Genomic DNA, 57671 nt, shown 5'->3' with positions numbered 1-57671 from the left:
GAATGGGTGAGTGGTGCTGAAACCATGCCCGTAACCAACCCTGCCACAGGCGAAGTCATCGGCACCATCCCTCACCTCGGTCAAACCGAGACCGCCAAAGCCATCGCTGACGCAAACGCTGCATGGCCTGCTTGGCGCAAAAAAACCGCCAAAGAGCGAGCGGCAATTCTGCGTAAATGGTTCAACCTCATGATGGAAAACCAAGATGACTTGGCACTCATCCTGACTTCAGAGCAAGGCAAACCACTCGCAGAAGCAAAGGGCGAAATCGCTTACGGCGCAAGCTATGTCGAATGGTTCGCCGAAGAAGGCAAACGTCTGTACGGCGAAAACATCCCAGCGCACCTGAATGATCGCCGCATCATGGTCACCAAAGAACCTATCGGTGTTTGCGTCGCCATCACGCCATGGAACTTCCCGAACGCCATGATTACGCGCAAAGTCGCTCCCGCGCTCGCCGCGGGCTGCCCGATGATTGTCCGCCCTGCTGACTTAACACCTTTTTCTGCGCTCGCCATCGCAGAGCTCGCGCACCGCGCAGGCATCCCAGCGGGTATTTTCCAAGTCATCACAGGCAAATCACGCGTCATCGGTGCAGAATTCACCTCAAACCCCACTGTGCGCAAACTCACATTCACGGGCTCAACCGAAGTGGGCCGCGTATTGATGGAACAATGCGCCCCCACCATCAAAAAAACCTCGATGGAACTCGGCGGTAACGCACCATTCATCGTATTTGACGACGCTGACCTTGACGCGGCTGTTGAGGGCGCGATTGCGTCGAAATACCGCAATGCAGGCCAAACCTGCGTTTGCGCGAACCGCCTCTATGTCCAAGATGGCGTGTACGACGCATTCGCAGAGAAACTCGCCGCCGCTGTGGGCAAACTCAAAGTCGGTAACGGTGTCGAAGAAGGCGTGACCCAAGGCCCGATGATTGATGAGAAAGCCATGGAAAAAGTCGAAGAACACATCGCTGACGCACTCGCAAAAGGTGCAAAAATTGCACTGGGCGGCAAGCGCCACGCACTCGGCCACTCATTCTTCGAGCCAACCATTTTGACCAACGTCACACAAGATATGGCTGTCGCACGCGAAGAAACATTCGGCCCGATGGCGCCGCTGTTCCGCTTCAAAACCGAAGAAGAAGTGATTCAATACGCCAACGATACAGAATTTGGGCTCGCATCGTACTTCTTCAGCCGTGACATCGGCCGCATCTTCCGCGTCTCAGAAGCCCTCGAATACGGTATGGTCGGCGTCAACACGGGTCTGATTTCAACCGAAATCGCGCCATTTGGCGGTGTCAAACAATCAGGTATAGGGCGCGAAGGCTCTAAATACGGAATTGAAGACTATGTAGTGGTGAAATATACTTGTTTGGCTGGCTTGGATAAGTAAGCCCTAGCCCAAATAAAAAATCCGCCGTTTAATCACGGCGGATTTTTTATTGATAAGATGCAACATCACTGCAAATAAAAGAAAACAATGGTCATCATGAAAAAACTTGACCGACATGCCCGAACAGCTTGAGTTTCTCAAGCCGTTCTTAGTGCTACTCATGCAATCACTCAATATGCGCGACAGCCTCAATCTCAAACAACCCACCTTTCGGCAAGCTTGCCACACCGATGGTCGAACGTGCTGGAAATGGCTCAGGCACGTATTGCGCCATGATGGTGTTGACTGTGGAAAAGTCAGCCAAGTCTGTCAAAAACAAGGTGAATTTCACCACGTTGGCCAGTGAGCCGCCCGCTTCTTTCAAAATCGCTTCAAGATTTTTGAATGCTTGATGCGTTTGCGCTTCAATACCTTGTGCTAATTCGCCAGAGATAGGATCTAAACCGAGTTGGCCAGAAGTAAATACGCGCGCTCCAACTTTCACAGCTTGTGAATATGGGCCAATGGCGGCAGGTGCATTGGTGGTGCTGATGATTTTTTTAGACATATGAGTCTCCTTAAAAACGGGTGAGAAATAAAAGCGGGCACTCAACTGCCCGCCCGTGGTTTTACTGTTCAGTAAAACTGTTGCGTTTTAATTCACGCCGTGCTTTGACCGCTTCGGAGAGGTTTTTCAGCACAGCTTCTGATGACTCCCAGTCGATGCAGCCATCCGTCACGCTTTGACCATAGGTGAGCGCCGCGCCTGTAACCAAGTCCTGACGGCCACCGACAATATTTGACTCAATCATGAGACCGAAAATCCGCTCATCACCACCTGCGACCTGCTCTGCGATATTGGCACAAACAGGGACTTGATTTTCTGGTTTTTTCTCAGAGTTTGCGTGCGAGGCATCAATCATGACGCGCTGCGCCAAACCGCCTTTGGCGATAGCTTCACAGGCTTCTTGAACGCTGGCGGCGTCGTAGTTTGGCTTTTTGCCACCACGCAAAATGACGTGGCAGTCTTCGTTGCCATTGGTCGAAATAATCGCTGAGTGGCCAGCCTTGGTCACTGAGAGGAAATGGTGGGGGCGTTGTGCAGCGAGTGTGGCATCAACAGCAATTTTGACATTGCCATCCGTGCCATTTTTAAAGCCAACAGGACATGACAAGCCAGAAGCAAGCTCGCGGTGTACTTGTGACTCAGTGGTGCGTGCGCCAATCGCGCCCCAGCTCACGAGGTCGGCGATGTATTGTGGTGTAATCATGTCAAGGTATTCGCAAGCGACGGGCATGCCCATTTCGTTGATTTGTACGAGCAACTCACGTGCGACGCGCAGACCTTTATTGATGTCAAATGTTTCATTGAGCATCGGGTCATTGATGAGGCCTTTCCAACCGACCGTGGTCCGCGGTTTCTCGAAGTAAACACGCATCACGATTTCTAATGTGTCTTTGTACATTTCGCGCTGCTTGAGCAAACGTTGGCAATAATCAAGTGCGGCCTTCGTATCATGAATCGAACATGGACCGATCACAACCACCAAGCGATCATCCGCCCCATGCAACACACGGTGAATGGCAGCACGCGACTCAAAGGGTACTTTGGCAACCTCTTCGGTCAGTGGAAACTCGCGAATCACGTGTGATGGCGGTGCAAGTTCTTTAATCTCTTTGATTCGGACGTCATCGGTATTTGGCATGTTGTTCTTTCAATAAAGGAGTTTGTGGAGTGCAAAAAATAAAAAACCGCTAAACAAGTTAGCGGCTAGATGAAGGTACGCGCGTGGCACACCGAACAGCTCAACCGCTCGTTCGAGTAAAGTACCAAAAGAAATAAGCACGTGTGTGGCGCATGACATTCATCCTGTTTTGCTTTTACCGCAAACCATTTGCGTGTAAACTTCCGTATTTATAACCTGAATCGTGCCATTTTGCAAGCCTTTAGTAGCAGATTTGAGCAAATCGCATCAAAAACACCCTCATCAAAAAGCCACCACATGTTCTTCAACCCCACAGTCCAAGAAGTCCGCCAGTTTTTTTACCACGCATGGTATAAATCAAAACACCAAGAAAACCTCGCACCCATCGAGCAAATCGCCGTACACTGGATGCGTGAGCACCCCGAATACCACGCAGTGCTCAATGGCCCCATTGAAGCCCTCGAAGCCGCTCAGTTTTTACCCGAAGATGGCCAAACCAATCCGTTTTTACACCTGTCGATGCACCTATCCATCAGCGAGCAACTCTCCATCGACCAACCACCTGGCATTCGCGCCGCACACGCCAAACTGTCACAAAAACTCGACAGCGAACACGATGCACAGCACATCATCATGGAGTGCTTGGGCCAAACGCTTTGGCAAGCACAACGCGACAAAACCGAACCAGACGCACAAGCCTACATTGACAGCATTCTGAAACACGCTTCAACCTAACTCAACATCATTCATCAGGAGAACCACCATGTTATTCAAAACTAGCACCGTATTCAAAGAAAACGTAGAACAATTCCCCGCCATCGACAACTTAGAACGCATCGAGTTCTACCAAGACGGCAAACTCCTTTCAACCGTCGAAAACGCAGAAGGCCAAAAAGGCTCACTCGCTCTCTACCACTACCTCTACAAAACCATGGGCACACTCGACTTAGCTGCCGCTCGTCGCGGCTTAGAGCTCTACGCCGAGCACACAAAAGACGCCAAAGCAAACGTTGGCAAACACCCAAATATCGACCGATTAATTTTAGTAGAAGCGACAAATAAACTGATGGAAATGAAAGTGGTTTATAAAGAAGGGGAAGCACCCGCCAATAATTGGGATGATGATAAAAAAGAGCAATAATCTGGAAAATTAAAAAAAAAACGCTGATGACCCCATCAACGGTTTTTTTTACAACTCATAACCAATGACAGAAACACAGTCTGCATTTTCGGCAAACACACATCAAATAGAAAACGTCTTTGTGGTCACCACAGCCTTAAGGCTACTCACCCAACGTTTGGCTTTCAATTTGTATTGTGCCTTCACTTGCTCAGCGCGCGCGTATAGGTCGCGCCATTCGACATTCAGCGGCGCACCTTTAAATGCCAACACGATGCGGTTGCCATCATGGATCTCTGGTAGCGCAAGTACTCGACCGCCGAATGCCTCATTGAGGTTTTTCATGTTTTTCTCGAAACTCGGGTGATCGCCAAAGAGATTCACGGTAATCATGCCTGTCTCCTTGAGTGCAGCATAGCAATCCTGATAAAACTGCACAGAGTCACAGACAGGGCCGCGTGCGGTGGCGTCATATAAATCTATTTGCAATACATCAAATCCGCCCTCTTGCTGCGTCACCCAGTTCGCCGCATCGTCTTGCACGACGGTGATTCGTGACGTGTCGCGCGGTAGTTTGAACATGGCGTAGGCGGCTGAAACGACGTCTGGGTTTAGTTCGACGACAGTTGAGTGGGTCACTGGCATGTTTTTATAGATAAATTTGGTGAGCGAGGCACAGCCCATGCCGAGCTGTGCGACTTGGGCGGGTTCATCTAAAAACAAAATATACGCCATCATCATCTGTGCGTATTCAAGCTCAATTTTAAATGGGTTCTTCAGATTCATCGCGCCCTGAACCCATGGCGTGCCAAAGTGCAGATAGCGCACGTCGTCAATTTCTGAGAATGTGATGGGCTCGGCTTTATAGCGGGTTTTAAAAGATGAAATGGCCATATTATTGCTTTGTTCTATGATGTGGATTGAGGGATGTCATCGCGACAACAAATGAAACCAAGTATAATAACGCAGTTCAACGATACACTTTATAAAAAAGGACTTGCATGTCAAAAGCCACCCAACACCACCGTTTATTGATTCTCGGCTCAGGCCCTGCTGGTTACACCGCCGCTGTTTATGCAGCGCGCGCGAATCTGAATCCCGTGCTCATCACAGGTTTGGAGCAAGGCGGCCAACTCATGACCACCACCGATGTCGAAAACTGGCCTGCAGATGCCGATGGTGTGCAAGGCCCAGAGCTGATGTCTCGTTTCCAAGCACACGCAGAACGATTCAAAACCGAAATGATCTTTGACCACATTCACACCACGCATTTGACCGAAAAGCCAATGCGTTTGGTCGGTGACTCCGCCGAATACACCTGCGATGCACTCATTATCGCTACTGGCGCTTCTGCGCAATATCTGGGTTTACCGTCTGAAGAGGCTTTTGCTGGACGCGGCGTGTCAGCGTGTGCCACCTGTGACGGCTTTTTCTATCGCGGCAAACCTGTTGCGGTGGTGGGCGGTGGTAACACAGCGGTTGAAGAAGCCCTGTATTTGTCCAATATCGCCAGCCACGTCACCGTGATTCACCGCCGTGATAAGTTCCGCGCAGAGCCGATTTTGATTGACCGCCTGCTCGCCAAAGAAGCTGAGGGCAAAGTCACCATCGAGTGGAATCAAACATTGGATGAAGTGCTCGGTGACGCCTCTGGTGTGACGGGTTTGCGCCTAAAAGCCTTCAACGGCGACGCCACCAAAGAAATCTCAGTGGATGGTGTGTTCATCGCCATCGGTCATAAGCCGAACACCGATATTTTTGCTGGTCAGCTCGATATGGAAAATGGCTACATCAAAACCGTCGGCGGTGCGGCTGGCAATGCCACAGCGACGAGCATCACAGGTGTCTTCGCTGCAGGTGACGTACAAGACCATATTTATCGCCAGGCCATCACCAGCGCGGCCACAGGTTGCATGGCCGCACTCGATGCGCAGCGTTACTTAGAAAATAACTGATACCCACATTGAACAACACTGGTATCACGACATACAAACCCTACTGACCAAAGTAGGGTTTGTTGTCAAAAAGCACTCAGACAATAAACATGAAAGCAAAATCCTACGGCCTCGCCGACTTAAGCCTACTCAAAAAAGACCTTGAGAAAGAAGCCCGTATCGCAGAGCAGCACCGCCGCGAGCAAAAAGAACGTGAGCAGCAAGAACAGCGCCAAACCACCGAGTTCAAACAAGCCGTCCAAAACGTCATCCCACTCAAAAGCAGTGGCAAGTACACCCACCCCACCCCGGCAATTAAACTTCCCGAAATCAAACGCGCAACCACCCCGAATCAAACCAACGCCAAAAAACTAAAAGACAAACTCTCCGACGGTTTCGACGCCCGCCACCTACGTGACGACGAACTCGGCGTCTATTTGCGCAAAGGCATTCCAGACACACTGCTGAAAAAGCTACAAAAAGGCCAATGGCCTGTCTCGTTGCGCTTAGACCTACACGGCAAAACCGCAGAAGAAGCCCGTATCGCCACCAACGCATTCCTCTACCAAGCCACCACCAACGGTGCACGCGTCGTCTCTATCATCCACGGCCAAGGCCATGGCTCGCAGACAGGCCATGCTATCCTCAAACAAAGTGTCAAAAATTGGCTGGTTCAAAACAACGACGTCCTTGCGTTTTGCTCAGCTCCTGCCAATGCAGGTGGTCAGGGTGCAGTTTGGGTATTACTTCACAATACCGATCAAGTTAGAAAAAACAAAGATCGCTAAACTATAGCTCATAAAAACCGCTGATGCCTCCATCAGCGGTATTCTAAAGGCGATTTGAGAATCAGTCACCCATAGGCGGATCACAGCTCTTGGCCAACCAAAATCACTTGGTCAAACACCAGCTTTTTATTCTCCACTTTAAAAAGGCTAACCGCGCCCAGTTGTACATCCCCTTGCGCATCGAAACGGATGTTCCCCGTCACACCATCGTAATTGACCTTAGGCATCGCCGCTGCGATCGACTCACGTTCATCACTACCCGCTATGCGAATCGCTTGGGCAACTACCTGAACCGCATCATACGTATATGGTGCGTAAATTTGAGCACGCTCCCCTGGGAAACGACGCTCATAATCACTTGAAAATTTTCGACCACGGTCTGTATTTTCTAAAGGAATGCCTACAATCGCACACACCGTCTGATCAGCTGTATCTTTTGCCAACTCAATAAATTCATTCATACATTCGCCGCTACTGATTAGTTTCGCTCGAACACCCAACTGCTTCATTTGCTTGGCCAATATTGCCGCTGTATCGTCCAAGCCACCCCAAAAAATATAGTCAGGATTAAACTTCTTACTCATAGCCAACAATCTTCTGAATTCAGGAGTTCTGTCCGCTATAGCCTCACCTATTACTGCTGGCTTGGGTTGTAAATCAGAAATAAGATCAGGGACAAAAATACCTTCACGCACCACTGGCTCAGTTTGTAAGGCGGATACAAAATAATCAGCTAAACGACGACCGTATTGTGTTGAATCATCTAGAACCACTATCCTTTTCAGATGCGACTCACGGGAAGACTGAGGATTACTGCGATTCACAAACATGGCCAATGCTTTTCCCTGAGAGACGTCATTCGCAATCACCCGATAACTGCTGACAGAACCTTTGGGTGTTTTGCTTGACTTTAACGTGTAATCAGGATTGGTTGATGAAGGCGAGATTTGCGCCATGCCATTCGCCGAATAAATATCATTAGCTGGTATAGAAATACCCGAATTTAAGTGCCCCACCACCGCCATCACACTTTTATCAACCAATTTTTGCGCCACCACCACACCTTGTCGTGGATCACCCGCATCGTCGGCAGAAAACAATTTCAAGCACCGCGCTTGGCCATCAATCGTAATACCACCCGAACGGTTAATTTCCTCGATGGCCATGCTTGCACCGTTTTCAGCGTCTTTACCCAAATGCGCAATACCACCTGACATTGGTCCAGCGTAACCGATTTTAATGGGGGTCTTTGTCGAACAAGCAGCGTGAGCACTCCCGACGAAAAACACAGACAAAACTATGCTGATAACGATGTGTTTTCTCATATACCACACTCCCTATTTTTAAAAAAACAAGTGACTAAAAAGGATCTCATCTTTGAGAACCACTCAACGCAAACCTATCGCCTCATTGTTCAATCACCCCACTTGTTTGAGCTTAAACACCTTTTTCTCGTCTTCTTCCATAGCGACATTCGGTGTGGTGAGGAGCCTTTCACCATAAAACACAGAATTCGCCCCCGCCATAAAGCACAAAGTCTGTGCCGCCCAGTCAAGCTCATGACGCCCCGCAGCAAGGCGCACAGTGGTGGTCGGCATCATGATGCGGGCGACGGCGATGGTGCGAATCCATTCTTCGTCGTTGATGCGTTCTGCGTCGGCGAGTGGTGTGCCGTCGATGGGCACGAGGCGATTGATTGGTACAGACTCGGGGTGTGGTGTCAGACTAGACAATGTGCGCAACATGCTGACGCGGTCAGCACGCGATTCGCCCATGCCTAGGATACCGCCGGTGCACAGTTTCATACCTGCATCTCTGGCAGCGTTTAATGTGTTGATGCGGTCATCGAAGGTGCGGGTGGTGACAACTTTGTCATAGTATTCAGGCGAGGTGTCGATGTTGTGGTTGTAGTAATCAAGCCCTGCGTCGGCGAGCGTCTGGGCTTGCTCTTCTTTGAGCATGCCCAAGGTCATGCAGGTTTCCAAGCCAAGCTTATTCACGCCTTCAATCATTTCAATCAAAGCGGGCATGGCCGCAGCAGGTGGCGAGCGCCATGCCGCACCCATACAAAATCTCGCTGCGCCTGCGTCTTTGGCTTTTTGTGCCGCGTCGAGAACCTCCGAGACAGGCATGAGTTTTTCTTTCTCCAAACCTGTGTCAAAATGCGCCGATTGCGAACAGTAGCCGCAGTTTTCAGGACATGCGCCCGTCTTGATATTGAGCAAAACCGCTTTTTCGATGTGCTCAATCTGGTGATTGGCGCGATGAACGGTTTGCGCTTGATACACCAGTTTCATAAACGGCAAATCATACAAAGCGGCGATTTCTTCAGCGGTCCAGTCATGGCGGAGTGTGGTGTATGTCATGTCATCCTGCTTGATTAAAATAATCACTCATCTTACAAGATTAGCAACGTTTTTCCCAGGCATTAAGCTCTGCTAAAAAACAAATCTTGGCAACTTTTGGTTAACTTTAACCGCATAAAGCCAGCTTTTAAGAAAAATTAAAACCAAATTACGGCTTAACAAACAAATGTTCTCGGTAGTGCTTGAGTTCATCAATCGATTCATACACATCAGCCAGCGCTGTGTGACGAGTTTCTTTCTTAAACGCATCATAAACACGTGGATTCCAACGGCGCGCCAACTCTTTGAGAGTCGAAACATCCAGATTTCGGTAGTGAAAGTGCTTTTCTAAGGTCGGCATGTATTGCACCATGAATCGACGGTCTTGGCCGATCGAGTTGCCACACATGGGCGATTTATTCGGCCCGATATATTGACTGATGAATGCGAGGGCTTGCTGCTCGACCTCTGCCTCCGATAGAGTTGACACTTTAACTTTGTCGATGAGACCAGATTGACCGTGGGTTTTGGTGTTCCATTCATCCATGGCGTTAAGCGTTTCATCGGATTGATGAATGACCCAGACTGGGGCTTCAGCAATGGTGACCAGAGTGGCGTCAGTAATGACGATGGCCAACTCGATAATTTTGTCTGCTTGTGGGTTTAACCCCGTCATTTCCATATCCAACCAAATGAGACGGTTGTCATCACGGGTGATTTGCGCATCTGAGTAGCTGGTTTGTGTGGTATTTTCTGTCATAATGTGAAAAATTCGAGTTTTATTAGAAAGTTGATGAAGTGATGCGTGATTTATTGAATGCCCCAAGTACCTTGATGACCTTAACGTTTGTAACCGCTTGTGCGCTGTATTTTACCTTAAAGCTGTATTTGGCCCGACGGCAAATGAATCACATCCGCACCCATGTGTCGGCGGTACCCGCACCATTTGACCAAAAAATCTCACTTGATGACCACACCAAGGCCGCTCAATACGCATTGACCCGTTTGCACTTCGGGCGGCTGTCTCTGTTGTTTTCTATGTTGGTGCTGCTGTTTTGGACTTTGGGTGGTGGTTTGGCGGGGCTGGCCAATTTGATTTTGTCGGTGACAACCCATCAGCTGCATTTCGGTATTTTATTTATTGTGGCTTTTAGTCTGATCAATAGCCTGATTGATTTGCCCATGGCGTATGCCAGTCAATTTAAAATCGAAGAAAAATTTGGCTTTAATCGCATGACCATCAAACTTTGGCTGATGGATATGCTCAAAGGAGCCTTACTGTCAGCGGCGATTGGAATTCCGCTGCTGTATGGGGTTTTATGGTTCATTAAAACAGCCCCTTCAACATGGTGGCTGTGGGCTTGGGCATTGTTTGTTGGCTTGAATTTATTGATGCTTTGGTTGTACCCGACCGTGATTGCGCCCCTGTTTAATAAATTCACGGCATTAGAGGACGGTGATTTAAAGACACGTTTGAATGCTTTATTGACCCGCTGTGGATTTGCCAGTAACGGCATGTTTGTCATGGACGGCTCGCGCCGCTCAGCGCATGGTAACGCATATTTCACAGGTTTTGGCCACAATAAGCGCATTGTGTTTTTTGACACGTTACTCAACCAACTCTCACCGCCCCAAATCGAAGCAGTATTGGCACACGAGCTGGGACATTTTCACCATAAACACATTCTCAAACGCTTGGCTTGGATGTTGCCGATGGGTTTGGCGATTTTCGCGTTGCTCGGCTTTTTGTCACAACAGCTTTGGTTTTATAGCGGTTTGGGTGTGCAGGACAGTCTTTCATTGCTCAAACGCCTATCATTGCAACCAACGCACCTGATAGCGGTCGGATTGGTGCTGTTCATGTTGGTTTTGCCTGTATTCACCTTCATTTTCGCACCGCTGACCTCACGTGGCTCACGCCGCGATGAGTTTCAAGCCGATGCCTTCGCTGTCAAAAACAGCAATGGCCAAGACCTCATCGACGCTCTGGTATGCATGTATCAAGAAAACGCCAGCTTTGTCGGGACAGATTCGCTGTACTCAGCATTTTACGACTCACATCCACCTGCGGTGCTGCGCGTTCAGCGTCTCCAACAACTGACAACGAGCCAGACATGAGTGTCGTATTACAAATCATCGCTAATTTTGGCCATCAATTTCTTGGGCAGACCTCTGACAATGCAGAAGCATCATTGATTCAACTGGTTGCGCGCGGTAAAAAACAAGGTTACGCCGTCGGTGATTTGGTCAACGTGACTCTCACCAGTGACAATCAAGGTGCTATTGAGTCCATCGTACCGCGCACAAATTTGTTTTATCGCTCTGAGTTTAATAAGCAAAAAAACCTCGCCGCCAACATTGACCAAGTCGCCATCGTCTGCGCTACCGAGCCAGCGTTTTCCGAAGAGTTACTCGGTCGCGCCCTTATCTGCGCCCAAGTGACCGACATCAAAGCCATCATATTGCTCAACAAAGTAGATGTTGCTGACAAAGTCGATGCCGCACGAGCCACTCTCAGTCTCTATCCTACGCTCGGTTACGATGTGTATGAATTATCTGCACATAAATCTGAATCCGTCAGTAAACTCACATCCCTACTCGCAGGCAAAAGCACTCTGCTCATGGGGCAAAGCGGCATGGGCAAATCCTCTCTCATCAACGCCCTCATCCCTGATGCCAACATCAAAACCCGCGAAATCTCCAGCGTACTCAACAGCGGCAAACACACCACGACATTCAGCCGTCTTTACCACTGCACTTTTGATGGGCAATCGAGCACCATTATTGACTCGCCAGGGTTTGAGAACTTTGGCATGGCACAATTCTCTGTCTCACAAATTCAGCACGCCATGCTCGAATTCGTCCCTTATTTTGGCCAATGTAAATTTCACAATTGCAGCCACCGCCACGAACCACAATGCGCGGTACTTAACGCTATGAACGAAGGCCACATCCATCCGACTCGTCATGCCTTCTACGAACGACTGCTCGAACAACTCGACTACTACGACAGAGCCGCTTACTAAAAACCAGATAAAAACATCATGCACAGTAACGACACACCAACACCCATGCTGCGCCCCACCATCCAAGTATTAGAGCGCACCAATGATTTACTCAACGTTCTCGCACGCCACAATCAGGCCCTCAGTCTCAAACTGCTCGCAGAGCAAACCAACTTACACGTTTCCACCGCACACCGAATATTGAACGATTTGGTGCTGGCTCGAATCGTTGATCGGCCATCGGCAGGTCACTATCAGCTCGGTATGCGCCTGCTCGAATTGGGCAACCTTGTCAAAGCACGTCTGAATGTCCGTGATGTCGCCCTGCCCATCATGAAAGCCCTGCACCAACAAACCCGCCAAACCATCAACCTATCGGTCCGCCAAAACGACGAAATCATTTACATCGAACGCGCCTATTCTGAGCGTTCAGGCATGCAAGTGGTTCGCGCCATCGGTGGCCGCGCCCCGCTGCATTTAACGTCCGTCGGTAAATTATTTCTCGCTCAAGACGACAAAACGGCACTGCTCGCCTACGCCAACCGAACCCAGCTCAAAGGCCAAACCAAAAACAGCCTCTCGTCTCTCGAAAAAATCACAAAAGAGCTCGACAAAGTTCGCTTAGACCAATTCGCCCGTGACCGCGAAGAATTAGAGCTTGGCGTCTCCTGCATGGCGGCAGGTATTTATGATGACAACCAGCAGCTCGTTGCGGGACTGTCTATCTCAGCGCCCGCCGAGCGAGTACAAGAAAGCTGGGTGAGCTTGCTGCAAACGGCTGCGCTCGATATCTCGAAAGCCATGGGCTACACCGCTCAGAACAAAACACTGGATGAATAAAAAATGACGGCGAATCGCCGTCATTTTTACCTTGAAGCGTCTGTTACATCCCACTAAGAAAAAGACAAATTCGCCAGCAAATCAAAAAAACGCTGCTCGTATTTTTTGAGGTATCGATCGGTTTTCACCGCAGCGTATGTGGTATTGATGCCAAATAAATGACCAGCATCCATCGCCACCAATTGTTTTTTTGCCAGCTCATCACCCATGGCATCAAGGGCAATCGCCGCCATAATCCCAACGCCTAAACCCACTTCAACATACGTGCGAATCACATCCGCATCAATCGCCTCAAGCACAATATCTGTCTGCAGACCTTCTCTGGTAAATGCCGCATCAATCTTTCCACGACCAGCAAAGGCTGGGTCATACGTCACCAGCGGATAACGAGCCAGCTCTGCCAATGTGATTTTTTTCAACTTCGTTAAAGGATGCTTCAAAGGCAGGAGAATTTTGTGTTGCCACTCATAACATGCCGTCGCAGTCAATCCTTCGGTGCGCACAATCCCTTCAGTGGCAATCGCAACATCAGCTTGATTGCTCAATACCATTTGGGTAATCTGCGCAGGTGTGCCTTGTAGTAATGACAGGCGCACCTCTGGGTACTCCTGACGAAAAATTTGAATCAATCGTGGCAAGGCATAGCGTGCTTGTGTGTGGGTAGTCGCGATGGTGAGGTGCCCCTTGTTGGGGTTTTTGGTTTCATCGGCAATGTCTCTCAAGTCTTTTAAATCCTGCAAGATTTTTTCAACCGCTGGCAAAATACGTTCGCCCTCGTTGGTCAAGCCCTTGATGCGTTTTCCATGACGAATAAACACATCAAAACCCATATCCACCTCAAAGTCCATTACTGTTTTTGACACCGCAGGCTGTGACGTGAACAACGCATGGGCGGCATTGGTCAAGTTGAAATCTTGACGAACTATTTCTCGGATGCAACGAAGCTGTTGTAAATTCATGGGTCACACCACCTTGGTAATGCGCCGCAACCAAATCAGCGCAATCAGTAAAAAGACCAAACTCGGTGCCACTGCCAGAAATATCGGCGAATACGTCACCAATGCGCCAAGATACTGAGACAAAGCGGTCAATGTGAAAAACACCAAGCCAAGCATAATTCCCGTAAACACCCGTATACCAACCCCACCTTTTCTGGTTTGCATGAATGCGAAAGGCAGTGCCAATAAAAGCATGACCAAAACGCTCAGGGGATAAAACACTTTTTGCCAATAAGCCACCTCAAATACCCGCGTGCTTTGCGCCGTCTCACTCAATGTCTGCATTCGTTCATCCAACTGTCCAAAGGTCAGATAAACGTATTCTTGGCCGTAATTGCGCATGACCGTCAAAGTATTCTCACCCAAGTCAACAGGCAGCGTCGGCTCAATGTGTTCTTTGGCTTGCGTAATCAGACCTTGCGCATTGGTCACCACGTCTATTACGCGCGCACCTTGGAGCTGCCATTGACCTGATTTTTGGCTTGCATCTGCCTGTATGGCGGTCTTTGCAAAAACAATTCGGCGCAGACTAAAGTCATTGGACAATTCAAACAAGCCCACATTGACCAACGTGTCACCATCTTTAATACTCTGCACATTAATCATGCGTGAACCATTGTCAGCAATGTTTTGTCGGCTCCAAAAGCCACTCGCATTCTTATAAAAACCCGTGCGCTCTAAAGCTGTATTGTGAATCTCACTGGAACGATTATCTGCCAGCGCAATACCGGCATCACCAATCACCCAGAGCGAAGCAGACAGCAACAAGCCCAAGCCCAAAACAATCCGAACCAATCGCCCCAAACTCAAGCCAGAAGCACGCCACGCAATCAACTCTGATCGCGCCGCCAAGCCAGAAAGCGCCAAAATCGTGCCAATCAATGTACAAATGGGCAGCAACTGATACACATACTCAGGTACTTTTAAGAAAATCACAGTCAATAAAGTGACCCATGTATATTGAGCACGTCCCACGTTTTTAACGGTTTCTAAACCATCAATGGTTAAAAACAACAGCAAAAACAGCACCAAAACCCCCAATATCGCAAAGAGGATTTCTTTATAAAAAGTCCGTAAAACCAAAGTCATATATTCACATCCATTATCGAGGGTTTCGAAGCAACAAGGACAGAACAGGCAGACGCCAAGCATGGGCACGATACCAAAGTCCAAGAATCGCTATCGCAGTCGTTCCACCATGAATCAACAAAACACTCTGCAATATGCTCCAACGCCCTTGGTCAATACGTGACTCACCCAGTTTAATCAAGTTGACATACACGGCGAATAAAACAACCGCCATTAGAACACCCCAAGTTCGAGCCGAGCGCGGACGAACATAGGACAACACCACCGCAAACAAGGCCATGGGAACAATCATAAACGCGTCACTAAAGCGCCGATAAAGCTCTGACCACGCGCTTTTATCATTTTGCTCAATCAATGCTTGAGTGGCTATCTGCTCAGTTGGCGTCTTGGCCAAATCATCTGTTTTGATTTTGGTAAACTCATCAATAGAAAAACCATACTGACCATAGCGCATGCTTTGCAGTATTTGGTCTTTCACATTGTCTTGATACTGCACACCCTCGTCGAGCACCATAAACGGACGATTGTCGTGCGTGTTACGCAGTGTGGCATACTTGGCCAACACCAGCGTGGTTTCACCACCCTTGCCTTTTTGGGCAACGAAAATATTCTTAAACACTGGCGGCGAAGTCTTGTCAATTTGTTCGATAAAAAACACACGATTGCCCCCACTACTGTCACGAAACTCACCGCTTTTAATCAAATTCAACTCCGCAATACCTGACTGATTGCGGTAAGTCGCCAATTGCTGGCTCGTCCACGGTGCCAGCATAGAGTTAAGAAACAATAAAAAAACAAACATCGGCAATACCAGCATCGCCACTGGACGCAACACACCAAGGGCGCTCACGCCTGAGGTCTGCCAAACCACCATTTCAGACTCTTGATAAAGACGTGACAAGGTCACGACAATCGCCACCGAAATCGTCGCCACAATCAACAAGGGTAAATATTTTAACGTGCTAATCGCAAGCAACTGCGCCACCGCGTCCACACCAATACTACCCAAAGCCGCGGCGCGTAAGCCTTTGACCAAAAACAACACAGATGTAATGGTCAATAGGGTCAAAAAAATCCCGATGGCTACACCCATCTGTTCATGCAATACAGAGCGTTGAAAAATCATATTTGAGTACTTTCGTTTTTTTGTTTTTGTTAACGATGCAGCCAAAGCCTTCATCAACCACGCATAAGTGGTGAGTTTGGCTATAATGGCAAAATCTGCTTTATCAATCGCCGCATTTTACAGGAAAACCACCATGCAATTTTCACTCAAATCGGGCTCAGCTGCCAAAGGCACAGCCAAAAAAGTCGCCACCACATTCATTCTCGCTTCGCAAACTACCTCTGAAGCCGCTTACATTTCAGGCTCATCGCTCAAGCAGTTACCCACTGCGGTTCAGAGTCAAATCAAAGCGGCCATTGCCAGCGAGAGATTCATAGGTGCAGCGGGTCAACAATTATCCATTTTTAGTGACAGCACACACAGTCAGTTCGTGGTTCTGGGTGTTGGTGTCATCAATGACACAGCAACCACCGCTCGTCAAGCGGGTTCGGCCATCATCAGCTACGCCAAACAATACAAAATCAGTGACGCCAGCGTGATTCTCGACGACGCCATCAGCACTGACGCTGCGCTCATCAATCATTTGGTGCTCGGTGCAGCCGATGCCAACTATGAATTCGACGCGCCTTACGCGATGAATGGCAAAAAGAAAACAGCCAAAAAAGAAGAGCGTCACCTCACTTTGCTTTTAGAAAAAACCGCCACAGCCGAACAAAAAACCACATTTTCCCAAGCAGTCGGTATCGCATCAGGCGTGGCACTGACCAAACACCTCGGCAATCTGCCACCGAACTTCGCCACCCCTATCTATCTCGGTAAAGTCGCGCAGGACTTGGCCAAACAATACAAATTCAAAGTACAAGTATTAGAGAAAAAACAAATCGCTGCGCTGAAAATGAACTCGTTTCTATCCGTGGCCAAAGGCTCAACTGAACCGCCACGCTTCATCATTCTCGAATACAAAGGCGGCAATGCCAAAGACGCTCCAACCGTATTAGTCGGTAAGGGCATCACATTCGACACGGGTGGCATTTCGCTCAAGCCAGGTGCTGGTATGGATGAGATGAAATACGACATGTGCGGCGCAGCGTCACTGCTCGGTACATTCAAAACACTGGGCGAGACAAAGCCCAAGATCAACGTCATTGGTCTGATTGCGACATGCGAAAATATGCCAGCAGGTAATGCGAGCAAACCAGGTGACGTTGTCACCACCATGGCAGGCTTGACAGTCGAAATTCTCAACACGGACGCTGAAGGTCGCCTGATTTTGTGTGACGCGCTCACTTACGCAGAGCGTTATAAACCCGCAGCGGTCGTCAACATGGCCACACTAACAGGCGCGTGCATCGTTGCGCTTGGTCACCACCATAGCGGCTTATTTGCCAACAATGACGACTTAGCCACCGAATTACAAAGCGCAGGCCAAACGCAATGCGACACCGCATGGCGTATGCCACTTGACGACGCGTATCAAGAACAACTCAAATCAAACTTCGCCGACATGGCCAACATCGGTGGCATGCCCGCTGGCAGCGTCACCGCCGCGTGCTTCCTATCACGCTTCACTAAGAACTACGCTTGGGCGCATCTCGACATCGCTGGTACAGCGTGGAAAAGTGGTGCAGCCAAAGGTGCAACAGGTCGCCCAGTGGCATTATTGAGCCAATTCATATTCAATCGCGCGAAGTAAATGATTCTATTGTGGGGGTTGTTTTAAAGTTTTCTTAAGTACCTTGAGAAAACTTTTTAGCTCCACAGCCCCGCAATAAAGTGATTTTGAATTTTTAAGCGAATGATTTTATGACCAAAATCGACTTTTTTTCGAACGCCCCAAACCGCCTCGACTACGTTGCCCGTTTGTTACTCAAAGTCCACACAAGCGGTCAAGCTGCCGTGGTCTACGGTCCGCCACAAACTCTAAGCGCGTTGTCTCAAGCATTGTGGCAGTCCCATGCCTTTCTTGCCCATGAACACGTGGACAGTGAGCCAACTGAACCATTGGTCGCGCCGATTATCCTCACCAGCACACCACTGTCTGACTATCCGCACCATGAAGTCTTGATTAACCTCTCGGATGAGCAGCCAGCTTCTTTTGCTCAGTTTCACCGCCTCATCGAAGTGATTCCCAACGACGACATACCACGAAAAGCCGCCCGTGAGCGTTGGCAGCACTATAAAAGCCGTGGTTACGTAATGAGCCATCATGACATTTCAGCCAAAAAACGCAGCTAACGATTTATAATAACGCTTTATTTAATAACCACAACGTGCCTTCATCGAACGCACGTTGTTTATTTGTACCCTTTTATCGCCATTCGTATAAAGAACACCAAAATGACCACGACCCCGATTCTCGACGCTTTAGACAAGTCTTTTAACCCCGAACAACTCGAAAACCACTGGCGCGAGCATTGGGAAAAGAGCGGTTATGCAAAAGCCACTGCGAACGAAGGCAACGACGCCTACAGTATTTTTCTGCCGCCGCCAAATGTCACGGGCACGCTGCACATGGGACATGCGTTCAACCAAACCATCATGGATGCTTGCACGCGTCACGCGCGCATGTCGGGTAAAGACACAGCGTGGATTCCGGGTACCGACCACGCAGGTATCGCGACGCAAATCGTCGTCGAGCGTCAGTTAGCAGCAGATAACATCAGCCGATTCGATTTAGGTCGCGAGAAATTCACGACAAAAGTCTGGGAGTGGAAAGAAAAATCAGGCAACATCATCAGTCAACAAATCCGCCGCATGGGTTCGAGCATCGACTGGTCGCGTGAATACTTCACGATGGACGACAAAATGTCCGCCGCTGTGACCGAAGTGTTTGTGCGTTTGTACGAAGATGGCTTGATTTACCGTGGTAAACGTTTGGTGAACTGGGACAGCGTGCTCGGCACAGCGGTGTCTGACCTTGAGGTCATCACTGAGGAGGTCGATGGCTCAATGTGGCACATCCTTTATCCATTCGCCGATGGCCCGCAAACCATCACAGACAACGAAGGTAACAGCCAAACCATCGATGGTTTAACGGTCGCGACAACGCGTCCAGAAACGTTACTCGGTGACTTAGCACTCTGTGTTCACCCAGAAGACACACGCTACACGGCAATGGTGGGCAAACTCGTTCAATTACCGCTGTGCAATCGCAACATTCCGATTATTGCCGACGAATACGTGGACAAAGACTTCGGCACTGGTGTAGTGAAAATCACCCCTGCGCATGACTTCAACGACTACGCCGTCGGCGCGCGCCACAACCTCGGCCACATGAGCATTCTCAATCTCGACGCCACGATTAACGACAATGCGCCCGAAACCTACCGCGGCCTAGACCGCTTCATCGCGCGTAAGCAAATCGTCGCCGACCTCGGTGACTTATTGATAAAAGTCGCACCACATAAATTGCAACAGCCGAAATCAGACCGCACAGGCACCGTGATTGAACCCATGCTCACCGATCAGTGGTTTATGGATTTAACAGGTGAAGGCAAAGCAAAAATCGTCGAACCCGCCCTCGCCGCTGTGAACAATGGCGAAATCCGTCTAGTGCCCGACAACTGGAATAGCACCTACAATCAGTGGTTAAACAACATTCAAGACTGGTGCATTAGCCGCCAACTCTGGTGGGGGCACCAAATTCCCGCATGGTACGATGCTGAGGGCGAAGCCCACGTTGCCCGCACCGAAGCGGCCGCGCGTGACAAACTCGCCGCAAAAATGCAAAAATTATTCGACAGCATCGGCCAATCTGCCGATGTAGACGCTGCAGCCGCAATTGGCCGCCGTATGGATGCATTACAAGCTGGAGGGTTGACCCGTGAGGAAGACGTGCTCGACACATGGTTCTCCTCTGCACTTGTGCCTTTCTCATCACTGGGCTGGCCGAACGAAACGCCTGACTTGAAGCATTTCCTGCCATCATCAGTGCTGGTCACTGGTTACGATATTATTTTCTTCTGGGTCGCGCGCATGGTCATGATGACCAAGTATTTCACGGGCAAAAACCCGTTCAACGCTGTCTACGTCCACGGTCTCATCCGTGACGCCGAGGGCAAAAAGATGTCTAAATCAGAAGGCAACGTGCTTGACCCCGTTGACCTCATCGATGGCATCGCCCTGCCCGAACTGCTCGAAAAGCGTACTACAGGTCTGCGTCGTCCTGAAACCGCGCCCGCTGTTCGCAAAGCCACCGAAAAAGAATTCCCGAATGGCATCCCATCTTACGGTGCGGACGCGCTGCGATTCACATTTGCCTCGCTCGCCACGCAAGGTCGCAGCATCAATTTTGACTCGAAGCGCACCGAAGGCTACCGCAACTTTTGTAACAAAATCTGGAATGCCACGCGCTTCGTCCTCATGAACTGCGAAGGCCAAGACTGCAGTATTGATGAGAATGCTCAGCTCGAATACTCGGCTGTTGACCACTGGATTATCAACGAGTTGCAACGCCTCGAGCTCGAAGTTGCCAAGCAGTTCCCCGACTTCCGCCTCGACCTCATCGCGCAGCACATTTATCAATTCATCTGGAATCAATACTGCGACTGGTACGTCGAACTCGCCAAAGTCGCTCTACAGAATGGCAACGATGCGCAAAAACGTGCCACTCGTCGTACCCTGCTGCGCGTCCTCGAAGCGACCCTTCGCATCACGCACCCCATCATGCCCTACATCACAGAGGAACTCTGGCAAGCCGTCGCCCCGCTCGCCGGCATGAAAAAAACCGACTCCATCATGCTCGCCACCTACCCTGTGTATGATGAAGCAAAAATCAACCCAGCCGCCGACGCATGGATGCACGAACTACAAGGCTTGGTGGACTCCTGCCGAAACCTGCGCGGTGAGATGAACCTCGCGCCGTCCACCAAAACCCCGCTGTTCATCGCCGCTCAAGCGTCTGAACACGCCAAACTCAAAGAATTCGCTCCGTACCTAAAAACCTTGGCGAAACTCTCTGAAGTCACCGTACTCGAACAACTCCCAGAAGCATCGGGAGCACCCGTGCAAGTCGTCGGTAACATTGAAATGATGCTCAAAGTCGAAATTGACGTAAAAGCCGAAACCGAACGTCTCACCAAAGAAATCACCCGATTAGAGAACGAAATCAACAAAGCCAACGGCAAACTCGGCAATGAAGCCTTCGTCGCCAAAGCACCACCAGCGGTGATTGAACAGGAGCGTAAACGGTTGGCTGAGTTTGAAAGCACCTTGGGCAAACTCAAAGGGCAGTTAAGCACCTTGCCCGTAAAGTAATCCCAAGAGTCTCCCTCAAATATTTAATTGACTCTTTGCTTGTGTCTCACGCACAATTCATTTCGCGAAGGATTTATTTTTTGCGAGACAGCCATTAAAAAGCCACGTTCATGAACGTGGCTTTTTCATTTCAATGCACCTTGTGAGTAGTCCCCACAGAGCACTGCTGCCATTCTGGCTGTAAAGTAATGTGCTCAATCCCAAATTGCTCATGCAGCATCGCACGCGCTTGGTCTAATAATTTTGGCCACTGCACATCGGCCTCGAGAATCACATGCGCCATCAGTGTGGGCTGGTTGGGCGACATATCCCACACGTGTAGGTCATGCACGGAGGCGATGCCTTTTAAGGAACGCAGCCGCTCGCCGATTTTGGTATAGTCCAAACCGTGCGGCACCGCATCCATTAAGTGCCACGTTGACTCCTTGAGTACGCGCCACGTCGAACGCACAATCAGCAACGCCACAAAAATCGACAGCAACGGGTCAATCGGCATCCAGCCCGTCGTCGCAATCACAATCCCCGCCACAATCGCCGCCACAGAACCAAGCAAATCACCCATCACATGCACGAGTGCCGCGCGTGTGTTCATACTCGTTTGGTCACAGTGCAGCAGATACGCCACGCCCAAGTTGATCAACAAACCCACCGTCGCCACCCACGTCACCGTTTCGCCATCAACTGGCGCAGGATGCCACAGCCGCCAAATGGCTTTGCCCATAATCCACAGCACAATCGCGGCCATCGTCAAACCATTCACAAACGCCGCCACCACCTCCACTCGCGTATAGCCGAAAGACAATCTCGCCGACGCAGGTCTCGCAGCCATCTTTTGAGCGAAATACGCCAAAGCCAATGCCACCGAATCCGTCAACATGTGCCCCGCATCCGAAATCAGCGCCAACGAACCCGAATACCACCCCGCCAAAGCCTCAACCGCAGCAAAGCCCCCCGTCAACAACAACGCAAAACCGAGCAAATGCGACTGCTTATACTCATGCTGATGAGGGTGGTGCGCATCGCCCTCGCCGTGCTGCGCAAAATCAGAATGGACGTTCACATTAGTCATCATGAGGCTCCTCAATATGCGCCAATAAATTCAACAACATCACCCGAATATGGTCATCAGTCACCTGACAAAACACCTGCTTGCCCCGCCGCTCCGCCCGCACCAACCGCGCCGCGCGCAGCAGTCGCAAATGATGGCTCACCAATGACGTACTCACCCCCAACCTTTGTGCAATCTGCGTCACCGCGAATGGCTCATTAAGGCAGCACAGCACCAGTCGCAAACGCGTCGGATCACCCAATAGACTAAAAATATCGGAAAGCTCGGCGATGTGCTCGTCGTTCGTATGATGTGTCTCGTTGTTCATGGTGAAATTCATTATTTAAATTTGAACGATGTCATTATATTGATAATTGAATAACTATTCAATTATTTGTTTAAAAACCAAAGAAAAAAATGCTTTGGATATTGCATGGCTTATTTATACCTTTTCCTGATAACAAAAGGCAAACCCTTCTCTATTTGATGGGCGCAGACAATAAACCGACACTGATCGCACCCTGCGATCTGAATCAGCTCGCTACCAGTATGTCTGGATTGTTTTCCTATCTAAAGATAAGGGGTGATGACCTTTTAAATATCCACTTGGTTTAATCACTTTAGGTAAGAAGACCAACGACCCCACACCGAGAACTTCAACACACACAGGGGTCAGTTTTATTCTCGTTACAACATACTACGGTTATGATTGATTTGGGGGAATTCCGTATTTTCTTGAGATAAGGTATGAGCACGAAAAGAACAAAATGAACCATACATAAACCGAAATAAGAGGAAAATACGAGGCCAAAAAAATTGCCGCATGGCCCAATACCACGCCATGAAGCAGCGCAGTTTTAGCATTTATGGATCGTTTACCACGAATTTGTCCTAACCAATACCCTATTGACGCAGTCGCGGCGAGAGCAATTGTTAATTCAATCATTCGCTGAACCAAAATTTCATTTAAGTGAATAATGCCATACTGTACGTAAACAAAACCAGCCAAAAGTAAAATTGAGGCAATTGTAAGTGGGTAGACAAATAAAGTTGTTGTATGTATTTTTTTGTAACGTGCCCATGTATGTAAACCAAACAAAAGACCAACAGATAACAAAAAAATACTACGATTTATGTCTTTGAAATACCAGCCATGAATCAGTTCTTGAGTCAAGATCACATGATTGAATGAAAAAAAGTACCACACGATATAAAGCCAAGTTAGCCATGCTATGAGCCCCAATGTAGCTGTACGTGCACGAAAGCGCCAGGTGCGTGGACCCGTATGCTCAATAACCATGATTTTTTGTAAGTCTTCTTTATTCATAATGATACGCCTCGATCAGGGCTGCTCCAAACCGCTAGCTGACCACGTTTACGAAAAAGTGCTTTCGGAAAAGCTATTGTCATGGTGATTAAGTTGAGCGTCCAGTATGCCAGCGGATACCAAATGCACCAAATAAAGCTACGCCACAAGCCACGTTCATAATGGCTGTCGATGTACAAACTGACTGTAAACTGAATCATACAGATACACAGAATAATAAAGCTAGTACTTCGTAAAATATGCCAATTAAACTCTGGATGAAGCAGTAAATAAGGATCAAAAAAACGTAACACAATTAAACCAAGCATGCTGTAAGCCCAAGTTAGTGTTGCAGCATATTCAAATAAGTGTGGCCAAAATCGTCGACCAGACCAGCTAATACCTGATTTAAAGAATTTCAAAAACACCTCTGCTCCACCTTGCGCCCAACGCAAGCGCTGTTTGTATAAACCTTTGAGGGTTTCTGGCATCAGCACCCAGCAAAGCGCGTTAGCCTCAAACAAGATGTCGTAACCCATCATTTGCAGTTTCCAACTCACATCGATGTCTTCGGTAATCATATCTGGACTCCAGCCGCCGATGGACTCCATTGCGCTTTTTCGAAAAGCACCAATTACCCCTGATATTGTAAAAATAGTGCCGTAAACACTTTGAGTTCGTTTGGTTAAGCCAATAATAGAGCTGAACTCGGTCACCTGCAGCTTGCCAATAATTGTGGTGCGCGTTCTTACGCGGGGATTACCAGTGATTGCGGCGACGTTGGGTTTACCTTTCATGGCCTTAACCAAATAAGAAATTGCATCATAATCCAGCACTGCGTCACCATCAATACAAACTAAAATCTCTCCACGTGCATGTTTAATGCCATTATTCAGAGCAGTTGCTTTGCCTTGGTTTTCTTGGTGTAATGCTCGAATTTTAGGCTCGCATGCAGCCCAGCCATCAATCAACCGGGCAGTGTCGTCACGGCTACCATCGTTAATCAATAAAATCTCATAATTGGTATAACGAATGTTCAATAAATGCTCAACGGTTTCGTCAATATTTGCCGCCTCGTTATAACACGGCACCATAATGGTCACAAAAGTCGGATCATTCGCATCGTAAGACGTGATATGTCCAATCTCTTCCTGAGTAAAAAAATAGTATATCCCGCCTATCATCCATAGGAAAGCAGTGGCACTTGGATATATCATAACGTACATGGTGATAATATCAAGCCAAGTCATTTTATCTCCCTTGGTTCTTTAATGAAAAAAACGGGTGAATTGTATCGCTATCTGGCTGATTTTCAATAAAGTTGTCTGGATAATAGCCAAAATTTTGAATGCCTTTTTTATCTAAAATTTGCATCCACTGGACCATTTGCGTATTATCAATTGGTTCTTGATTCCGCCAATTCTTTGCTTGTAATTCGAAAACTACTTTGTTTGAGTTCGTTTTTTTCAGAACGATGTCAGCAAGCTGAGCCACCCATTGATTGGCTTGATTTTTAGTGATGGAATGTTCTGACTCCATATATGGCATTGCCATAATTGCGGTATAGTCGTAAGCTTTTATGAAGGAATCTAAATCCTGTGCAAACCACTTGCTTGCATTCTCGTCCATAATCACGCTAGCATAAATATTACGTGCTGTTTTAAACTTAGCAACGCCTCCTCGCTGATACTGCCCTGCTATTTTTGCTAGCTCATGACTAAAATCAATTAAAGTTTGAGCTTTACTTTGCGCCTCAATATTCATAGTCGCATCTGTTCGTTGCCCCTGTTTAATTGGCCCCTCAAAGTCTGTTAAAAAGCCATCATCATGAAACAAAACACCATCAAACTTAGCATACAAACCCAAATCTTGATATATTTCTTTAATGATCTTCTGATTTTTTTTCGAATAAGGTGATAGTCGAAGATAGGCATTTTGACTTGGTCTGAGAGTACGAGTATCCGTCACATATTCATAACCTTTACCCATATCAAACGCCAGCATGGGCATCCATGCATAAACCTTCACTTCTGACCGTGTTGCGAGTTGCCATGCAACACGATTTAGCAAATCCGCACGCATCGGCATATGTCGATTTGGAAAATATAAAGCACTGGCTACGCCATTGCCGTCAGGGTCTGCGTAGGCTTGAAGATAAACTGTTGAAATGCCCAATTGATGAATGCGTTCTATCAAAACATCTAGATTTTTATTAAGCTGTGCTGGATTCGCATCGTATAAATAATCTAAGTCAACATGAACCACTCGCTGCGTGGGTAATTGCCATGTGTTTTCGGTTAAATACTCTTGTATTGACTCAAGAGAGGTCTCTTCATCAATTAACAATCGCCCAACTCGCTTCGTCTCAGGAAGGTTATGCTGTTCCTCTTCCAACGTGAAGTGATGCGTAAATCCTGCTTGATTTGCTAACGCCACATTGACATCATTAAATTGCCCATACGGCCATACAATAATACGTGGTGTTTTACCTGTGTTTTTTAAAATGCTTGCCGAAGAAGTCATGAGGTCATCAAGGATACGCTTTTTGTACTCGCTTTCAGTTTCATAATGATTGTGAGTGAATGCTGGGCTGAGTAACGCTGCTTGTTTTGTTCCGCTTGAGTTGCTCACGACACTGCGGTGTTGATTGTGAGTATGAGATGCGATTTCAACCAGACCGCTACTCTGCATCTCTTTGAGTTGTGTCCAAGTTAAAAAACCGCTTCGCGGCAATTGAACATCGCCATATGTAATCGAACTATTATTAGCAGCGTCAATCCAAGATGTCACTAAAGCTTGTACCGCTGGGTAACGATATTGCTTAAGTAGCGGATAAACTAAATTATAAAAACTCTCATAACCATCATCAAAAGTCAACAACACTGCTTTATTAGGCAAGTTAAATTTGCCTTGTTGAGCATCGAGAATTTGCTGAAAACTAACTGGCGTGTAACCATTCGCCTTAAGCCAGTTAAAGTGCGTGATCAATGTCGATAATTCAATTGTTTGAGAAAAATATTGACGTGGCTTGCTGTGCTCACTCATTTCGTTGAGCTTTGGAATTGCAATTGGACGATTAAGAGGACGCGACTCGTCCACAATGTCGTGGTAACATAACACGCTGTAACGCACATCCGTTGTGCGTGCATTCACGAATGGTGAGCTTGTCAGTGCCCATAACACCGAGAGTAAAAAAACAGCTTTTGAACCATATTTGGTTAGTATGCCCATTATTTAAACCTCATATTTAACTCAAGTGAGCCGTAATTGTTTATATCTGCTAAACCATCATTAACTGATTTTCGGCGACCAAACTCATAACTGATTGAAAATCTTGGACCAAGAATCCACTCTTGCCGTGCACGCAAAACCCAAGTGGTTTGCGGTGAAAAATCCGACTGCCAATAACGCCCTGCACCTGCCACTATTGAGCTAGTCAATGATATTCGACCATCTATGGGCTGACGATAACTAAGATCCAACTCCGTTTCTACCGCCACTTCACGGTAAGGGCTGTAGTAAGCCGTGAACATTTTTTTACTTTTGCTGGTATCAAGGCTTGTATAACTATTAAGTCGCCAGCGGTCATGTCGCAGTAAGTCTTGGCGAAGCCATATATTTGCACCTAGGCGTTGATTATGGTCAGATAAGTCTAAGGCGTCAAACCATACGCCTGCGCTTCTCCATTCACTAGCAGTGTATATCGCACTGATGTTATATTGATTTCCATATACTTTATCATTCAAAGCTTTTGCTAAAACCTGGTCGCTATTCAACTTAATAGCAGCTTGCGCTTCCCAATGCTGATTAATATGGTATTGGCCTGTCAGCCACAAGTAACCACGCCTATTAATATTCATGCCTCTACCAAACTCGAGTTTTATATTGACAGGAAACAAACTTAGTTCTGCACCTATTCCGACAAACCCACTGTGTAATGTGCCGCCTTCTTCTGGCGTTTTGACGCGTTGTGTATGCACAAAAAAACGATGCCCTTTCTCAAGGCGATGTGAGTACAAATAGGCGTCACGTTGCGTTTCACGCTCAGTGTCAGTAGGGTGTGTGGCGTGAGGACGACCTGCTGATACAATTATTTGCGCGCCCTTCTCAACAGCAAGTCTTTCTGATACATGCTCAACGCTTTCTTTATCTTTAGGCAATGACTTAACATCTTGAACAACCGTACGCCAATCTCCTAAATCTAGCGACATTTCTGCTTGTTTCGTTTTTACAATGTACTGGTCTTTTGGAGATAAGAGCGATTGTGCTTTGGAGTACAAGGCTTTGGCTTCATCATAGTGATCTTGATAGGTTGCAATATCACCCTTGAGCATCAACCCCCAAGGATCTGCTGGCGCATCGTGGAGCCATTTATTAATCTGAGTTCTTGCAAGTGCTGTGTTCCCTCGCAATGCATTCAACCGAACTTGCGAAAACAATAAATCTTTATAAGCAGGGTTGTCGATGAGCCTAGTCCCAGTGAAATCCCCTTTTTTAGGTTTATGCGCGAGCGCTTCTATCTCTTGCTGCGCGCGGGTATAGTATTCTGCATCAATGTTCGCATTGATAATTTTTTGTTGCATTTGCTCATCAATAGGTTTAGTTGTGGCAATTTGATTGTAAATCTTAAGCGCTTTAAACGGATGATTAAGCGCGCTCCAAGCGTCAGCACGAGCTTCTTTTACATATAAGGGGAGTTCAGGCAATTCTGCCATCAATTGGTCGGATTCTTTTATTGCATGACGATATTGTCTAATTTTAACCAATGAGTCAACTCTATCTTTTCTAGCTAAAAGAGCAAGCTCACTACCAACAGGCGCTTGCGTCACAACCTCATTGAGTAAGTCGTTCGCCTGCTGTAGTTGTGACAAGTCATCTGTCTGAGCGCCCACTCTATTCAAAAATATGGCTTTGCTGTGTTTTAGCCAAAGCACATCAATCGGTTCAAATAACTCAGCGTGATCGTTAAGTAACTTCTCTTGAATAGGATATGCGTTTAGGCGAGCTGCGGCATTAAACGCCGCTCTGATTTGTTCTGGGTTGTTTGGATTTCTCTCTAATTCAGTCTGCGCCAGCTTGAGTTTGTCAAGATTTGACAAATCGTTTTCAGTCAAGTACAGCTGAGCTTCAATCAGCTGTTCATCATGCCCCAATTGCACTTGATCTTTTGGTGATTGTTCACTGGCTCGCTGAACCACGTTTTGTGCTTGAGTAGTGATCTGATAGCCAAAAATTAAAACAATCAAAGCCCAAAAGGATTTAAAGTTAGTTTGCATGAGCATGATAGTCAAAGATTTTGTCGGAAAAATATGGTAACTTTTGTGCTCTTAGCCCTGAGGGATCATTAATAAATGATTGAATATACTGACCACCCAATGCAACTAGAAAACCAAGAACAATAAATAGATAAGGAACAATACGGGCAAGCTTTGAAAAACTCTCTACATTTTCCCAAATCATAATTTTCTCCCTATACCAAGTAAATTGAGTCGAACAAAGCGAACCCCAAGATACTGACAATCAAATAACTTCACAATAAAACATGATTAACGGTTTTGTTGGGTTTCACAAAAACTCACTCAACATCCAAGTGATAGTGAAGTAAAACTGCTGTGATTTGAGACGAAGTACGTTTTACATACGTCCCTGCCAAAGCTAACTTATTTCGCTGAAGGACAAGCAGGTACTTTTTGTTCACCTTTGAGCGACTTAAGTTTCTTCCAGCTTGATGATGAACATTGCGTGGGTTTTTTTGATGGAACGCAAACGAAAGTTGCCGTGTCTTTGGTCGTTTCAGACAAACACTTCTGAACGTCTTTAATTTCTAAATACTTTGGAGCAGGCAAGGCAAAAACGGATACTGACGACATTAAAGCCACTGCAAAAGCAGACCATTTAATAAAATTTATACGCATAAAATTCTCTTGAGTAAGGCAGTTAAAATGAGCGCAGCATGAAGCAATAAGCTAAAAGAGTATTGTACGTCACCCGCGCTTTTGAGATGGTACCTTAGTTCTTTAGCAAGGTCACCCCCGTTTTCCCCTGTACTTCTTCAAACCTGACTTCAGGGGCTAACTCCACCACTTTTAATCCTTCAGGCGTGACATCAAACACGCCCAAATCGGTGATGATGCGATCAACTACGCCGACACCAGTGAGTGGTAATGTGCATTGCGGGATGATTTTAAAATCTTCACCTGAGCCATCTTTTCGCTTCGCTGTGTGCTCCATCAGGACGATGACGCGCTGCACGCCCGCGACGAGATCCATCGCGCCGCCCATGCCTTTGACCATTTTGCCTGGGATCATCCAGTTGGCTAAGTCACCTTTTTCGGAGACTTGCATTGCGCCCAAGATGGACAGATTCACATGACCACCGCGAATCATGCCGAATGAATCAGCCGATGAAAACACCGCCGAGCCAGGCAGCGTGGTGATGGTTTGCTTGCCTGCGTTGATTAAATCGGCGTCTACTTCTTCCTCTGTGGGAAATGGACCGATACCGAGCAAGCCGTTTTCGGACTGCAACCAGACTTCTTTGTCATCATCCACATAGTTGGCGACTAGTGTCGGCAGACCGATGCCGAGATTAACATAAAAACCGTCTTCGAGCTCTTGCGCAGCGCGGGCGGCCATTTCGTTTTTGTTCCAAGCCATGTATTGCTCCTTGATTTTTTTGTCTATTAGGCAGTGCGCAGCGTGCGCTGCTCGATGCGTTTTTCGGGTGTCGCATTCAAAACAATGCGCTGCACGAAAATCCCTGGCGTGTGCACGTCATCAGGGTCAAATGTGCCGTTTTCAACGATTTCTTCGACCTCAACCACCGTGATTTTGCCCGCTGTAGCCACCATCGGGTTGAAGTTTCGCGCGGTGCGGCGATAGATGAGATTTCCTGACTTATCGGCTTTCCACGCTTTGACCAAGGCCACATCCGCGGTCAATGCACGCTCCATGATGTAGGTTTCGCCGTTAAACTCGCGGGTTTCTTTGCCCTCGGCGACCAGTGTGCCCACGCCTGTTTTGGTGAAAAAAGCAGGAATGCCTGCCCCACCCGCCCGCAGTTTTTCAGCCAAAGTGCCTTGTGGCGTGAACTCTAACTCCAGCTCACCTGCGAGGTACTGACGCTCGAATTCTTTGTTTTCACCGACATACGATGAAATCATTTTTTTGACCTGACGTGTTTCGAGCAACTGCCCAAGGCCAAAGCCATCCACACCCGCATTGTTTGAAATGCACGTGAGGTTGTTCACCCCCGTATCGCGCAACGCCGCAATCAACGCCTCAGGAATCCCGCACAGCCCAAAACCTCCGACTGCCAACGTCTGGCCATCGGCCACAATATCTGCCAAGGCCTCTTTCGCACTGCCAAACACTTTATTCGTCATCATCATCCCCTGTTGTTGCACTGCATTAAATTGATTCATTGCATCTTAACGTAAAAAACCAGTCAAATAAAGGGCGCTAAACGAAAAATCGAGTTAAAATCCGACCAGAAGATCAAGGTAATATGTACAGATTGATAGAGGCATAGAAGTAGCTTTGATGCGATCTGCTGATTTTTAGGATAAATAACCAGCTTGTTTTTATCTAATCTTTTGTTTTATATGATAAATTTTAATTTTCACACAGGATATGCGGCAAAATGAAAACAGAATATCAGTGTGTTTTGCCGTATAACTTACGTTAGGCGTCATGAGCACACGCGAAACTGAACCTGAGGTCGCGCAGTTGGCCGCGTTTCTATCCTCCTTCAACAAGGAGAGTGATCGCGGGGCGGCTTTGGTCGCCGCTTCAATGCTTGATGAGCGGTTGGAAGAGATGCTCCGTGCCTTCCTGATTGAAAGCACAGCCTCTCGTGATCTCCTTGCCGGCTTCAATGCTCCGCTGGGAACCTTTTCAGCCAGAGCCTCCGCTGCCCTTGCCCTTGGCCTCCTTCAACAGAACGAGTTCAAGGAGATTACGCTCATTCGCAAAATACGGAATGAGTTTGGTCACGGGTGGGAGCCCATGTCCTTCTCGTCAGCCACAATCGCCAAGCTTACTGCTCAGCTCCCATGGCTCGGTCCCGCCGAGCATGAAGCGGAATCCACGCCAAGGGGGCGGTTCAATGCCGCAGTCGCTATCTTGCTCACCGACTTGCTCTGGCGGGTTCGCCTTGTCCGTCAAGAGCGGCGCACTTTGCGAGCCTGGCCCAACAAGACGCGCATATGAACCCGACGCCTAACCCCTCCGTCAAGGGGACGTCCCGCAAGCGGGCCGCCCCTTACGTCGAACGTTAAGCATCTGTACAACGCAAAAAAGCACACTCGCTCTTTTAATTATCCCCAGCCTCCACAATGCGTTACCGTGCCCCATCTAAAATAACTCACATGAGGAGGCACAAGTTATGTACATCACCATTGAACGCGACGTGATAGAGCGCGATTCATCTCAAGCGGATCAAAAACGATTTGAATGTTTGCCTGATTGCTCCACCGTCATTGCGGGCTTGACCCGCAATCTCCGAAATTGAGAAAATGCCGAGGCTACCATAGACTAACAGATGCTTGAATCACCAGCGCTCATGACTTCTTCATTGCGGGCTTAGCGACTTGTCCACGCTTGCTGGTCTGTTTGTGATGAGATTGCGGGTCAAGCCCGCAACGACACTTTTTAGGCAATAACGCTTTAAGCGGACGGTCACTTTTTTAATTGTACCCCCTGACACTATGTTACCATCGCCATCTAAAATAGTTGCCAGAGCTTTATGCGGATATAATTTGAATTAAACAGCACCATAATGACTAAATTTATCAGACATCGCTATGGGTAAAGCTTAAGCCAGCATTAACCCGTGTTTTTTAATGACTCTTTAATATTACGACCCTCAAACTACCTAAATTCACACCACAAGCAGCTCAGTTATGGAGCGTGCTTCCCATTAACGATAAAATGAACATTTTAGAAAACGTCTTTTGTAGCAACTGCAAAGATGTCACGACGATGTTTAATGCGTCAGGCAAGGCAGAAAAAGGCAGCTTGATACTGAATGGGCAGTGCGCCGTGTGCATGAACCCTATCGGACGTTGCATTGAAACGGGTGCATTTAGGTAGTTGCAGCGTGTCACTCTTTTCAAACAAGGAATTTAATCAATGAACTATTGGCAAAATAAAATATCTCTACTGTGTAGAATCGTATGGACAATGCTGGGGATATTAGTAATCAGCGGAGCTTTTTTAAACCCATTCTATTTCATGATGAACATCATCGTTGGTTTAGCGATTATCGCTATCAGCTTATTGTTTCAGTATCGTGCCTTTCAATTAAAGTGCTTCTATAATTCGCTAAATAAAGACGCGAAAAACAATGCTCATTTAAAGACTTTTGTTAAAGTTGACATCATGATTAATTTGGGGGTGCTTTTGATTAGTATTGTTTTATTATCTGGAGCAGTTTCACGCGTCTTTTTTGAGAGGATGTCCATCTTTGGTTAAAAATGGTGTATTCAGTTTTTCAGTGAACTGGCAAAGAATGGTAAGATTATGGCAAAAATTATATTATTCAGGCCACAAGAAATATGAGCACAATAAGCCTGAAAAATTGAGACCACCTCCCCGCTTTAGTGGGGAAAATTTATCGTAGTCTAATCGCCACAGTTTAAGATATTAGTCATATTTGGATTAGTTTTTATCCTGATAACCAACTCATGGGAGAGTTAATATAATGATTTTTTTGGTCGGATTGTTGTCAGTTTCATCTCTTGTTTTGGGCGGACTGATTGGTGTTTATTGGAACATCAATCGAAAGCTGCTGGGTATGATTATGGGCTTTGGTGCTGGAGCGCTCATTTCCGCCGTAGCCTATGATTTGGTTCTTGAGGCGGTTGAATTGGGTGGGGGGAGTTACTTCCCAATTTCTGGGCTATTTGCGGGGGCTGCAGTATTTTTAATGTCGGATAGTTTAATTGAATTCTTTGGTCATCGGGTCCGCGCTGGCAGCCCTAATCAAGATTCTGCGTCGCTGAATAATTCCGTTAAGCTTTTGGTTCCAATGGTGTTAGCGATTATTTTAGATGGCATCCCAGAATCGATTGTTTTGGGCTTGGGTATGTTTCAAAATGGTTCGGTTAGTACGTCAATACTCTTAGCTGTTTTTGTATCTAACTTACCAGAGGCCCTCGCTGGAACATCAGGGATGAAAGCCAGTGGATGGTCTACTCGCAAGATTTTGACGCTTTGGCTGAGTATTGCATTAATTTGTGCGCTTGCAACCCTATTGGGCTATCATGTTTTTAGCCATGTTGCGGTGGAGTGGATTTCATTTATTCAGGCATTTGCTGGAGGTGCTATTTTAATGATGTTGGCCAACAGCATGATGCCAGAGTCATTTGAGCACGGCGGTAAGTGGACTGGTGTCATGACCGTTTTAGGGTTTGTGTGCTCGGCGGCATTTGCTTTGACAAGCGCCTAAAGACGGTGTTTGCAATAGGTAAATCAAGTCACCATTTTGATTTTAGTTGAAAACTCTTGAGGTTTATAGTTTGAAAGTAAATAAAAAATTACAAAGAAGAATCTTTGCCATACACCTTTTATCGGGAATCAAAATAGTATGGCCAATTCTTTCGGTCTTGGTTGTCTTGATCGTAGGGCTGGGTTTGTTGATTGGCTTTTTAGAGGGATGGCTCATGCATGAGTCTATTTACTTTTCTTTGATAACGGGATTAACAGTCGGTTATGGCGATTTCGCACCGCATTATCCAATTAGTCGATGTCTTTCTGTGATTATTGGCTTATGTGGAATGCTATTTACTGCACTGATTTCCGCAATAGCAGTTAAGGCGTTAACAAAAACACTGGATGCATAGGAATATCCAGTTGATAATTCAGATAACAAACACAAACCCAAATTAGTCGGCAAAGAAGCGTTCATTTACGTGTCCAGTAATGATGACAAATATGATTTAATCTACGCACAGACAGCCTCGACGTAGACATTCCGCTTGTCATTCTCGTCATTTGCAGGCAGCCGTTACTGATAATCACTTTTCTACCACCGCAGTATATTTTCATCCTTGGCTGAATGACATGAACAATAAACACACAATTAAAAAGCACGATCGTTCCTTTAATTGTGCATTGCCTTTACACTGTGTTACCATGCGCCATCTAAAATTCACATGAGGAGTACAAGCTATGGACACCACCATCGAACGCGACGTGATGGAGTATGATGTTCTCGTTGTCGGCGGTGGCCCCGCGGGGTTGGCGAGCGCGATTCATCTCAAGCAAATCAACAAAAACTTGAACGTTTGCCTGATTGACAAAGGCTCAGAGATTGGGGCACACATTTTATCAGGCGCAGTCATGGATCCGATTGCGATGAATGAGCTGTTCCCGAACTGGAAAGAACTTGGTGCGCCACTCAATACAGCTGTCACAGAAGATAAATTTTTGTTCCTGAGCGAAACAGGTGCAAAAACCACCCCGAATTGGCTACTGCCCGCGAGTTTTCAAAACCATGGTAATTACATCGTCAGTTTGGCAAATGTCACACGCTGGATGGGTGAACAGGCTGACGCGTTGGGTGTGGAGGTTTATCCTGGTTTTGCCGCAGCAGAGATTTTGTATGACGAGAACGGCGCAGTCAAAGGTGTAGTGACAGGCGATGTGGGTATTGGCAAAGATGGCGAACCCACCGATCATTATCAACCTGGCATGGAGCTGCACGCGAAATACACGATTTTTGCTGAAGGTGCTCGTGGGCACTTGGGCAAACGTTTGATGGCGAAATACGACTTGAATAAAGGCCGTGACCCACAGGCTTACGGCATTGGCATCAAAGAAGTTTGGCAAGTACCCGCCGAGCAGCACCAAGAAGGCTTGGTGCTGCACACCGCTGGCTGGCCATTGGACAACGACACCTACGGTGGTTCATTCCTCTACCACATGGATAATAATCAAATTGCGATTGGCTTGGTCGTCGGACTTGATTACCAAAATCCGTACTTATCACCATTTGAAGAATTCCAACGCTATAAAACCCATCCCGAAATCGCGAAATACCTCAAAGCTGGTAAACGCATCTCTTATGGTGCACGTGCGATTACAGCAGGCGGCATCTTGTCGTTGCCGCAGTTGTTCTTTAAAGGTGGTGTGTTAGTGGGCTGCGAGGCTGGTACATTAAATGCTTCTCGCATCAAAGGCTCTCATGCTGCGATTAAAACAGGCATGTTGGCCGCGAAAACCATCGCCCACGCCATCGAGCAAGGCCGCGAACGCGACGAAGTCCCTGAGTACGAAGTGGAATTCCATGATTCGTGGCTCAAAGCAGAACTTTGGAAAGCCCGCAACTTCAAGCAATGGTTCAAAAAGGGCCGCAACATCGCGACACTAATGACAGGCATTGAGCAAAAAGTCATGGGCGGTAAATTCCCGTGGACGATTCACCGCAAGCAAGCCGATCACGAGTGCCTTCGCCCTGCGGCTGAATGCTCGCCGATTCAGTACCCCAAACCTGATGGTGTATTGACCTTTGATCGTTTGAGTTCTGTTTTTATCTCAAATACGAATCACGAAGAAAACCAACCCGCGCATTTAACGCTCAAAGATGCCTCTGCGCCCGTCAATGTGAATCTGGCCAAATACGCAGGTCCAGAAGCACGCTACTGCCCAGCAGGCGTCTATGAGTTTATCGAAGCAGCAGGACAGAAAAAACTGCAAATCAACGCACAAAACTGTGTTCACTGCAAAACCTGTGACATCAAAGACCCCACACAAAACATCGTTTGGGTCACCCCCGAAGGCTCAGGTGGCCCGAACTACACCAATATGTAAGTGGTGACAATGATGACCTCTCGAAACAGTGCGAACCGTATCGCGCTGTTTTTTTTACTCATTCATTTTTTCTACCTCTTGTGATGTTGAAATAAGCCCTAATTTATAATCATGTTATTAAGCTGCAAGTTTTTGGTTACCGAGACAAAATCTCTTAACCGCAAATCATCTGTCATTAATATTTGATTGATATGGAGATCTTATGAACACACGCTATGCATCATCTCGCATAAACACCGCAATACGAAGTGGTTTATTCATCAGCAGTCTTTTATTTCTCAGCAGTTGCTCAGCCCAAGAATCGGCAACAGCCACACAAACACCTGAGCCAATCGCCGTAACGCCTCCTGCCACCTCGTCAACACCGTTAGTCACAGGCTTGCCTGACTTTACACCATTGGTTGCACACGTTTCACCCGCAGTGGTCAGCATCAACACCAGAGAACAAGTCCAGCAACGCAGCAGAGCAATGAGCAGTGACCCCATTTGCCAAATTTGGCCTGATTTCCCCATCTGTCAAATCCAACAGCAGCGCCCACAACCGAACAACTCAGCCCCCCGTGAGCGTCCACGTGGTGTCGGTTCTGGATTTGTCATTTCCAAAGATGGTTATATTCTAACCAATCACCACGTCGTCAACGGCGCAAGCAGCATCTCTGTCACGTTCAATGACAAGAAAGAATACAAAGCCAAACTCATCGGCAGCGACGAGCGCACCGATGTTGCCGTGCTCAAAATCGAAGGCAGTAATTTCCCTGTACTCACCCCAGCCAACTCAGATCAACTCAAAGTGGGGCAATGGGTCATGGCCGCGGGTTCTCCTTTTGGCTTACAAAACACCGTTACAGCAGGTATTGTGAGTGCCATCAATCGTGATACAGGCGACTTTGTCTCATTCATACAAACCGATGCGGCGGTCAATCCTGGTAACTCTGGTGGCCCTTTGGTGGACACCTCTGGTAACGTGGTCGGCATCAACAGTCAAATTCTGTCCAGCAACGGTGCATTCGCTGGTGTGGCATTGGCCATTCCCATCAATGACGCGCTTAAAGTAGCGGATCAAATTCGCAGCAGCGGCAAAGTCAATCGTGGCCGAATCGGTGTCAGCATCCAAGACATTTCTACTGAAAATGCCACAGTCCTCGGTTTAAAAGAACCCAAAGGGGTTTTGATCAATGGCATTGAGCAAGGCTCAGCGGCTGACAAAGCAGGCCTACAAGCTGGTGATGTGGTGCTTGAAGCCAACGGCAGCGCCATCAACGATGCACGAGATTTTGCGCGTTTGATTGGTAACAGTGCACCAGGTACAACCTTTGCGCTCAATGTGTGGCGTGATAAAAAGCTCTGGAAAATGAGCATCACCACCGCCAGTGACAAAAACTGATTGCCAACAATCATCCACGGTCGCGTCCTTTGATGCGCACCGTGGTTTCTTTAAGGAAAACCATGACCACCCAAGTGCTGCTTTTACCGGGTTATCAAAACTCCAGTGAAAACCATTGGCAAAGTCTTTGGGAACGATCACATCCCAATGTACTGCGGGTGGTTCAATCTGATTGGGAAAATCCCGTTTGCGCCCAGTGGTATGACACGCTGATGCAACACATCATGAACCATGATGGTGACATCGTGATTGCAGCACACAGCTTGGGCTGCCTGCTCACGGCAGAACTGGCCAGACGTGCACCTGCTGAAGTCTTGGCTAAGGTCAAAGGCGCCCTACTCGTCGCACCACCTGACCCTGATGGCGAAGCATTTCCGCAAAGTGCTCAGGGATTTTTTCCATCCACGAAAGCATCCCTGCCATTCCCTACGTTGGTCATTGCCAGCGACAATGATGTTTATGGCTCAATCGAGTATGCACAGAACTGTGCCGCACAGTGGGGCAGTACTTTAATCAATATTGGCTCGAAGGGGCACATCAACTCGGAAAGCGGTTTGGGTGATTGGCCACAAGGCTGGGCGTGGATTCAAGCTTGGCTATAAAACCATGTCGAGACTTCAATAGACAACAAAAAACCCGCAGAAATGGCTTCTGCGGGTTTTTATTGGAATAAAGACTCAACCCAATGCTTTGCTCAGAGTCAACAACAACAACACCCCTAAAACGAACAACATCGAGCGCCAAAAAACACCAATCGCACTTTGTAAACTGCGCACATCCGGTACTGCCCCCACACCAATTTGGCCAGCAATGGTCAGCTCATCGTCCTTAGCCACATCAGTCATTGGCTTTGTCTCACCGTACAATGCTTGCTCATGCTCATCCATAGGCATGTCATTCTTTACCATCACACCGTCACGCAAAGTGATATTGAGCGCACCAGCACCAGAGGTCAATATAACAGCGGCTGCATCTGTCTCGCCCAGACCACGCAGCTTCTGGGCTTGTGTGCGCCAGCAGTGCATCGCATCCTCGAAGTTACCGACCACAGCATAAATCATTGCCGCACAACGAGCGGGTAAGAACTCAATCCAGCTCATCATTTTACGTGCATAACGTGTATAAGCATCTCGTTTACCATCGGCACGCAGAATCCAGCGACGTGACACCAAATCAGACAAACGATAAAACACCACACCAGCAGGCCCTAAACCAACGATGGCGAAAACCAAAAACCAAAACAAACCACCAAACACATAACGCAAGCTCGACAACAGAGCCAACTCAAGTGACTGGCGAATCACTTCGGTGTCAGATAATTTCTCAGGCACGACATTGCCACGGTAACCTGTGATTTCAGCTTCTTCGTGTAACCATGCCGCCAGCTCGGTACGCGCCACATCGCCTTGCCCTGCATTAATCGCCACGCGGATTTTGGTAAAAAAGTGGCTGAACTGACGAATGCCCAGAGTCAAATACAACAAAATCAATGTAAAGGCCAAACCCAACAACCAGTTGATTTGCGTAAAAATCAATCCCAGCAAACCCGCAAGCAAAGCACCCACCAGCGTGATGAACCAAAATATCTGCCATGGTTTGGCATCGTCGGACGCCAAAGCGCGCTCAATGAAATCAATGGCGTTGCGCAGTGATAAGCGCAGCTTGGTGTAACTACTCAGGGGGAAAATTTGCTCAAGCAACAAAGCACCCAGTATGGCGATAAGACTCATGTTGTCTCCTTATTCATCGTTCAATCGAAAGTCTATTTAGCAGACAATTAACATGGGTGTATTGTAGCGCAAAGCCATTGAGTTTTGAGCATTTGCATCACGGGATTATTGCGCCTACGCAACCAAACGCAACAATACATCCAAGTTGCGCAGCATGGCCATGCTCGCGCCCCAAATAAAATATTCGCCATACGTCACACTGTAATACTGTCGCAAAGCATTCTCCCACTCATACTCATGCACATGGACTAAGTCTGGATTGAGCAGCACCGACAACGGCACAGTGAACACATGGTCAACTTCACACGCATCAACCGTCAAGTTCTGTACACCCCAATCATGCGCCGAAACACACGCGACAATCGGCGTAACCGCAAACCCTGTGATGGTGTGGTAAATGGGCAACATACCTAACACGGTCACAGGCTGCACATCCAAGCCAATTTCCTCCCGAGCCTCACGCAATGCTGCCGCTAATGCCTCTTCGCCCGTTTCAACCGCACCACCGACAAAACTAATTTGTCCCGCATGATGGCGCAGATGACTCGCACGCACGGTAAACACCACCTCCAAACCCTCTTCCTGCTCGACCAACAAAATCAACACCGCGGCATCGCGCGGCTCGTTTACTTGATGAGTATCTCGATGCAAAAAAGCTGAGCTTTTTACACGCTGCATCAGTAACGCATCATTTTGGGCACTCAATGCTTTTTCAATCTGGCCGCGACTGAGCAGAGGAAGCAAGGAACTCGTATCATCAATTGTAGTCAGTGAGCGACTGGGGATTTCACGTGGATTAAATACGGGGAGTTTCATCATTTACTCTCATAAAAAAAGCGCAACTCGATGAGATGCGCTTTTTCGGCTCAGCCAGTTAATACATGTTGTATTAAACCGCAGGAGTCGTTGCCACTTTCACTTTACGTGCAGGCAATTTTTCTTTAATACGCGCAGACTTACCTGAACGATCACGCAGGTAGTACAGCTTAGCGCGACGCACATCACCACGGCGTTTCACTTCGATGTTGGCAATGACTGGGGAGTACAATTGGAATGTACGCTCAACGCCAGTGCCAGAAGAAATCTTGCGCACGATGAAAGAAGAATTCAAGCCACGGTTGCGTTTAGCGATGACCACGCCTTCGTATGCTTGCACACGTTTACGTGTACCCTCAACCACATTCACGCTGACAATCACTGTGTCACCAGGTGCGAATTCAGGAATGGTTTTACCCAAGCGAGCGATTTCTTCTTGCTCTAAAATTTGAATCAAGTTCATGTTTAACTCCGTAACCATCGTGTGCTGTCGGTTTTAATTATGGACAACCAGAGGATGGATTTTACAATCATGGTGAATCCGATCGGACTCACCCCCATCTCAATGAAACTCATTGTTTCATCAAAAACTTTTCATCCGCCGCAGAGAGTAACCCCTGTTCACGCGCCGCCGCGATTAAATCAGGACGTTTACGCAGCGTCACCAGCAATTGCTGCTCTCGACGAAAGACAGCGATTTTAGCATGATTTCCCGATAAAAGCACGTCTGGCACAACCAAATCGGCAAAAACTTCGGGGCGAGTGTAGTGCGCACAATCAAGCAAACCATCTGAAAACGAATCTTGTTGCGCCGATTGCTCATCATTCAACACACCAGAGACGCATCGCAGCAGCGCATCGAGCATCAGCATAGCGGGTAATTCGCCACCTGACACCACCACATCACCCGCACTCAATTCCTCATCAATCAAACCCAACTCAAACAATCGCTCATCAATCGCTTCGTAGCGTCCACACAACACAATCAAACCACGCGGCGCGGCATCCGTGCGCTGCAGCTGAGCCAGTGTGCTCGCAACCCAGCTCTGCGTGAGTTTTTTGCCCTGAGGCGAGAGATAAATCACATGCGGCACATGCCCCAGCGAGCTTTGTCGATCGCGTGCCGCATCAATCGCTGCAGCCAGCGGCGCGGCCATCATTACCATCCCTGGGCCGCCACCGTAAGGGCGATCATCGACTGTTTGGTGCACGTTACTCGTGAATTCGCGTGGACTCCAAAACTTGACGTCCACCATGCCATTTTTAAACGCACGACTGACTACACCCTCACTCGTGAGCGCGGTGAACATATCGGGGAACAGCGTAATGATATCAAGAGCAATGGTCATACTTACCTAACGAATCAATGTGCATCACCAAACCATCAATGCTGATAAGGTTCTGATACAAAAACGTGGAGAAGTCAATCACCACATTCAAACCAATTAAAGCCTGCCGCAAAAAACAGAAAACGCGATAAATCGCGTCTCCACATCACAACGAGCGAAACACTCAGAGAACATCAGGCTGTCGCGTCCACATCCCATTCAACATTGACGATTTTCGCTGTTGTATCAACCTCACCGACAAACGCGCCAACAAATGGAATCAAATACTCACCGCCCTCACCCGTGATTTGCATCACAGGATGTGCGGCGGATTCGAGCAAACCTTGTAGCACACCGAGCGTCACACCAGCGTGATTCACCACTGTCGCCCCAATCAAGTCAACCCAGTAGAACTCATTGTCATCCGTGTTCGGAAAGTCAGCACGAGAAACCGCGACCTGCCAGCCTTTGTGGTTCTCTGCAATACTTCGGTCATCCCAATCAGCAAACACCGCCACCCATTCATCACTGTGAGGTTTAATCGTTTGCACCTCAACCGCCTGCCACGCAGACAAAGGCACATCAGTTTGATTCGGCAAATACGGAGCCAGCCACCAAACCCCCGCGTTCTCTAACGCATCAGGCGAATGCGAAAAGGGATGGATTTTAATCCATCCCTTCACGCCATACGCCACACCTAAGCGGGCGACGACGATTAAATCGTTTGGAGTGCTGACGTTTTGTGTATCGCGTGCTGCTTGTGCTGCACGCTTTGGTTTAAACGCCACCATGCTTTAATTAAGCTGGTTTAACTGTTTTGACCAAACGAGCAACTGCTGGGCTCAATTGAGCACCAACGCCTTGCCAGTAAGCCAAACGATCTGCGGCGATACGCAAACCTTCGACACCTTCAGCGGCGAGTGGGTTATAAAAACCAACGCGCTCGATGTAACGACCGTCACGACGGTTGCGTGAATCAGCTGCCACGATGTTAAAAAAAGGACGCTTTTTAGAACCGCCGCGAGCCATACGAATCACTACCATGTTAATTCCTTTAATCTTTAATGAATGTTGAACATCAATATTCACTCAACTACTTCTAAAAACCTCGCCAAATGGGACACGACATTCAACGAGAATAAACTTGTAAACTCGGTATTATACTGATTTTTTATCAATTTGTGCAAGAAATACACACATCACGCCTGCATCATGGGGGAACCAGTGGCAGATTGATTAAGGGACAAAGACAAAGTCTCCTTCACTTCTTCCATCACCACATAACTTTTTGAGTTGGCCACACCCGGTAAGCGCAAAAGCACATCAAGTAATTGACGGTATTCGCTCATTTCACGAATACGTGCCTTAATTAGGTAATCGAAGTCGCCAGAGACGAGGTGGCACTCTTGCACCTGCTCGACCTCGAGCACACCACGACGGAACTCTTCGAACTTGCCGTTGGCCATGTCTTTTAAACTGATTTCAACAAACACCAACAAAGACGCCCCAAGCTCACGCGGATTTAAGCGTGCATGATAGCCCATAATAATGCCCTCACGCTCTAGTCGGCGCACCCGCTCAATACAAGGGGTGAGTGACAAGCCAACCTGCTCAGCCAAATCGGTCATGACGATGCGTCCATCATTTTGGAGTATGCTGAGGATACGGCGGTCAATTTTGTCCAAGGTTTTGCTGGTTTTTTTTTCTACGCGCATAAAACACCAATCATTTTCAAATTAATCATTAAGAAAACGAGTAAAAGCCAAGAAAAAGTAGGTTTTTGCTTTTTCTGTATTTTCTTCAGTAAGTAATTCTAACAAATTTTTAATATCATAGCAAAAACTATCGTAGAGCTTGTGGTTTTTATGAACACGTTGGGAAATTTCCAACTCATGCAAAAAACCGCATCACCAATTGGAACAACCATGAACATCATCGTATTGGGCAGTGGCGTCATTGGAGTCACGAGTGCGTATTATTTGGCAAAGCAAGGACATCAGGTCACTGTGATTGACCGCCACTCTGGTTCGGCCTTAGACACCAGCTTTGCGAACGCGGGGCAAATTTCACCAGGTTATGCTTCACCATGGGCAGCGCCCGGCATTCCAGCCAAAGCCATGAGGTGGATGTTTGCCAAAAATTCACCGCTCACTATACGACCAGACTGGACGCTCGGTCAGGTGAAATGGATGCTATCCATGCTAAAAAACTGCGACGAAGCACACTACACCCGCAATAAATCACGTATGGTGCGCCTCGCTGAATACTCGCGTGACATGCTGATTGAGCTGCGTGCTCAAACAGGCATTGCGTACGAAGGCCGCGAACAAGGTACTACTCAGGTCTTTCGCTCGGAGACACAGCTCGACGCCGCAGAGAAAGACATCAAGGTACTGCAAGAGCTTGGCGTGCCTTACGAATTACTGGACTCAAAAACACTCCTGAATGCCGAACCTGCACTGGCCAATAGCCGAGTGCCACTCGTGGGCGGATTACGCTTACCCAATGACGAAACGGGTGATTGCCAGCTATTCACTGAGCATTTAACAGATTTATGCCAATCCATCGGCGTGCAATTTAAATTCAACACCACAATTACAGACTTGGTGATTGACAACGCCAGCACCGCAACCGTCACAGGCGTTCGCTGTAGTAACGAAGTGCTGTCTGCTGATGCGGTTTTGTGCACACTGGGCGTCTACACACCTCTGTTGTTAAAGGGTCAACTTGATGTGCCGATATACCCCATCAAAGGTTACTCAATCACACTGCCCATCATTGATGAATCCCGCGCCCCACAATCTACAGTGCTGGACGAAACGTATAAAGTTGCCGTCACTCGTTTTGATAACCGCATTCGGGTCGGCGGCATGGCCGAATTACGTGGCTACGACAAAAGCCTGATTGCTTCACGACGCGAAACACTCGAAATGGTGATCAACGACTTGTACCCGAATGCGGGCGATACAAAAGCAGCAAGTTTTTGGACTGGTCTTCGCCCTGTTACACCAGATTCGACACCGATCATTGGCGAAACTCCTATCAAAAACCTTTGGCTGAACGCAGGTCACGGCACGCTCGGCTGGACGATGGCTTGCGGCTCCGCACGAGTTGTGGCAGACTTGATGAGCGCAAAAACCCCTGACATCGAATCTGCTGATTTAAATATCTCTCGTTACAAAAACGAGTAAACTAATACCTCATACATTTTGTGTGTTTTTGCTTGCGCCAAAAACATGCAGCCAAACCCTCTTCTCTTTTACCAAAAAGAGAATTTGCCCAGCCTCTCACGATGCTGGGCTTTTTTTGCCTCGAATGGTACAATGTCGGACTAAATTTTCAACCCATTCTCCCTCATCATGACCCACACCATCACTGTATTGCCTTCAAACGACACATTTCCCATCGAAGCCTCTGAAACCATTCTTGATGCAGCACTGCGCGCCAATGTTGTGCTGCCCTATGGCTGTAAAGATGGCGCGTGCGGCTCATGCAAATCCGTCATTGTGAATGGTGATGTGGTGCACGATGATCGAAGTAATGCCATCACTGACGACGAAAAAGCAGCGGGTGTCGCCTTACTCTGCCACACCACGGTCACCTCTGATGTGACCATTGAAGCACGAGTAATTTCTGCGGGCACTTACCCTATCAAGAAACTACCCACACGAATCCTATCGATGAAACGCGCCACCGAGGCAGGCGACATCATGTTGGTGGATTTACAACTACCCGCGAATGATGTTTTTGAGTATCGCGGCGGTCAATACATTGATTTCATTTTGCGTGATGGTACGCGCCGCAGCTACTCAATGGCTTGTGCACCTCGTGTCAATGACAAAGTTTTAGAGCTGCACATCCGCCACATGCCCGGCGGTGTATTCACAGATCAGTTATTTTCATCAATGAAAGAGCGTGATATTCTGAGGGTCGAAGGACCTTTGGGTACGTTTTTTTTACAAGACTCGGGTAAAGATTTAATATTCTTGGCTTCAGGTACAGGCTTTGCACCCATCAAAGCCATTGTTGAAGAAATGCAAGCCAACTACATCATTCGCCCCATTAGTTTCTACTGGGGAGTGCGTCGCCCTCATGATTTGTACCTCAATGAGTTAGCAGAACAATGGGCGCGAGACATCCCGAACTTCAAGTACATCCCCGTGATTTCAGATGCCCTTCCAGAAGACAATTGGCAAGGTCGCACAGGCATGGTTCATCAAGCGGTTATGGATGATTTTGCCGACTTGTCTGAGCACGACATCTACGCATGTGGTGCGCCCGTCATGGTTCGTGCCGCACATGAGGCATTTACCCAAGAACGCAATCTGGCCGAAAACTCTTTCTTCTCCGACGCCTTTCTCAGTGCAGCAGACAAAAGCAAGAAAGACAATAAATGACAGTAGCCATCATTGCTGGTTTTTTCATGGGGCTCAGCCTCATCATCCCAATCGGCGCACAAAATGCCTACGTCCTCAAACTCGGCCTATTAAAGCAGCATGTATTGCCTGTCGCTCTTCTATGCGCCACCATGGATGCCATTTTAATCGTACTGGGTGTGGCATTCGCTGGTGCGACTTTCACCAGTAACCCAACGGCATTAAATGTTGTGCGCTATATCGGCGTCGCTTTTTTACTGTTTTATGGCGCGCGCGCGTTTTATAACGCCTATCATCATGCGCAACCCAATGCCGATGCACCTTTGGCACAAAATATTTCTCTAAAGGCAGCTGTCTTGACTTGCCTTGGTTTTACGTTACTCAACCCACACGTTTATTTGGACACTTTTTTGCTCATTGGCAGCATAGGCGCACAATACACACCGAACCATTTTTATTATGCGCTAGGAGCTTCTACCGCATCATTTGTCTGGTTTTTGTCTCTGGGGTTTGGTGCACGCCTGCTCACACCACTGTTTGCCAAATCGAAAACTTGGGTGATATTGGAGTGCGTGATTGGCATCATCATGTGGACCATCGCCTATAAAATTTGGACCATGCCACTGGTTGCTGCATAAGAAAATGCCTGCTTTGATGTAAAGCAGGCATTTTTAATTAACGTATCTTGCCGTCAAAGCATTACTCAAAGCGACCGCGCAGCAAATACTCCATCACCGCTTTTTGCACATGCAAACGGTTCTCGGCTTCTTGCCACACCACGCTTTGCGCACCATCAATCACTTCCGCATCCACCTCCTCACCACGATGTGCAGGCAAACAGTGCATAAACAAGGCATCAGGCTCAGCTGACTTCATCATCGCTGCCGTCACCTTAAAGTCTTTGAATGCCGCCATGCGGACTTCATTCTCGGCTTCATAACCCATACTGGTCCACACATCGGTCGTGATGATGTGCGCCCCTTGGCACGCATCGGCAGGATTGGAAAACACCGTGAAGAACGGACGGTCTGCTTCTGAAATCATTTTGTCATCAAGCTCATAACCTTTGGGGGTGCTGATGTTCAAATGAAAATTCAACACACGCGCCGCTTGAATCCACGTGTAACTCATGTTGTTCGCGTCCCCCACCCAAGCAACGGTCTTACCAGTGATGTCGCCCCGCTCTTCCACATAGGTATAAATGTCGGCCAGCACTTGGCAAGGATGGTATTCATTTGTCAAACCATTGATCACAGGCACACGCGAATTCGCCGCAAAACGTTCAATGATGTCCTGTCCAAACGTGCGAATCATGATGATGTCGGTCATGCGCGAGATGACCTGCGCCGCATCCTCGACAGGCTCACCGCGCCCAAGCTGCGTGTCCTTGGTGTTAAGATACACCGCATGACCACCCAATTGAAAAATTCCTGCTTCAAACGACAAGCGTGTGCGCGTTGAGCTTTTCTCAAAAATCATCGCCAATGTGCGGTCGTGCAAAGGATGCCATGTTTCATAAGCCTTAAAACGACGCTTCAACTCTGTCGTGCGGCTGATGATGTAATCGTATTCATCTTTTGTGAAATCTGAAAATTGTAGATAGTGTTTAACCGGTGTGTTCATAATTTAAGGTGACGCTAATGAAATAAAAAAGAAATTAAGATGCACGACTTAAAAAAACTTTAATCAACGAGGACAATCGTTGCACCAGCTCAGCGGACTCTTCATCATTGATGATCAGCGGAGGCAATAAGCGCACCACCGTATCGTGTGTGACATTAATCAGCAAACCAACAGCCAAAGCTTGCTTGACCAACTCTGTGCACGGTCGAGCCAACTCAATCCCAATCATCAAACCACGCCCACGAATGTCCATAATCAAACCCGCTGACATTTCATCAGCCAGTGCTGCACTCAAACCATCGCGTATGGCCACGCCTTGACGCTGCGCATTGTCCAACAACCCCTCAGCTTCAATCGCTGACAAGGTGGCCAAACCAGCGGCCATCGCCAAAGGATTGCCACCAAACGTCGTACCATGTGCACCAACGTGAAAAACATCATTTGCACGGTCGTGCGTCAACAATGCACCGACAGGCACACCAGAACCCAGGCCTTTGGCAAGCGTCATCACATCTGGCGTCACACCCTCATGTTGATGAGCAAACCAGCGACCCGTGCGTGCCACACCAGTTTGCACCTCGTCAATGATGAGCAACCAGTTGTTTTCATCACAAACTTGTCTAATCTGAGTCAAAGCCCCATCCGCCAAGCACAGAATACCGCCTTCACCTTGAATCACTTCAAGCATCACGGCTGTGACTTCTTTGTCTGAGGTCAATGCACGAATCGCCGATACATCATTGAACGGCACACGGACGAAACCACTTACCAATGGCGCAAAACCTTTTTGCACCTTTTCATTACCGGTGGCACTTAAGGTTGCCATTGTGCGCCCATGAAATGCATCAGACATCACAATGATTTTTGCATTCTCACGACCTTGTTGCAAGCCAAACAATCGAGCCAGCTTGATGGCTCCTTCATTGGCTTCTGCACCACTATTGGCAAAAAACACCTGTGACATTCCTGCACGTTTGGCCAGTGCATTGGCCAATTCATGCTGTTGCGGTACATCATACAAATTCGACACATGAATTAATTGCGTCACCTGCTGTTGCAATGCCGCCACCAATCGAGGATGATTGTGGCCCAATCCATTAACAGCAATCCCCGACAACGCATCCAAATACCACTGCCCATTCACATCAGTCAACCACACACCTTGCCCCGAAGCAAATGCAACAGGCAAACGGCTAAACACGGGCATTAAATGGGATGCTTCCACAGGCGAAGGTATACTCACAACCATTCCTTAAACAAAAAATGAAATGAAACAGGCGACGCATCGGTCGCCTGATTGAAATAATCGGGTTCTATTATAAAGGAGTTCGAGTAGCGGGGCGTTTAGTTTGATACAAAAATAGTTTTAATTTGATATTGTCATTTAAAAGCCAAAACACGTTAATTTGATACGCGTATTTAATCAATTGTTTGCCCGCTTTGCACCTCACCAGCAAAGAGAAAACCAACATCTGGTTGAGCAAAAATAGTATTTTAACAACATCACATTACCCAACAAAAACAAGTCCTAAGACTCATTTTTGTCTAAAAACAGCAGAAAAAATCAAGGTAGGTTATCGTTTCAAAACCACACGATAACGCGCTTGGCCACTGCGCACGCGGTCAATAGCTGCATTGATGTCTTTGAAATCAAACATCTCGACCATGGGTTTAATCTGATGCTGTTTGGCAAAATCAAGCATTTTAGCAATCGTTGATGGGCTACCGACAGGCGAGCCTGATACCGAGCGTTGTCCCATTAGCAGCGGGAATACATTCAAATCCAATGGCTCTAAGGTTGCGCCGACAAAGTGCAAACGCCCGCGTGGTTTGAGCGTGCCCACATAGGCGTTCCAATCCAACTTCACGTTCACAGTCGAAATGATGTAATCAAATCGCCCAGCGGCTGCCGAAAGTGCCGCAGGGTCGCGTGAATTGATGGTGTCATCTGCGCCTAACTCTAGTGCTTCCTTCGTTTTGGCTTCGCTGGAGGTAAAAGCCGTGACTTTGCAACCCCAAGCGTGCAAGAACTGCACCGCCATGTGTCCCAAACCACCAATGCCGATGACCGCCACGCTGTCGGTCGGTTTGACATCAAACTGCACCATCGGGTTAAACACCGTAATCCCACCGCAAAACAAAGGCCCAGCACTCGCCGCATCCACACCCTCGGGCAACACCACCACGCTGGCGGCGTTGGCACGAACTTTATCAGCAAAACCACCGTGTCGCCCCACTATCGTGCCCTGCGCTGTTGTGCATAGATTTTGGTCGCCCGACATACACTCATGACAGGTATTACAATAACTCGCATGCCAACCCAGCCCCACCCACTGCCCAACTTGTAAATGTTTCACATGTGAACCGACGGCCGCGACCGTACCCGTGATTTCATGTCCACCGACGAATGGATACTGAGTAAAGCCCCATTCATTATCGAGCATGCTCAAATCAGAGTGGCAAATGCCACAATACTGCACATCAATTTCCACGTCGTGTGCACCCAGCACACCCGCGTCGTAACTAAAAGGCTCCAGCTTGCCATTGGCCTGATTGGCCGCATAAGCATTGATAATTGTCATAATATTCTCCTTGGATGATTAACTTTGTTTACGTATAAAAATTTCCGTCTTAAATGAATCGGCGAATCCAGTCCAACATCTCGGCTGGATTATCGCCAAAGTAGTTGTAGCCATCAAAGCGATTGAGCTCACCCTCAATCCAAACCATTTTTTTCTCGGTCGGTGTGTGTTCAACAATGTACTTTAAATCAGCGGGGTCGGTGATGACGTCTTGACGCACTTGAGAGTACAGCACTGGCACTTTAATGTCTTTTAAATACGCATAAGGCGACATTTCGTTCAAAGAAAAACCCGCCAATTGTTGCATCGCCTCATCCACATCATCTACCGTTGCACCACCGCCAAAAATCGGGATAAACTTCTCCGCCATATAGCGCATATTGATCGGCTGCACCGCCACCATGACTTTGACTTTTTCAAACAACTCAGGGTGCAAAGACATTGCACGAATCGACGAATTCGCGCCCATGCAATGACTGACCAAAGCCACATCCATCGATTTTAAACGCTCATCCTGCGCCACATAGCGCATCGCGCCCACTGCGTCTTGCCATTCATAATAACCAATGCCCGTAAAGCCATCTTTAGACGCTTCGCTTTGGCCATGGTTGCGAAAATCATAAAACAAAATCGAAAAACCAGCATCGTGCAAATGCTTCACGGTTTTTAAAAACTCAACATGCACAGGGACCAACTGCGCAATATCACCTTCGGGGACAAAACCATACTTGGAGCAATACAGCGGATGATTCAAAATCGCCAACTTATCCCCGCTATTGGGCATCAACCAAGCACTCAGCTGCAAACCATCCTCAGATAAAAAACTCACCTCCTCAAATGCCATGCCGTAGTCCAATGGCGTTTTGGGCATCTTAGTGCGGTATGGTTGGGTGAATGCAGCGGCAATTTTCTGAGCGGTCGGGTTGATGGTCACATCATGAGCTTGTGTCATATAACAATCCTTTGTGGTGTTTAACAAAGTCGTTATTATCGCTAACAAGGTAGATTTTTTAAACCACCAAACCAAACAAAAACATGACAAATTCAATCAAGGATTAATTTAATGATAGAAAAAATAGACATATTCATGTCATAATTAATCACACCGATTTTAAACGATTTGTTATGCTTAATACACAACCGCTACACGCCTTCACCAACTCAGATGCACAAGGCTTAAAAGACACCGCCATACCCAATGTACAGGTTTTTTGGTCACAGTGCGCCATGCCGCGACACGTACAAGCCTACCCGTTTGGTCTGGTATTTATCTTTCAAGGGCACAAAATCGGCTATATGGGCGAGCGCCGCTTTCAGTACGGCGCGGGGCATTATCTCGCGATTGGCCTGCCCATCCACTTTGAATGTGAAACCTATGTGCAAAATGACGAGCCGCTACTGGGCATATTTGTGCATTTAGACGTGGCCGAACTATCGAGCTTGGCCGCGCAAATGATGGCAAGTAAAGCTTTGCCCGACGAATCGTCTGAACGCTCAGGCGTCGAGCCACTGCCGATAACAGAACCTATGTATGAAGTGCTTGAGCGCATACTCACCGTCATCAACCAACCGCAAGCAGGCAGCGTGCTCGGTGCGCTCTACGTCCGCGAACTGTGCTACCACGTCCTGCAAGACGCCAACAGCACTGTCCTACTCAACCACCTCAACCGCTCTACCCCACAAAACCGCGTGGCGCAAACCCTCGAATACCTCAACCAAAACCTACAACGCAACCCCAGCGTGCCCGAACTCGCCCAACAAGCCCACATGAGCACCGCCAGCTACAACCGCCACTTCAAACAACTCACTGGCCACTCAGTCGTGCAATACACCAAAACCCTACGCCTCATGCGCGCCCGCCACCTACTCACCGTAGAAGGCCAAAACGTCAACCAAACCGCCGAGCAAGTCGGCTACGGCAGCGCAGCGCAACTGAGTCGGGATTTTAAGGCGTATTTTGGGGTGCCGCCGAAGTTGGCGGGGGCGTTGTAGAAGTCAAAAGTTGGAATCAATGGAGTCTGACCCCATTGATTTTGCCATTGATTTTTACCCCATTGATTTTTGCAAACCGCTCTTATCGGTTCGTTCTTCTTTCATTCCGTTTGTGGTCTGTCGTTTCAATATGCGGTTTTAATTATTGTTATTATTTGAGCATTGCTTCTATTCTTTTTAACCATCCTTCTATTTCGTTTTCTGTATCTCGTTCCTTAATTCTTTTTGCTGTCATCTCAGGGAAAGCCTTGTTTGCAAGATATACTTTTGCTTTTGTGTCTCCCATTACACCATCAAATCCCATCTTGGCTGAGAATACCTCCGCAAATAATTTTGGAACACCTTTTTTGTCTGCCGATGGATAATCAGTAACAACTACTTCGACTTCATAAGCGTCTTTGATTGCGTCACTGTGTAAATAACTTTCTATTTCGTGTTTTTGAGTTAAAGCACCCCAAGAACCGTCAGTTCTTAAATTTACTTCGGTTATAGATGAAGAATAGGAAGCCACATCATTATCATAGATATGGCATTCTTTGCATCCTAATCCTTTTAAATAATGTTCATTAACCCAATGTTTTAGTGTTGAACCTCCCATCAAAACAAATGCAATTCGAGGGTCTGTTGATAAGTCAATAAGTGTATTATTTTCTATGTGTAATGCTCGGCTTAAACATTTGAGTGCAGCAACATCAGTAGGTCCTTCAACACAAATAAGAACTTTAACTCTACTGTCGGGAGTTACGCCTAGTGCGTTTGCAACCTTTGCAAAAACGTCAACGCCATATTCAACAAAGGGTTTTCCGTGTTCGTCTCTGTCAATAAATCTAATGCTACTTGCTGGAAGTTCAGAAGCCAAGCCAGGGCTATGAGTTGTCAATATTACTTGACAGCCATTTTCTTCTGATAATGCCCGAAAAGAGTCTATTAGAATTTTTTGATTGTTTGGATGCTGGGCTGTTTCAGGTTCTTCTAAAGCATATATAATACTTCTTTTGTTTGAAGTTTTTAGTCGTCTCTCGGCTTCTGCTTTAAAGAAGCTGACAAGTATCATCCTTCTAACTCCACTACCTCTTTTGTTAAGTGGTATCCCGTCATCAGTGTCCATATTGATTGAAAACAGACTTGTCCATTTTGCAGGTGTTGGTGGTGTAAATTCTGGGGCTAGTTTATTGGCTAATTGTGGGTCAATTGTTTTCAATGCTTCGTGAGTGGTTGCTGCAATTTCTTCGGCTTTCTCACGAACCTTATTTTGTATTTTTTCTAAATCCGCTTTAACCTCAGCGATTGCGGTAGCAATCGCTGCTTTCATTGGGTTTTGAACTTCCTTGTCTTTGTCTTGGCTATTTCTGTCGCTTTGGAACAATGCAAATATTGGCAAATGAGATTCAATTTGCTCCCAAATTCTTTTACCATCCTCTTTGGGTTTACTTACGGGTATTGAAATTTCTTTAAGTTCCAAATTATCGAAGGAGTTCCAAATCGCTTTTCTCATCGTTGGATTACCTTTAAGTGAACTGTCTAACCCTTTTTGCTTAATTATTGTTTGAAGTTCTTTTTCCTTTAGTTCAAGAAGATTTTCAGCTCCAGCAACAGTTGGGTGGTTTGCAATTATGTATGCTTCAAATGTTGGTGTCGCTTTTCCACAAGCAAAAACCTTTTGAATTTTTAAAGTACCTTCACTTGATAATAAAAACTCGTCAGCAAGTGTGGTTGGAGAAGTAGCATCAACTGTCAATTCTGTTGGTAAATCTTTGAACTCACAAGTAATTGTGACTTCATCGCTACCGCTATAAATGTTTGCATCTCCACTTTCTATTTTAACTGTGTCATTGTTAAAGAAAATTTCTAATGCTTCTAAAATTGTAGATTTACCAATGTCGTTTTTTCCTATGAAGGTTGTCAGGTCGTCAATAGCAACTTTGGTTTCGTCTGCATAGCAACGGAAATTTTTTATTGATACGGATGTTAATTTCATTTTTGTCTTTTACTATTTTGTTAGCACTGTTGCTGTTTTAGAATGACCGATAACGTTTACTTTACGCAATGCGTAAAGCAAAATCTTTAATAATCGCTAACACCACGCCCCAAGCCACCACCACCGCCCAAATCAAGAGGGCAGACTCCATGTGTTTCTCGAGACTGACCAAAACTCCCGTCATCATACCCCCACGCCCCCAAACTTTCCATCCTTTTCCTATATCTTTTGACCAGCCAGCCAAAATCCTTCACCTGCAATCAAATGGTCTTAATCGATTGATTCCGTAACTTCAATTTGAAAAGCAAAAAAGGCAGGGTGTACCTGCCTTTTTGTGTTTCTAACTGCGTTCACTGTTGCATCACAACCAACACGCCTGATGCTCCTGTACAAAGGATTCAAAACTCCGTGCAGGTTTGCCTAAAATTTGCGCCACGGTATCGGTGACTTCCGCCACATAGCCTGCGGCAATGATTTGGTTGAGGCTGCTCATTAGCCCAACCACATACTCTGGCATGCCCATGTCGCTCATGGATTCTGCGGCTGCGGTCTCAGGGATGTGTATAAGCTCAATCGGTTTTTTGATGGCTTGGCTAATAAGTGCAATGGCTTCTTGATTGCTCAGGGCTTTTGCGCCTGTCAACGTGTACGCCTGTCCTGCGTGTGCGGCTGGGTTTTTGAGCACGTGCGCGGCGACTTCGGCGATGTCGCGCACGTCGATAAAGGGCACTTTACCTTAGCCTTGCGAGGTGTAGAACGTGCCGCTTTTAATCATACCTGCCAAAAAACCACTGAAGTTTTGCATGAAATTTTTGGGACGTAAAAAAGTGCAAGCAACGCCACTGTCGCTCAATATTTGGTCAACAGTTCCTTGTGCTTGAGCGATGGCAATATTTGAGTTGTGATCTGCTCCTGCACCAGAGACGCGCACAAGATGCTTGATGCTTGATGCCTGTTGACTGTGCGGCTTGTGCGACATTCTTTGCCTTTTCAAGCATCTGTGGGTGAGCGGGGATGACGATGAATGCCGTGTCGATATCTGTCAATGCACGGCGCACACTGTCAATGGATAGAAAATCAATGGCGCGACCTGCTGCGCCGCCGATGGTTTTTCCTTGAGTGTTACCTGCCCACAGCGTGAGGTTTTCATTCTTGAGTAACGGTAATAATGCACCGCCAATATTGCCTGTTGAACCTGTGACTAAAATCGAATTTGGATTCATATTGCCTCTTGATTAACGCGTGATCATTGCCCAAACCATGTTGGGATTGGCGCCATTCATGCGCACCATGCGCACCCAGAGTAAGGTCATGTGTTCCAAATGTAACGCTTGCACCAAGCCGCCCACGTCTAGCGGCTGCCAGCCGAGTTGTTCAATCAATCCACCGACGGTTTGTTTGGCCTCGGCATCATCACCGCAGTACATCATGACGGGTTTGACGTTGTAGGCGGGATAAGCGTTGTTTTCAAAGTTTTCAAAACCGTAGATGGTGAATGCTTTAACCACCTTTGCTCGTGGTGCGAGTGCTTGCAATGCTTCTGAGCCTGATTGCGCGCTGTTCAACCCATGTGATAGTCCCGCGCCAACTGGGTTAGTGCAGTCGACGATAATTTTGCCTGCTAAGGCGTCAGCCAATGGCGCCATGATGTCGGCATTCGCGCTGTAAGGTGTGGCGAGAAATACGATATCAGCCTCGCGCACGGCTTGTTCGATGGGGGCGGCTTTTATTTGTGCATTGCGTGCTTGAACTTTTTGCACCGCGTCTGATTGTGTGTCACGGGCTGCAAGGGTGACGTTGTGTCCGAGTTTTTGCAGATGGTCAGCAAGCGGTGCGCCGACATTGCCGTAACCGATAAATGTGATATTCATAACTATTCCTCACTCATGTATGTGTTCGGCTAAGTTCATTTAGCCATCCATTTAGTCAATACAGCTCATCAAATTGAGCTGTCATCCCAAAAATGAGCAGTGGACATAGCGTGAAGCACGCGAGCGACCACGCTCATCTTTTTGTGGTTCGAGTTTATCGTCCCAAAGCTTCAATGATTAGCTCAGCTGTCTCAGCACCAGAGAAGTTTTGTTGACCTGTGATGAGGTTACCATCACGTACGGCAAAGCCTTTCCACAAACCAGCCTGCACATAGTTCGCCCCTAGTTTTTTTAGCTCATCTTCAATGCGCCATGGCATGATATGCTTGTCGCGAGGCAGCATGCCGTAGTCCCAAACGGCGTTATCGGCGAAATCCTCTTCGATATTGGCAAAACCCGTGACTGTCTTGCCTTTCACTAAATATTCTCCGCTAGATAGTTTTGCATAGCGCAATACCGCCGTACCATGACACAGGGCACTGGTGACTTTACCTGCTTCGTAAAATTCAACAAATTTTTGATGCAAAGCTGTTGCTTTTTCAAAGGTAAACATAGGCGCTTGACCGCCCGCTACCACCAAAGCATCAAAATCAGCCACTTTGATGTCTGAAACAGGCTTGGTATTATCAACCAAAGCAGCCAAATTAGGCATCGCCATAAAGCCCGCGCTGATCAAATCGCTGGCCGAGTAGCCACTCTCATCATGTGGACTACTCATCGCGTCGGCTTCACACTTTCCACCATCAACACTGAACACCTCGACTTCATAGCCAGCCTCAACAAAGGCATAGTAAGGATGGGTCAGCTCCGCCCACCAAAAACCCACAGGCCAACCCGTGGTGGTTGATACAGCTGGATTGGCAATAACAATTGCGACACGCTTTTTAGCATTTGGGTTAACGACATTGTGATTTCTTAAACTCATGATCAATTTTCCTTTAAAAGTACGATTTTGAATTATCAAGCTGAGCATCTCCACAGCATTTGTGATGCTTAATCAGTATTGTAAAGCTCAGAGTCAAAACAACAAAACTCTAAATACATGCAATAATTGTATCTAATTTCGTACAAATAACTTTCTTGCTTTGTCAGTTTACAGTAGTCAATTAAGTTAAATCTAAATTTACCGCAAAACACTCCTACAACCGCCCCCCCCACAAACTCATGGAAATTTCCGAACTCAAAGCCTTCGTCAAAGTCGTTCAAACAGGCAGTTTCACACAAGCCGCCGAGTTGTTGAACACACAAAGAACCTACATATCGCGCCTTATCAATCAGTTAGAAAACAAGCTAGACG

58 protein-coding genes (2 of these 58 only partly in view) are annotated in these 57671 nt (G+C 47.4%); 24 read left to right on the top strand and 34 right to left on the bottom strand.

Features of this window, described 5'->3' with window-relative positions; all coding sequences use genetic code 11:
• Positions 1-1401 carry the 3' portion of an NADP-dependent succinate-semialdehyde dehydrogenase gene (gene gabD, locus IE082_RS02155; protein WP_189490881.1) on the top strand. The gene continues 54 nt to the left of window position 1, outside the view, so the window shows 1401 of its 1455 coding nt (coding positions 55-1455); its start codon lies off the left edge, out of view; it ends in the stop codon at positions 1399-1401.
• 166 nt (positions 1402-1567) lie between these two features.
• Here gabD and IE082_RS02150 read toward each other — a convergent pair whose 3' ends face one another.
• The gene (locus IE082_RS02150) at positions 1568-1948 is read right to left on the bottom strand and encodes a RidA family protein (protein ID WP_189490879.1); all 381 of its coding nucleotides are present in this window, start codon (positions 1946-1948) and stop codon (positions 1568-1570) included.
• A 61-nt stretch (positions 1949-2009) separates the two neighbouring features.
• Complete coding sequence (aroG, locus tag IE082_RS02145; RefSeq protein WP_189490877.1) at positions 2010-3086, bottom strand: 3-deoxy-7-phosphoheptulonate synthase AroG; 1077 nt, start codon at positions 3084-3086, stop codon at positions 2010-2012.
• 297 nt (positions 3087-3383) lie between these two features.
• On the opposite strand from aroG, the gene IE082_RS02140 reads away from it, so the two are divergent.
• On the top strand, positions 3384-3821 hold the full coding sequence (locus tag IE082_RS02140; RefSeq protein WP_189490875.1) for a DUF1841 family protein: 438 nt from the start codon (positions 3384-3386) through the stop codon (positions 3819-3821).
• Positions 3822-3849: 28 nt separating this feature from the next.
• Positions 3850-4227 carry a DUF2322 family protein gene (locus IE082_RS02135; RefSeq protein WP_189490873.1) on the top strand — a complete coding sequence of 126 codons (378 nt, stop codon included), beginning with the start codon at positions 3850-3852 and terminating at the stop codon, positions 4225-4227.
• Between the two features lie 102 nt (positions 4228-4329).
• On the opposite strand, the gene IE082_RS02130 is transcribed toward IE082_RS02135, so the two are convergent.
• On the bottom strand, positions 4330-5100 hold the full coding sequence (locus tag IE082_RS02130; RefSeq protein WP_189490871.1) for a spermine/spermidine synthase domain-containing protein: 771 nt from the start codon (positions 5098-5100) through the stop codon (positions 4330-4332).
• Positions 5101-5207: 107 nt separating this feature from the next.
• Between IE082_RS02130 and trxB the strand changes: the two genes are divergently transcribed.
• Entirely contained in the window at positions 5208-6161 is a 954-nt protein-coding gene (gene trxB, locus IE082_RS02125) for a thioredoxin-disulfide reductase (protein WP_189490869.1), read from the top strand.
• A gap of 89 nt (positions 6162-6250) precedes the next feature.
• A complete protein-coding gene (locus tag IE082_RS02120) occupies positions 6251-6928 on the top strand; it encodes a Smr/MutS family protein (RefSeq protein ID WP_189490867.1) in 678 nt (225 codons plus the stop codon).
• Between the two features lie 80 nt (positions 6929-7008).
• Here IE082_RS02120 and IE082_RS02115 read toward each other — a convergent pair whose 3' ends face one another.
• The 3 genes from IE082_RS02115 to orn all read right to left on the bottom strand — a co-directional run bounded on the left by IE082_RS02115 (position 7009) and on the right by orn (position 10033).
• Positions 7009-8253: a branched-chain amino acid ABC transporter substrate-binding protein gene (locus tag IE082_RS02115; protein WP_189490865.1), complete on the bottom strand. Its 1245-nt coding sequence runs from the start codon at positions 8251-8253 to the stop codon at positions 7009-7011.
• A 93-nt stretch (positions 8254-8346) separates the two neighbouring features.
• Positions 8347-9294, bottom strand: coding sequence for a biotin synthase BioB (gene bioB, locus IE082_RS02110; RefSeq protein WP_189490863.1), 948 nt, complete (start codon positions 9292-9294; stop codon positions 8347-8349).
• A 148-nt stretch (positions 9295-9442) separates the two neighbouring features.
• Positions 9443-10033 (bottom strand): oligoribonuclease, encoded by a 591-nt coding sequence (gene orn / locus IE082_RS02105; protein ID WP_189490861.1) that lies wholly within the window; start codon positions 10031-10033, stop codon positions 9443-9445.
• Positions 10034-10176: 143 nt separating this feature from the next.
• On the opposite strand from orn, the gene IE082_RS02100 reads away from it, so the two are divergent.
• From IE082_RS02100 to IE082_RS02090, 3 genes are read left to right on the top strand one after another with little or no spacing between them, the layout of a single operon-like run.
• Positions 10177-11391, top strand: a complete 1215-nt coding sequence (locus tag IE082_RS02100) for a M48 family metallopeptidase (RefSeq protein WP_229809672.1) — start codon at positions 10177-10179, stop codon at positions 11389-11391.
• Positions 11388-12299, top strand: a complete 912-nt coding sequence (gene rsgA, locus IE082_RS02095) for a ribosome small subunit-dependent GTPase A (RefSeq protein WP_189490857.1) — start codon at positions 11388-11390, stop codon at positions 12297-12299. Before IE082_RS02100 ends, rsgA begins: the two co-directional genes overlap by 4 nt.
• Positions 12300-12317: 18 nt before the next feature.
• Positions 12318-13118, top strand: a complete 801-nt coding sequence (locus tag IE082_RS02090; RefSeq protein WP_189490854.1) for an IclR family transcriptional regulator — start codon at positions 12318-12320, stop codon at positions 13116-13118.
• 53 nt (positions 13119-13171) lie between these two features.
• Here the strand turns inward: IE082_RS02090 and IE082_RS02085 are convergent, their stop codons facing one another.
• From IE082_RS02085 to lptF, 3 genes are read right to left on the bottom strand one after another with little or no spacing between them, the layout of a single operon-like run.
• Entirely contained in the window at positions 13172-14077 is a 906-nt protein-coding gene (locus IE082_RS02085) for a LysR substrate-binding domain-containing protein (protein WP_189490852.1), read from the bottom strand.
• Between the two features lie 3 nt (positions 14078-14080).
• A complete protein-coding gene (gene lptG / locus IE082_RS02080) occupies positions 14081-15205 on the bottom strand; it encodes an LPS export ABC transporter permease LptG (protein ID WP_189490851.1) in 1125 nt (374 codons plus the stop codon).
• A 13-nt stretch (positions 15206-15218) separates the two neighbouring features.
• Positions 15219-16331 carry an LPS export ABC transporter permease LptF gene (lptF, locus tag IE082_RS02075; RefSeq protein ID WP_189490849.1) on the bottom strand — a complete coding sequence of 371 codons (1113 nt, stop codon included), beginning with the start codon at positions 16329-16331 and terminating at the stop codon, positions 15219-15221.
• An 85-nt stretch (positions 16332-16416) separates the two neighbouring features.
• Here lptF and IE082_RS02070 point away from each other — a divergent pair, with 85 nt between their 5' ends.
• From IE082_RS02070 to IE082_RS02060, 3 genes are all read left to right on the top strand, one after another.
• Positions 16417-17964 carry a leucyl aminopeptidase gene (locus tag IE082_RS02070; RefSeq protein WP_444542690.1) on the top strand — a complete coding sequence of 516 codons (1548 nt, stop codon included), beginning with the start codon at positions 16417-16419 and terminating at the stop codon, positions 17962-17964.
• Positions 17965-18074: 110 nt separating this feature from the next.
• Positions 18075-18506, top strand: a complete 432-nt coding sequence (locus IE082_RS02065; RefSeq protein WP_189490844.1) for a DNA polymerase III subunit chi — start codon at positions 18075-18077, stop codon at positions 18504-18506.
• Positions 18507-18608: 102 nt separating this feature from the next.
• The gene (locus IE082_RS02060; RefSeq protein ID WP_189490842.1) at positions 18609-21527 is read left to right on the top strand and encodes a valine--tRNA ligase; all 2919 of its coding nucleotides are present in this window, start codon (positions 18609-18611) and stop codon (positions 21525-21527) included.
• A gap of 130 nt (positions 21528-21657) precedes the next feature.
• Here the strand turns inward: IE082_RS02060 and IE082_RS02055 are convergent, their stop codons facing one another.
• The 9 genes from IE082_RS02055 to IE082_RS02015 all read right to left on the bottom strand — a co-directional run bounded on the left by IE082_RS02055 (position 21658) and on the right by IE082_RS02015 (position 31266).
• Positions 21658-22599: a cation diffusion facilitator family transporter gene (locus IE082_RS02055; RefSeq protein ID WP_189490841.1), complete on the bottom strand. Its 942-nt coding sequence runs from the start codon at positions 22597-22599 to the stop codon at positions 21658-21660.
• Positions 22589-22903, bottom strand: coding sequence for an ArsR/SmtB family transcription factor (locus IE082_RS02050; RefSeq protein WP_229809671.1), 315 nt, complete (start codon positions 22901-22903; stop codon positions 22589-22591). Before IE082_RS02050 ends, IE082_RS02055 begins: the two co-directional genes overlap by 11 nt.
• Before the next feature lie 375 nt (positions 22904-23278).
• A complete protein-coding gene (locus IE082_RS02045) occupies positions 23279-23902 on the bottom strand; it encodes a hypothetical protein (RefSeq protein WP_189490837.1) in 624 nt (207 codons plus the stop codon).
• Positions 23899-25131, bottom strand: a complete 1233-nt coding sequence (gene pgaC, locus IE082_RS02040; RefSeq protein ID WP_189490835.1) for a poly-beta-1,6-N-acetyl-D-glucosamine synthase — start codon at positions 25129-25131, stop codon at positions 23899-23901. The genes IE082_RS02045 and pgaC overlap by 4 nt, the downstream gene beginning before the upstream one ends.
• Before the next feature lies 1 nt (position 25132).
• Entirely contained in the window at positions 25133-27112 is a 1980-nt protein-coding gene (gene pgaB / locus IE082_RS02035) for a poly-beta-1,6-N-acetyl-D-glucosamine N-deacetylase PgaB (protein ID WP_189490833.1), read from the bottom strand.
• A complete protein-coding gene (pgaA, locus tag IE082_RS02030; protein ID WP_189490831.1) occupies positions 27112-29163 on the bottom strand; it encodes a poly-beta-1,6 N-acetyl-D-glucosamine export porin PgaA in 2052 nt (683 codons plus the stop codon). Before pgaA ends, pgaB begins: the two co-directional genes overlap by 1 nt.
• Entirely contained in the window at positions 29147-29341 is a 195-nt protein-coding gene (locus tag IE082_RS02025; protein ID WP_189490829.1) for a hypothetical protein, read from the bottom strand. The genes pgaA and IE082_RS02025 overlap by 17 nt, the downstream gene beginning before the upstream one ends.
• Before the next feature lie 549 nt (positions 29342-29890).
• On the bottom strand, positions 29891-30538 hold the full coding sequence (locus tag IE082_RS02020; RefSeq protein WP_189490828.1) for a CoA transferase subunit B: 648 nt from the start codon (positions 30536-30538) through the stop codon (positions 29891-29893).
• A 26-nt stretch (positions 30539-30564) separates the two neighbouring features.
• Positions 30565-31266 carry a CoA transferase subunit A gene (locus IE082_RS02015; protein WP_189491229.1) on the bottom strand — a complete coding sequence of 234 codons (702 nt, stop codon included), beginning with the start codon at positions 31264-31266 and terminating at the stop codon, positions 30565-30567.
• 307 nt (positions 31267-31573) lie between these two features.
• Between IE082_RS02015 and IE082_RS02010 the strand changes: the two genes are divergently transcribed.
• The 8 genes from IE082_RS02010 to IE082_RS01980 all read left to right on the top strand — a co-directional run bounded on the left by IE082_RS02010 (position 31574) and on the right by IE082_RS01980 (position 38680).
• Positions 31574-32092, top strand: coding sequence for a transcriptional regulator (locus IE082_RS02010; protein ID WP_189490826.1), 519 nt, complete (start codon positions 31574-31576; stop codon positions 32090-32092).
• Positions 32093-32267: 175 nt separating this feature from the next.
• Positions 32268-32393: a hypothetical protein gene (locus IE082_RS11320; RefSeq protein ID WP_268244678.1), complete on the top strand. Its 126-nt coding sequence runs from the start codon at positions 32268-32270 to the stop codon at positions 32391-32393.
• Positions 32394-33013: 620 nt separating this feature from the next.
• The gene (locus tag IE082_RS02005; RefSeq protein WP_189490824.1) at positions 33014-33355 is read left to right on the top strand and encodes a hypothetical protein; all 342 of its coding nucleotides are present in this window, start codon (positions 33014-33016) and stop codon (positions 33353-33355) included.
• Between the two features lie 229 nt (positions 33356-33584).
• The gene (locus IE082_RS02000) at positions 33585-34331 is read left to right on the top strand and encodes a ZIP family metal transporter (RefSeq protein WP_189490822.1); all 747 of its coding nucleotides are present in this window, start codon (positions 33585-33587) and stop codon (positions 34329-34331) included.
• A 46-nt stretch (positions 34332-34377) separates the two neighbouring features.
• The gene (locus tag IE082_RS01995; RefSeq protein ID WP_189490820.1) at positions 34378-34725 is read left to right on the top strand and encodes a potassium channel family protein; all 348 of its coding nucleotides are present in this window, start codon (positions 34378-34380) and stop codon (positions 34723-34725) included.
• A gap of 328 nt (positions 34726-35053) precedes the next feature.
• Positions 35054-36694 carry an electron transfer flavoprotein-ubiquinone oxidoreductase gene (locus tag IE082_RS01990; protein WP_189490818.1) on the top strand — a complete coding sequence of 547 codons (1641 nt, stop codon included), beginning with the start codon at positions 35054-35056 and terminating at the stop codon, positions 36692-36694.
• A 202-nt stretch (positions 36695-36896) separates the two neighbouring features.
• Positions 36897-38078 (top strand): trypsin-like peptidase domain-containing protein, encoded by a 1182-nt coding sequence (locus IE082_RS01985; protein ID WP_189490816.1) that lies wholly within the window; start codon positions 36897-36899, stop codon positions 38076-38078.
• 62 nt (positions 38079-38140) lie between these two features.
• Entirely contained in the window at positions 38141-38680 is a 540-nt protein-coding gene (locus IE082_RS01980) for an RBBP9/YdeN family alpha/beta hydrolase (RefSeq protein ID WP_189490814.1), read from the top strand.
• A gap of 75 nt (positions 38681-38755) precedes the next feature.
• On the opposite strand, the gene ampE is transcribed toward IE082_RS01980, so the two are convergent.
• From ampE to IE082_RS01945, 7 genes are all read right to left on the bottom strand, one after another.
• Complete coding sequence (gene ampE / locus IE082_RS01975) at positions 38756-39808, bottom strand: regulatory signaling modulator protein AmpE (protein WP_189490812.1); 1053 nt, start codon at positions 39806-39808, stop codon at positions 38756-38758.
• Between the two features lie 114 nt (positions 39809-39922).
• Positions 39923-40627 carry an NUDIX hydrolase gene (locus IE082_RS01970; protein WP_189490810.1) on the bottom strand — a complete coding sequence of 235 codons (705 nt, stop codon included), beginning with the start codon at positions 40625-40627 and terminating at the stop codon, positions 39923-39925.
• A gap of 70 nt (positions 40628-40697) precedes the next feature.
• Positions 40698-41087 (bottom strand): 50S ribosomal protein L19, encoded by a 390-nt coding sequence (rplS, locus tag IE082_RS01965; RefSeq protein ID WP_189490807.1) that lies wholly within the window; start codon positions 41085-41087, stop codon positions 40698-40700.
• Between the two features lie 109 nt (positions 41088-41196).
• On the bottom strand, positions 41197-41973 hold the full coding sequence (trmD, locus tag IE082_RS01960; RefSeq protein ID WP_189490805.1) for a tRNA (guanosine(37)-N1)-methyltransferase TrmD: 777 nt from the start codon (positions 41971-41973) through the stop codon (positions 41197-41199).
• A 173-nt stretch (positions 41974-42146) separates the two neighbouring features.
• Complete coding sequence (gene rimM, locus IE082_RS01955) at positions 42147-42743, bottom strand: ribosome maturation factor RimM (RefSeq protein WP_189490803.1); 597 nt, start codon at positions 42741-42743, stop codon at positions 42147-42149.
• A 7-nt stretch (positions 42744-42750) separates the two neighbouring features.
• Positions 42751-42996, bottom strand: coding sequence for a 30S ribosomal protein S16 (rpsP, locus tag IE082_RS01950; RefSeq protein ID WP_189490801.1), 246 nt, complete (start codon positions 42994-42996; stop codon positions 42751-42753).
• 155 nt (positions 42997-43151) lie between these two features.
• Complete coding sequence (locus IE082_RS01945; protein ID WP_189490799.1) at positions 43152-43667, bottom strand: Lrp/AsnC ligand binding domain-containing protein; 516 nt, start codon at positions 43665-43667, stop codon at positions 43152-43154.
• Positions 43668-43877: 210 nt separating this feature from the next.
• Here IE082_RS01945 and IE082_RS01940 point away from each other — a divergent pair, with 210 nt between their 5' ends.
• From IE082_RS01940 to IE082_RS01930, 3 genes are all read left to right on the top strand, one after another.
• The gene (locus IE082_RS01940; RefSeq protein WP_189490798.1) at positions 43878-45143 is read left to right on the top strand and encodes a D-amino acid dehydrogenase; all 1266 of its coding nucleotides are present in this window, start codon (positions 43878-43880) and stop codon (positions 45141-45143) included.
• A 168-nt stretch (positions 45144-45311) separates the two neighbouring features.
• Positions 45312-46349: a CDP-6-deoxy-delta-3,4-glucoseen reductase gene (locus tag IE082_RS01935; RefSeq protein WP_189490796.1), complete on the top strand. Its 1038-nt coding sequence runs from the start codon at positions 45312-45314 to the stop codon at positions 46347-46349.
• Positions 46346-46966 (top strand): LysE/ArgO family amino acid transporter, encoded by a 621-nt coding sequence (locus IE082_RS01930; RefSeq protein ID WP_189490793.1) that lies wholly within the window; start codon positions 46346-46348, stop codon positions 46964-46966. The genes IE082_RS01935 and IE082_RS01930 overlap by 4 nt, the downstream gene beginning before the upstream one ends.
• Before the next feature lie 61 nt (positions 46967-47027).
• Here the strand turns inward: IE082_RS01930 and argF are convergent, their stop codons facing one another.
• The 4 genes from argF to IE082_RS01910 all read right to left on the bottom strand — a co-directional run bounded on the left by argF (position 47028) and on the right by IE082_RS01910 (position 51485).
• Positions 47028-47951, bottom strand: coding sequence for an ornithine carbamoyltransferase (gene argF, locus IE082_RS01925; RefSeq protein ID WP_189490791.1), 924 nt, complete (start codon positions 47949-47951; stop codon positions 47028-47030).
• Positions 47952-47985: 34 nt separating this feature from the next.
• Positions 47986-49200: an aspartate aminotransferase family protein gene (locus IE082_RS01920; protein ID WP_229809670.1), complete on the bottom strand. Its 1215-nt coding sequence runs from the start codon at positions 49198-49200 to the stop codon at positions 47986-47988.
• A 325-nt stretch (positions 49201-49525) separates the two neighbouring features.
• Positions 49526-50533, bottom strand: coding sequence for an NADPH-dependent aldehyde reductase Ahr (gene ahr, locus IE082_RS01915; protein WP_189490789.1), 1008 nt, complete (start codon positions 50531-50533; stop codon positions 49526-49528).
• Between the two features lie 49 nt (positions 50534-50582).
• Positions 50583-51485, bottom strand: coding sequence for an alpha/beta hydrolase family protein (locus tag IE082_RS01910; RefSeq protein WP_189490787.1), 903 nt, complete (start codon positions 51483-51485; stop codon positions 50583-50585).
• 173 nt (positions 51486-51658) lie between these two features.
• Between IE082_RS01910 and IE082_RS01905 the strand changes: the two genes are divergently transcribed.
• The gene (locus IE082_RS01905; protein WP_189490783.1) at positions 51659-52525 is read left to right on the top strand and encodes an AraC family transcriptional regulator; all 867 of its coding nucleotides are present in this window, start codon (positions 51659-51661) and stop codon (positions 52523-52525) included.
• A gap of 151 nt (positions 52526-52676) precedes the next feature.
• Here IE082_RS01905 and IE082_RS01900 read toward each other — a convergent pair whose 3' ends face one another.
• The 5 genes from IE082_RS01900 to IE082_RS01880 form a co-directional block, all read right to left on the bottom strand.
• The gene (locus IE082_RS01900; protein ID WP_189490782.1) at positions 52677-54503 is read right to left on the bottom strand and encodes an ATP-binding protein; all 1827 of its coding nucleotides are present in this window, start codon (positions 54501-54503) and stop codon (positions 52677-52679) included.
• Positions 54504-54864: 361 nt separating this feature from the next.
• On the bottom strand, positions 54865-55233 hold the full coding sequence (locus IE082_RS01895; RefSeq protein WP_189490781.1) for an NmrA family NAD(P)-binding protein: 369 nt from the start codon (positions 55231-55233) through the stop codon (positions 54865-54867).
• A gap of 130 nt (positions 55234-55363) precedes the next feature.
• Positions 55364-55726: an SDR family oxidoreductase gene (locus IE082_RS01890; protein ID WP_189490780.1), complete on the bottom strand. Its 363-nt coding sequence runs from the start codon at positions 55724-55726 to the stop codon at positions 55364-55366.
• A 12-nt stretch (positions 55727-55738) separates the two neighbouring features.
• On the bottom strand, positions 55739-56374 hold the full coding sequence (locus tag IE082_RS01885) for an NADPH-dependent F420 reductase (RefSeq protein WP_189490779.1): 636 nt from the start codon (positions 56372-56374) through the stop codon (positions 55739-55741).
• A 154-nt stretch (positions 56375-56528) separates the two neighbouring features.
• Positions 56529-57299, bottom strand: coding sequence for a type 1 glutamine amidotransferase domain-containing protein (locus IE082_RS01880; RefSeq protein ID WP_189490778.1), 771 nt, complete (start codon positions 57297-57299; stop codon positions 56529-56531).
• A gap of 239 nt (positions 57300-57538) precedes the next feature.
• Here IE082_RS01880 and IE082_RS01875 point away from each other — a divergent pair, with 239 nt between their 5' ends.
• On the top strand, positions 57539-57671 hold the start of the coding sequence (locus IE082_RS01875; protein ID WP_189490777.1) for a LysR family transcriptional regulator. Its footprint extends 791 nt past the window's final position; the window shows 133 of its 924 coding nt (coding positions 1-133); it begins with the start codon at positions 57539-57541; its stop codon lies beyond the right edge, outside the window.

The organism is Formosimonas limnophila, assembly GCF_014652675.1.
GTDB classification, from domain to species: Bacteria; Pseudomonadota; Gammaproteobacteria; order Burkholderiales; family Burkholderiaceae; genus Hydromonas; species Hydromonas limnophila.
Note: the sequence above shows the minus strand (reverse complement) of the source record. Positions and strands in the feature narration are given on the sequence as shown.

Bases quoted from the DNA above. Each gene is read 5' to 3' on its own strand.
- IE082_RS02115 (WP_189490865.1), bottom strand. From the start codon at position 8,253: ATGAGAAAACACATCGTTATCAGCATAGTTTTGTCTGTGTTTTTCGTC.
- rsgA (WP_189490857.1), top strand. From the start codon at position 11,388: ATGAGTGTCGTATTACAAATCATCGCTAATTTTGGCCATCAATTTCTT.
- rpsP (WP_189490801.1), bottom strand. From the start codon at position 42,996: ATGGTAGTGATTCGTATGGCTCGCGGCGGTTCTAAAAAGCGTCCTTTT.
- IE082_RS01920 (WP_229809670.1), bottom strand. From the start codon at position 49,200: ATGGTTGTGAGTATACCTTCGCCTGTGGAAGCATCCCATTTAATGCCC.
- IE082_RS02100 (WP_229809672.1), top strand. From the start codon at position 10,177: ATGAATCACATCCGCACCCATGTGTCGGCGGTACCCGCACCATTTGAC.
- IE082_RS01885 (WP_189490779.1), bottom strand. From the start codon at position 56,374: ATGAATATCACATTTATCGGTTACGGCAATGTCGGCGCACCGCTTGCT.
- IE082_RS02130 (WP_189490871.1), bottom strand. From the start codon at position 5,100: ATGGCCATTTCATCTTTTAAAACCCGCTATAAAGCCGAGCCCATCACA.
- rplS (WP_189490807.1), bottom strand. From the start codon at position 41,087: ATGAACTTGATTCAAATTTTAGAGCAAGAAGAAATCGCTCGCTTGGGT.
- IE082_RS01900 (WP_189490782.1), bottom strand. From the start codon at position 54,503: ATGAAATTAACATCCGTATCAATAAAAAATTTCCGTTGCTATGCAGAC.
- IE082_RS01910 (WP_189490787.1), bottom strand. From the start codon at position 51,485: ATGACACAAGCTCATGATGTGACCATCAACCCGACCGCTCAGAAAATT.
- IE082_RS02050 (WP_229809671.1), bottom strand. From the start codon at position 22,903: ATGAACAACGAGACACATCATACGAACGACGAGCACATCGCCGAGCTT.
- trmD (WP_189490805.1), bottom strand. From the start codon at position 41,973: ATGACCATTGCTCTTGATATCATTACGCTGTTCCCCGATATGTTCACC.
- IE082_RS01940 (WP_189490798.1), top strand. From the start codon at position 43,878: ATGAACATCATCGTATTGGGCAGTGGCGTCATTGGAGTCACGAGTGCG.
- IE082_RS02005 (WP_189490824.1), top strand. From the start codon at position 33,014: ATGAACTATTGGCAAAATAAAATATCTCTACTGTGTAGAATCGTATGG.
- ahr (WP_189490789.1), bottom strand. From the start codon at position 50,533: ATGACAATTATCAATGCTTATGCGGCCAATCAGGCCAATGGCAAGCTG.
- IE082_RS11320 (WP_268244678.1), top strand. From the start codon at position 32,268: ATGTACATCACCATTGAACGCGACGTGATAGAGCGCGATTCATCTCAA.
- IE082_RS02060 (WP_189490842.1), top strand. From the start codon at position 18,609: ATGACCACGACCCCGATTCTCGACGCTTTAGACAAGTCTTTTAACCCC.
- IE082_RS01905 (WP_189490783.1), top strand. From the start codon at position 51,659: ATGCTTAATACACAACCGCTACACGCCTTCACCAACTCAGATGCACAA.
- IE082_RS01880 (WP_189490778.1), bottom strand. From the start codon at position 57,299: ATGAGTTTAAGAAATCACAATGTCGTTAACCCAAATGCTAAAAAGCGT.
- IE082_RS02055 (WP_189490841.1), bottom strand. From the start codon at position 22,599: ATGATGACTAATGTGAACGTCCATTCTGATTTTGCGCAGCACGGCGAG.
- aroG (WP_189490877.1), bottom strand. From the start codon at position 3,086: ATGCCAAATACCGATGACGTCCGAATCAAAGAGATTAAAGAACTTGCA.
- IE082_RS01890 (WP_189490780.1), bottom strand. From the start codon at position 55,726: ATGAATCCAAATTCGATTTTAGTCACAGGTTCAACAGGCAATATTGGC.
- IE082_RS01945 (WP_189490799.1), bottom strand. From the start codon at position 43,667: ATGCGCGTAGAAAAAAAAACCAGCAAAACCTTGGACAAAATTGACCGC.
- IE082_RS01990 (WP_189490818.1), top strand. From the start codon at position 35,054: ATGGACACCACCATCGAACGCGACGTGATGGAGTATGATGTTCTCGTT.
- orn (WP_189490861.1), bottom strand. From the start codon at position 10,033: ATGACAGAAAATACCACACAAACCAGCTACTCAGATGCGCAAATCACC.
- IE082_RS01985 (WP_189490816.1), top strand. From the start codon at position 36,897: ATGAACACACGCTATGCATCATCTCGCATAAACACCGCAATACGAAGT.
- ampE (WP_189490812.1), bottom strand. From the start codon at position 39,808: ATGAGTCTTATCGCCATACTGGGTGCTTTGTTGCTTGAGCAAATTTTC.
- lptF (WP_189490849.1), bottom strand. From the start codon at position 16,331: ATGATTTTTCAACGCTCTGTATTGCATGAACAGATGGGTGTAGCCATC.
- rimM (WP_189490803.1), bottom strand. From the start codon at position 42,743: ATGGTGGCGTTTAAACCAAAGCGTGCAGCACAAGCAGCACGCGATACA.
- IE082_RS02045 (WP_189490837.1), bottom strand. From the start codon at position 23,902: ATGAATAAAGAAGACTTACAAAAAATCATGGTTATTGAGCATACGGGT.
- IE082_RS02025 (WP_189490829.1), bottom strand. From the start codon at position 29,341: ATGATTTGGGAAAATGTAGAGAGTTTTTCAAAGCTTGCCCGTATTGTT.
- IE082_RS02135 (WP_189490873.1), top strand. From the start codon at position 3,850: ATGTTATTCAAAACTAGCACCGTATTCAAAGAAAACGTAGAACAATTC.
- IE082_RS02150 (WP_189490879.1), bottom strand. From the start codon at position 1,948: ATGTCTAAAAAAATCATCAGCACCACCAATGCACCTGCCGCCATTGGC.
- bioB (WP_189490863.1), bottom strand. From the start codon at position 9,294: ATGACATACACCACACTCCGCCATGACTGGACCGCTGAAGAAATCGCC.
- IE082_RS02085 (WP_189490852.1), bottom strand. From the start codon at position 14,077: ATGAATTTACAACAGCTTCGTTGCATCCGAGAAATAGTTCGTCAAGAT.
- argF (WP_189490791.1), bottom strand. From the start codon at position 47,951: ATGAACACACCGGTTAAACACTATCTACAATTTTCAGATTTCACAAAA.
- IE082_RS02070 (WP_444542690.1), top strand. From the start codon at position 16,417: ATGGCAAAATCTGCTTTATCAATCGCCGCATTTTACAGGAAAACCACC.
- IE082_RS01970 (WP_189490810.1), bottom strand. From the start codon at position 40,627: ATGATGAAACTCCCCGTATTTAATCCACGTGAAATCCCCAGTCGCTCA.
- IE082_RS02020 (WP_189490828.1), bottom strand. From the start codon at position 30,538: ATGGCTTGGAACAAAAACGAAATGGCCGCCCGCGCTGCGCAAGAGCTC.
- pgaC (WP_189490835.1), bottom strand. From the start codon at position 25,131: ATGACTTGGCTTGATATTATCACCATGTACGTTATGATATATCCAAGT.
- IE082_RS01980 (WP_189490814.1), top strand. From the start codon at position 38,141: ATGACCACCCAAGTGCTGCTTTTACCGGGTTATCAAAACTCCAGTGAA.
- IE082_RS02090 (WP_189490854.1), top strand. From the start codon at position 12,318: ATGCACAGTAACGACACACCAACACCCATGCTGCGCCCCACCATCCAA.
- pgaB (WP_189490833.1), bottom strand. From the start codon at position 27,112: ATGGGCATACTAACCAAATATGGTTCAAAAGCTGTTTTTTTACTCTCG.
- lptG (WP_189490851.1), bottom strand. From the start codon at position 15,205: ATGACTTTGGTTTTACGGACTTTTTATAAAGAAATCCTCTTTGCGATA.
- IE082_RS02000 (WP_189490822.1), top strand. From the start codon at position 33,585: ATGATTTTTTTGGTCGGATTGTTGTCAGTTTCATCTCTTGTTTTGGGC.
- pgaA (WP_189490831.1), bottom strand. From the start codon at position 29,163: ATGCTCATGCAAACTAACTTTAAATCCTTTTGGGCTTTGATTGTTTTA.
- IE082_RS02140 (WP_189490875.1), top strand. From the start codon at position 3,384: ATGTTCTTCAACCCCACAGTCCAAGAAGTCCGCCAGTTTTTTTACCAC.
- IE082_RS02065 (WP_189490844.1), top strand. From the start codon at position 18,075: ATGACCAAAATCGACTTTTTTTCGAACGCCCCAAACCGCCTCGACTAC.
- IE082_RS02120 (WP_189490867.1), top strand. From the start codon at position 6,251: ATGAAAGCAAAATCCTACGGCCTCGCCGACTTAAGCCTACTCAAAAAA.
- IE082_RS02010 (WP_189490826.1), top strand. From the start codon at position 31,574: ATGAGCACACGCGAAACTGAACCTGAGGTCGCGCAGTTGGCCGCGTTT.
- IE082_RS01935 (WP_189490796.1), top strand. From the start codon at position 45,312: ATGACCCACACCATCACTGTATTGCCTTCAAACGACACATTTCCCATC.
- IE082_RS02015 (WP_189491229.1), bottom strand. From the start codon at position 31,266: ATGACGAATAAAGTGTTTGGCAGTGCGAAAGAGGCCTTGGCAGATATT.
- IE082_RS01930 (WP_189490793.1), top strand. From the start codon at position 46,346: ATGACAGTAGCCATCATTGCTGGTTTTTTCATGGGGCTCAGCCTCATC.
- trxB (WP_189490869.1), top strand. From the start codon at position 5,208: ATGTCAAAAGCCACCCAACACCACCGTTTATTGATTCTCGGCTCAGGC.